This window comes from Parasulfuritortus cantonensis, from assembly GCF_004337445.1.
Classification (GTDB): domain Bacteria; phylum Pseudomonadota; class Gammaproteobacteria; order Burkholderiales; family Thiobacillaceae; genus Parasulfuritortus; species Parasulfuritortus cantonensis.
The window spans coordinates 1-56,847 of sequence record NZ_SJZB01000010.1 but is presented as its reverse complement, the minus strand read 5'-3'; the positions used below and the strand labels follow the sequence as shown (position 1 = coordinate 56,847).

Genomic DNA, 56,847 nt, shown 5'->3' with positions numbered 1-56,847 from the left:
GTTCCGGACATAGCGACAGGCCGCTCACCGCCGCCATGCCCAACCGGGCCTGCAGGCGTTCGGCCAGGTTCAGGCAGTCTTCCCGGATGTGCTCCCGTTCGCCGAAGAGGGAGAAGTTCAGCGGCTCGATCTGGGTCGTCTCGTCGGCCGCCAGGGACAGTTCGGATACCCCGGCGACCAGGTCGATGCGGTGCAGACGCTCGCGCAGCAGCATGAACAGGTGGGCGGGATCACGCTGGGGCGTCACCAGGGCCAGGGGGAGGGGCGTGGCGGGGCGGTGCTCGTGGCCCAGGGACAGGGTCAGGCGCCGGACCCCGGCATTGCGGGCGGTGAGCCAGCCGCACAGCTCGGTCACCAGGCGCTTCACCCCGAACAGCAGGGCGTCCACCTCCAGCACCGGGGCGAACAGCTCCAGCCGGTTGCCGAAGCGGTCCGGCAGGACGATGGCCTGGCGGGGGTCGGCCTGCCGGCCGAGGATGCGGTCCAGCAGGGCCGGAAGTTCCGGGCCGAAGCGCCGGGCCAGGCCGTCCCGGGGCAGGGCCAGGCAGTCGCCGATGGTGCGCATGCCCAGGTTGGCCAGGGACGTGAGGGTTTCGGCCGAGTGATCGAGACTGTCGAGGGGCAGGGCGGCGATGTGCCGGCGCAGTTCGGCCAGGTCCGGTACCGACAGCTCCAGGCCGCTCCTGGCCAGGGTGCGCGCCCCCTCGGGCGTCGGCGCCACGGCCGGCACCCCGTCCAGGCCCAGTTCCGCCAGGCCGTCGCGCACCCGGCCGAGCAGCCGGTCCAGGCCGCCGAACAGGCGCAGGCAGCCGCCGATCTCCAGCAGCAGGGCGTCGGGCGGCGCCGGGCTGACCTCGGGGGTGAACTGCAGTGCCCAGGTGGCGGCCCCGGCCAGGGTCTCCGCCTCCCGGTGCGGGTTGCGCGGCTGTACCACCAGGCCGGGCGCCAGGGCGGTGGCGGCGGCCACGCTCAGGCCGGGCACCACCCCGAGCGCGCGCGCCGGCCCGGTGGCCGCCAGGACCTCCGGACGCCTGCCGGTGCCGGCGACGGCCAGGATGGCGTCAGGCGGCGGGGCGTATATCTGCAGGGGCAGGTCGGGGAAGTGGAGGGCCAGCCAGAGCATGGTCCAGGACCAAGGCGGGAGCGGGACCGCCGCCGCGCCGTTTGACGATGTGCACCAAGGTGCCGTCGCGGGCCGGCATGACCTTGATGCGCAGGGCGGCGAAGGAGGCATTGGCGGCCTGGCGCGCCGGGGTGAACCAGATGCAGGTGCTGTCGCCCGCCTCGGCGGCCAGCTGCAGGCGGCGCTGGCTGCGTTCGTCGATCAGGCTGGGCCAGGCCAGGACCGCCCCGCAGGCGCCGGAGCGCAGGGTCTCCTCCATGGCCCACAGGGTGTCCGCCGTGTTGCCGGCCCGGACCACCAGGAGGCGCGCCAAGTCAACGCCGGCACCGGCCAGGGCCGGGGCGTAGGGGATATAGGGCGGGGCGACCAGGGCGATCCAGCGATCCTCCCTGGATATCCCGGCCAGGGCGGGCAGGAGCATGGACAGCTCGCCGATGCCTTCCTCCTGGCAGATCAGCTCGGTGAGCGCCCCGCGCGGCCAGCCGCCGCCGGGCAGCAGGGCGTCGAGGCCGACGTAGCCGGTGGGCTGGCCCGGACGCTCGGTGATGCCCAGGCGGTCGCCGCGCCAGACGCCGGGATGGCGGAGGAGGTTGTCGAGTTGGGCGTTCATGTGCCGTTCGGCCGGATGAGCCCGACGGCGATGCCCTCGATCACCAGCTCGTCCCGTTCCGGGTCGGGCACGATGGCGGCGAAGTCCGGGTTCTCCGGCCGCAGTTCCAGGCGCTTGCCCTGTTTCCACAGGCGTTTCACCGTGACCTGGTCGCCGATGCGCGCCACCACCACCTGGCCGGAACGCGCCTCCCGGGTGGCATGCACCGCCAGCCAGTCGCCGTCCAGGATGCCGGCGTCCTTCATGGACAGGCCGTATACCCGCAGCAGGTAGTCGGCGCGCGGGCTGAACAGGCCGGGGTCGAACTGGCAGCGCTGGGTGACGTTCTGTTCGGCCAGCAAGGGCGAGCCGGCCGCCACCTGGCCTACCACCGGCAGGCCGGCCTCCTCCTCGGCGTCGGCCTCCGCGCCGATGAGCCGGATGCCGCGCGAGGTGTCCGGGGCGAGGGCCAGGGCACCCTTGCGTACCAGGGCGTTGAGGTGCTCGGTCACCGCGTTGGGCGAGCGGAAGCCGAAGCGGGCGGCGATCTCCGCCCGGGTGGGCGGATAGCCCTCGGTCTCCTGGTAATCACGGATGAATTGCCAGATTTCCGCCTGGCGCGGGGTGAGTTCCTGCATGGTCGGTATCCGGTGCTTGAATACTGTAATTATATACAGTACTGTCATCCTATACAGGTAGCGATGAGAAACACCATGAGCCAGGCCCAAAGGACCTATTTCGACACCGGCGAGGAGCGCGAGCCCGAGACCCCCGCGGTGCGCCGGGAGCCCGCCGATATCGGCCGCCTGATCGCGGCCCTGCAGAAGAAGTACAAGGGGCGCATCACCGGCGAACTGGTGGTGCCGGCCCGGCCGGCCCGCTTCGCCGACTTTCCGGACGGGCTCGACGCCCGCCTGCGCCAGGCCCTGTCGGCGCGTGGCATTGGCCGCCTGTACGCGCATCAGCGCGAGGCCTGGGACCAGGTCGCGGCCGGCCGCCACACCGTGGTGGTCACCCCCACCGCCTCGGGCAAGACCCTGTGCTACAACCTGCCGGTGCTCCAGGCCGCGCTCAAAGAGCGGGCCAAGGCCTTGTACCTGTTTCCTACCAAGGCACTGTCCCAGGACCAGGTGGCCGAGATACTGGAATTGAACGACGCCGGCAGCCTGGGCGTGCGCGCCTACACCTTCGACGGCGACACCCCGGGCGACGCCCGCGCCGCGGTGCGCACCAAGGGCGACATCGTGGTGTCCAACCCGGACATGCTGCACCAGGGCATCCTGCCCCACCACACCAAGTGGGCGCAGTTCTTCGAGAGCCTGAAGTACGTGGTGATCGACGAGATGCACGTCTACCGGGGCGTGTTCGGTTCCCACATGGCCAACGTCATCCGGCGCCTCCGGCGCATCTGCGCCTTCTACGGCAGCGAGCCCACCTTCATCCTCTGTTCGGCCACCATCGCCAACCCGGCCGAGCTGGCCGAGGCCCTGATCGGCGCGCCGGTGGCGGCGGTGACCGAATCGGGCGCGCCCCAGGGCGCCAAGCACCTGCTGCTCTGGAACCCGCCTCTCGTCAACCCGGACCTGGGCCTGCGCGCCTCGGCCCGCTCCCAATCCACCCGCATCGCCCGCATGGCGGTGAAGGCGGGCCAGAAGACCATCGTGTTCGCCAACACCCGGCTGATGGTGGAGGTGCTCACCAAATACCTGAAGGACGTCTTCGACCCCGACCCGCGCCGGCCGGCCCGGGTCCTGGCCTACCGGGGCGGCTACCTGCCCAGCGAGCGGCGCGCCACGGAACGGCGCCTGCGCAATGGCGAGGTGGACTGCGTGGTCACCACCAGCGCCCTGGAACTGGGCGTCGACATCGGCGCCCTCGATGTCTGCGTCCTCAACGGCTATCCCGGTACCGTCGCCGGCACCTGGCAGCGCCTGGGCCGGGCCGGCCGGCGCATGCGGCCCGCCCTGGGCGTCCTGGTGGCCACCAGCGAGGCCCTCGACCAGTTCATCGTGCGCAACCCGGAGTTCTTCCTGGGCGCCTCGCCGGAACACGCCCGCATCGCTCCGGACCAGCTCCTGATCCTCATGGACCACGTGCGTTGCGCGGCCTTCGAACTGCCCTTCCGGGACGGCGAACGCTTCGGCGGCGAGGACCTGCCGGCGCTCCTCTCCTATCTGGAGGAGCAGCAGGTGCTGCACCGGGAGGGCGGTGAGTGGCACTGGATGGCAGACAGTTACCCGGCCGTGACCGTCAGCCTGCGCTCGGTGGCGGAAGGCAACTTCGTGGTCATCGACACCACCCAGGGGGCCAAGGACGTGGTGGCCGAGGTGGATTTCAGCAGCGCCCCCATGACCATCTACGAGGGCGCCATCTACATGATCCAGGCCGCCCCCTACCAGGTGGAACGCCTGGACTGGGAGGGCCGCAAAGCATTTGTGACCCAGACCCGGGCCGACTACTACACCGACGCCATCGACTACACCCGCCTCAAGGTGCTCGACCGTTTCGACGCCGCCGCCGGCCGCCAGGGCCTGTGCGCCCACGGCGAGGTCCATCTGGTGCGGCGCATCCCCGGCTACAAGAAGATCCGCTACTACACGCATGAGAACGTCGGCTACGGCAACATCAACCTGCCCGACCAGGAACTGCACACCACCTCGGTCTGGTGGCAGGCCGACCCGACCGCCCTGGCGGCCGCCTTCCCGAGCCGCTGGCAGGCCCTGGACGGTTTCCTGGGCGCCGCCTACGCCCTGCACCTGGTGGCCGCCATCCTGACCATGTCGGAGCGCCAGGACCTGGGCCGGGCGGTGGGTGATTCCAATTCCACCTGGTCCGCCACGGTCGGCCCGGACGGCCGCGGCACGCTACGCGGCGACGACGGCCAGGCGCTGGATCTCTCCGGCCTGCGGGAATTCCGCCCCACGGTATTTCTGTACGACAACTACCCGGGTGGCATGGGTCTGTCCGAGCCGCTGTTCGACCTGCGCACCAAGGTGGTGGAGGGCGCCCGCGCCCTGGTCGGACGCTGTGCCTGCAAGCACGGTTGCCCGGCCTGCGTCGGGCCGATCCTGGCATCCGACGAGGCGCGCGGGCAGTCGCCCAAGTCGGCTGCCCTGGCGGTGCTGGACCTGCTCTGACCATGGACCTGCGCCAGCGCATCGAACAACTGAAGGCGCGCCAGGGCGCGGCCCCAGCCGCGCCGGACACGGACGAGCGACTGAAACGCCTGCTTGACCAAGGCCCGCGTGCCACGAAGGCATCGGACGACGCCGAGGTGGCGGCACGGCTGGGCGGGACCGTGCCGGCGACCGGAGTGGTGCTGGTCGAGCACCTCATGCCGCTCGGCCACCGGCATGGCCGCGTTCCCCTGACGGCCTTGCTGGACGCACCCCTGGCCGTCCTGGCCGACGTGGCGCCGGCGCCTGACGAGCTGCTGTTCCTGGATACCGAGACCACCGGCCTGGCCGGCGGTACCGGCACGCTGGCCTTCCTGCTCGGGCTCGCCCGGCTGGAGGCGGACGGCCTCCGGTTGCGCCAGTATTTCCTGACCGGCTTCGGCGGCGAGGCCGCCATGCTGGAACATGCCCGCCCCTGGCTGGCCGAGGCCGGCCAGTTGGTGACCTACAACGGCAAGTCCTTCGACGTTCCGCTCCTGGTCACCCGCCATCGCCTGCGCCGGCTGGCTTGTCCCCTGGACGGCAAACCGCATATCGACCTGCTGCACCCGACCCGGGCCGCCTTCGCTTCGCGCTGGCAGGACTGCCGCCTGCAGCGCGCCGAGGTGGAACTGCTCGGCCTGGTGCGCGAGGACGACCTACCTGGCTGGCTGGTGCCCCAGGTATGGGGCGACTTCGTGCGTACCCGCAGGCTGGGCGAAGTCGCGCGCGTACTCGAACACAACCGCTTGGACGTGGTCAGCCTCGCCGCACTCCTGGCCGAGATGGCCCGCATCCATGCCCGGCCGGGCTATGCGAATGCCGACGCCCAGGCCCTGGCGCGTCGCCAACTCAAGGCGGGCCGGCCCGGCCAGGCGATCGCCCATCTGGATGCCGTCCGGGATCGCCTGGGTACCGACGGCTTGCTGGAACTGGCCCGCCTGCACCGGCGCGAAGCCCGCTGGCCGGCGGCCCTGGCCATCTGGCAACCGCTTGCCGAGGCGGGTGTCGTCGAGGCGATGCTGGCCCTCGCCAAGTACCGCGAACATGTCGAACGTGACTTCGCGGGTGCCCTGGCGCTGTGCAGCGTGCTGGTCGGTCGCCAGCCGGGCGAGCCCGAATATCGCCGGCGCGAGGCCCGTCTGCGCGCCAGGCTGGCGGCGTCCGAAGCCACGTCTACGGGCGGGCCGTCAGTGACCTGAGCCGCATTTTCGGCGTTTGTCGGCCCGCCGGCGTGGCCGGTGTTTTCGCCGGTATGCGACAATACGCACATTGACGGTCCACCGGGTGGGCCGTTTTGTTGCCTCGACGGGGGTGGATTTCGTAGCCTTTATCGGCATGCGCGCGGTATGCGCGTCGGGTGGTACGAGGCGGAAGCCCGGTCGCCGATTTCCGGGCAGCGATCATAAAGCGCGTGATACGGCCAGCCGCGGGCGCGGCGCCGGATTTTGTTTGGCTTCTTCATGTTTCTTGGAGTTTGAGATGGAACGGGCAACCCTGGATTTGTGGGTCGGGTTTTTTGTCGCGGCTGGCATTGCCGCCTTGATGTTCCTGGCCCTGAAGGTCAGCAACACCGGTGCCTTCGAGACGGCGCAGACCTATGCCGTGAACGCCAAGTTCGACAACATCGGCGGTCTCAAGGTGCGTGCTCCGGTCAAGAGTGCCGGCGTCGTGGTCGGCCGGGTCGGCGACATCCGTTTCGACACCCAGTCCTATCGCGCCGAGGTGGTGCTCAACATCAGCAGCAACTTCAAGTTCCCGGTCGATACCAGCGCCGCGATCATGACCTCGGGCCTGCTCGGCGAGCAGTACATTGCCCTCGAGGCCGGTGCCGAGGAGAAGATGCTGGCCCAGGGCGACAGCATCAAGATCACCCAGGGCGCCGTGGTCCTGGAGAACCTGATCGGCCAGTTCCTGTACAACAAGGCCGATGAGCCTACCACGCCGCAGAAGTAGGAATGTCTCTTGACGATCGGCCGTGCGGACGCAAAATGGCGGCAATTCATGGAAAACCGGAAGTGACGATGCAAAAAATTATCCGACTGCTGTTCCTGCCCCTCGCCCTGCTGGCCAGTTCCGCGGCCCTGGCCATCATCGGCCCGGATACCCTGGCCCGCAACACCACCAATGAGGTGATCCAGATCGTCAAGCAGGACGACGACATCAGGAACGGCCGCGCCTCCAAGATTTATTCGGTGGTGGAAACCAAAATCCTGCCGCACTTCGACTTCCAGCGCATGACCAAGCTCGCCGTGGCGCGCAACTGGAACACGGCGACCCCGGAACAACAGGACCGCCTGGTCGACGAATTCCGTGCCCTGCTGGTGCGCACCTATGCCGCTTCGCTGTCCAGCGTCGCCGAGTACAAGGTCGATTTCAAGCCGCTGCGCATGGCGGCGGGCGATACCGACGTGGTCGTCAATTCCGAGGTCAGCAAGCCGGGCGCACCGCCCATCACCATCGATTACCGCATGGAAAAGATGAGCGACGCCTGGAAGGTCTACGATGTCATGGTCGACGGCGTCAGCCTGGTCACCGTATATCGCAACTCCTTCAACTCCGAGGTGCGCAAGGGCGGGATCGATGGCCTCATCGAAACGCTCAGCCGGCGCAACCAGCGCAAGTAGGACGGCGATGCGCATCGAGGATACGGTCGCCTATCCGGAAGGTGCCCTGACCCTGGCCGAGGCCACCCGGGCGCTGCAGGAGGGCGAACAAGCCCTGGCGCGCGGCGTCACGGTGTTCGACCTGGCCGGCGTGACCAAGGTCGACTCCTCGGCGCTCAGCCTGCTCCTGTCCTGGCAGCGCCGGGCGCAGGCCCGTTCGCAGCCCCTGAGCTTCCGCAACCTGCCCGAGAGCGTGCACAGCCTGGCCGGACTGTACGGCCTGGCCGACCTGATCCACTGATGCCCCGGCAGTCCGTCTGCGTGCGCTGGAAAAGCGCTATCGCACCGTGCATGCGTTGCGCGGCGTCGATCTCGATATTGCCGAAGGCGAGTTCTTCGCCCTCCTGGGCCCGAACGGGGCCGGCAAGACCACCCTCATCAGCCTGTTGGCCGGCCTCGCCCGACCCAGCGCGGGCAGTGCCGCGGTGATGGGGCACGATGTCGTGCGCGATTACCGCCTGGCCCGGCGGAGCCTCGGCGTGGTGCCCCAGGAACTCGTCTACGACGCCTTCTTCACGGTGCGCGAGATGCTGCGCTTCCAGTCCGGCTATTACGGCCTGCACCGCAACGATGCCTGGATCGACGAACTGCTCGAGAACCTGAGCCTGGCCGACAAGGCGGACGCCTATACCCGCACCCTGTCGGGCGGCATGAAGCGCCGGCTGCTGGTGGCCCAGGCGCTGGTGCACAAGCCGCCCGTCATCGTCCTCGACGAGCCGACCGCCGGCGTGGACGTCGAGTTGCGGCAATCGCTCTGGGCCTTCATCCGGCGCCTCAACCGGGAAGGCCACACCATCCTGCTGACCACCCACTACCTGGAGGAGGCGGAGGAGCTGTGCGAGCGGGTCGCCATGCTCAAGGAGGGCCGCATCGTCGCCCTCGATCGCACCGTCAACCTGCTGCGTCGGGAGGACGAGCAGCGCCTCGAACTGGTGTTGTCCAGCACGCTCCTGCCGGAGAACCTCGACGCCCGCGTGGTCGGCCACGACGGCAACCGCTTCGTACTCGCCCTGCCGGATTACGCGGAGTTGGAGGGCATCCTGGCGGAATTGCGCCGCAACGGCATCCGGATCGAGCGCATGCAACTGCGCCAGGCCGATCTCGAGGAGGTGTTCATCAAGCTGGTGGGGCAGGGCGCATGAGCGGTTTCGGCACCCTGTTCAGGAAGGAGATCATCCGCTTCGGCAAGGTCGCCATGCAGACCGTGCTGGCGCCGGTGCTCACGGCACTGCTCTATCTGCTGATCTTCTCCCACGTCCTGGCGGCGCACGTCGAGGTCTATCCCGGGGTCGGCTACACGGCCTTCCTGATGCCCGGCCTGATCATGATGTCGATCCTGCAGAACGCCTTCGCCAACAGTTCGTCCAGCCTGATCCAGTCCAAGCAGAGCGGCAGCATCGTGTTCATCCTGCTGCCGCCCCTGGCGCATTTCGAGTTCTTCTCCGCCTACCTGCTGGCGGCCATCGTGCGCGGCATCGTGGTCGGGGCCGGCGTCCTCGTGGTCGGCCTGTTCTTCGCCGACCTGAACCTGGCCAGGCCGCTCTGGGTGGTCGCCTTCGCGCTGCTCGCCAGCGCCGCCTTCGGCGCCCTGGGCATCATGGCCGGCATCTGGGCCGACAAGTACGACCATCTGGCCGGCGTGCAGAACTTCATCATCATGCCGCTCACCTTCCTGTCCGGGGTGTTCTATTCCATCCATTCCCTGCCGGCCTTCTGGCAGGGAATGTCGCATTACAACCCGGTGTTCTACATGATCGACGGTTTCCGCTACGGCTTCCACGGCCAGTCGGACGTGAGTCCCTGGCTGTCGCTGGCGGCGGTGACGCCGGTCACCCTGCTGCTCGGCGGGTTGGCTTTGCGGCTGATCCAGACCGGCTATAAACTCCGCCACTGACTTGAATCTGCATACGACATGGACAAACTGGTAATCGAGGGCGGGCATCGCCTGTCCGGTGAGGTGGCCGTCTCCGGCGCCAAGAATGCGGCCCTGCCCATCCTCTGCGCGGCCCTCTTGACCGCCGAACCGCTGGAACTGACCAACGTCCCCGACCTCAACGACATCGCCACCATGCTCAAGCTGCTCGAGCAGATGGGCGTCAAGGTGGAACGCGACGGCCATCGCGTGGTGCTCGACGCCTCGGGCCTGAACAACCCGGTGGCGCCTTACGAGCTGGTCAAGACCATGCGCGCGTCGATCCTGGTCCTCGGCCCGCTCGCGGCCCGCTGCGGCGAGGCGCAGGTCTCCCTGCCCGGCGGCTGCGCCATCGGTGCCCGCCCGGTCGACCAGCACATCAAGGGCCTGCAGGCCATGGGTGCCGAGGTGGCCGTCGAACGTGGCTACGTCCTGGCCAAGACTCCGCGCCTGAAGGGTGCGCGCCTGTTCACCGACATGGTCACGGTGACCGGCACCGAGAACCTGATGATGGCCGCTTGCCTGGCCAACGGCGTCACGGTGATCGAGAACGCCGCCCGCGAGCCCGAGGTGGTCGATCTCGCCCAGTGCCTCACCGCCATGGGGGCGCGCGTCTCCGGGGCCGGCACCGACGTCATCCGCATCGAGGGCGTCGACCGGCTGCACGGTGCCAGCCACCGCATCATGCCCGACCGCATCGAGACCGGCACCTTCCTGTGCGCGGCGGCGGCGACCGGTGGCGAGGTCTGTCTGCGCGGCACCTCGACCGGCTACCTCGACGCGGTGGTCGACAAGCTCATGGATGCCGGCTGCGACATCGTCGGCGAGAAGACCCGGACCAGCGAGACGATCGTGATCCGGGCCCCGCAACGGATCAAGGCGGTGTCGATCCGAACCGCGCCGTACCCGGCCTTCCCGACCGACATGCAGGCCCAGTTCATGGCCATCAATTGCGTCGCCGAGGGTGCCGCGGTGATGCGCGAGACCATCTTCGAGAACCGCTTCATGCACGCGGTCGAGCTGATCCGCCTCGGTGCCGACATCAAGATCGACGGCAACACCGCCTTCGTCACCGGGGTCGCCCGCCTGCAGGGCGCCGCCGTGATGGCGACCGATCTGCGCGCCTCGGCCAGTCTGGTCATCGCCGGGCTGGTCGCGGAAGGCGAAACCCACGTCGAGCGCATCTACCACCTCGACCGCGGCTACGAACACCTGGAAAGCAAGCTCACGGCGCTGGGCGCCCGCATACAACGAGTAAAGGCATGACCCCGTGACGACCAATCATCAAGTCACCCTGGCCCTCTCGAAGGGCCGCATCTTCGAAGAGACCGTGCCGCTGCTGGCGGCGGCGGGCATCACCCCGAACGAGAACCCGGAGTCGTCGCGCAAGCTGATCATCGGCACCAACCGCCCCGACGTGCGCCTGATCATCGTCCGCGCCACCGACGTGCCGACCTATGTCCAACACGGCGCCGCCGACCTCGGCATCGCCGGCAAGGATGTCCTCGTGGAACACGGCGGCGAGGGCCTCTACCAGCCGGTCGACCTGAACATCGCCAAGTGCCGCATGATGGTGGCCACGCCGGTCGGTTTCGACTATGAGGCTGCCGTCCGGCGCGGCGCCCGCCTGCGCGTGGCGACCAAGTACACCAAGACCGCCCGCCTGCATTTCGCCGCCAAGGGCGTGCACGTCGACCTGATCAAGCTGTACGGCTCCATGGAGCTGGCACCCCTGGTCGGCCTGGCCGACGTGATCGTCGACCTGGTCTCCACCGGCGGCACCCTGAAGGCGAACAACCTGGTCGCGGTCGAGGAGATCATGCCGATCAGTTCCCGCCTGGTGGTCAACCAGGCGTCGATGAAGCTGAAGCACGAGCTCATCCAACCCATCGTCGAGACCTTCCGGCGGGCTGCCTCGGCCTGATTCACGCGGTTATAATATTTGTTTGCCAACGCATCGGGTTACATCATGACCACCATCACCCGCCTCGATTCCGCCCAGCCCGACTTCCAGGCCGCCCTGAAAAACCTGCTCGCCTTCTCAGCCGAGACGGACAGGGGGATCTCCGATGCCGTCGATGCCATCCTGAGCGGCGTACGCAGCCGCGGCGACGCCGCCGTGCTGGAATACACCGCCCGTTTCGACCGTCTCCAGGCCGACAGCATGGCCGCCCTGGAACTGCCCAGGGAGCGCCTCGAAGGCGCCCTCAAGAGCCTGCCCCTGCACCTCGAACGTGCCCTCCGGCAGGCCGCCGAACGGGTGCGCATGTATCACGAGAAGCAGCTCATGCAGTCCTGGACCTATACCGAGGCAGACGGTACGGTGCTCGGCCAGCAGGTCACCGCCCTCGACCGCGTCGGCCTCTACGTGCCCGGCGGCAAGGCCGCCTATCCCTCGTCGGTGCTGATGAACGCCATCCCGGCCAAGGTCGCCGGGGTCAAGGAACTGATCATGGTGGTGCCGACCCCGGACGGCGTCCAGAACGAACTCGTCCTGGCTGCCGCCGCCGTGTCCGGCGTCGACCGCGTGTTCACCATCGGCGGCGCCCAGGCGGTGGCCGCCCTGGCCTACGGCACCGATACCGTGCCCCAGGTCGACAAGATCGTCGGTCCGGGCAACGCCTACGTCGCCGAGGCGAAGCGCCGGGTTTTCGGTATCGTCGGCATCGACATGATCGCCGGCCCGTCCGAGATCCTGATCATCTGCGATGGCAAGACCAATCCGGACTGGATCGCCATGGACCTGTTCTCCCAGGCCGAGCACGACGAGCTGGCGCAATCCATCCTGATCTCCCCGGATGCCGCCTTCCTGGATGCCGTCCAGGCCAGCATCAACCGCCTGCTGCCGAGCATGCCGCGCCTGGAGGTGATCAAGACCTCGATCAGCAACCGCGGCGGCCTGATCAAGTGCGGCGACCTCGACGAAGCGGCCGAGATCGGCAACTTCATCGCCCCCGAACACCTGGAACTGTCGGTGGAAGATCCGGACGCCATGCTGCCCAGGATCAAGCACGCCGGCGCCATCTTCATGGGCCGCAACACCTGCGAGGCCCTGGGCGACTACTGCGCCGGCCCCAACCACGTGCTGCCGACTTCGCGCACCGCGCGTTTCTCCTCGCCCCTGGGCGTCTACGACTTCCAGAAGCGTTCCAGCCTGATCCACGTCTCCCAGGCGGGTGCCAAGACCTTGGGCGAGATCGCCGCCGCCCTGGCCTACGGCGAAGGCCTGCAGGCCCATGCCCGTTCCGCGGAGTATCGCGAAGGCTGAGGTTCGGTACGGACGGGAAAGGCCGGGCTCGCCCCGGCCTTTTTTATTTGCGGGGCGCTCGGATGCCGCCGCCGGCGGCGCTCCAACCGCTAGACTGATAAGGTCCGCGTCGTCGCCAAGGAGGTCGCCATGGGCATCCGCCATCCATCCCTCGTGCTCGGCCTGGCCACGCTGCTGGCCGGCCCGCCCGTCTGTGCCGGCGCGGAAACGGTGACCGGCGACAAGGGGGGCGACATGGTGGTCGACCTGATCGTCCTGCGCCCGATCGGTCTGGCCTCCACCGTCGTCGGCGGCGCCCTGTTCGTACTCGGATTGCCCTTCACCGTGCCCAGCGGGACGGTCGGCGAATCCGCCTGCCAGTTGGTGAAACGCCCGGCTGCCTACACCTTCGCCCGGCCCCTCGGCGATCTCGACGGCTGCCAGGGCACCGGCTGCACGCCCTGCCGGCAGGATGACCGGCCGGGCAGGGACTGAGACGCGCGCCCGGTCAGGGCGCCAGCAGTCGGCGCAGGGCGGCCACCAGCGCCTGGCACTGGCCGTCGCTGCCCACCGTGATGCGCAGGTATTGCTCGATGCGCGGCTGCCGGAAGTGGCGCACGATGATGCTGCGTTCGCGCAGGGCCTTGGCCAGCTCGCCGGCGTCCCGTTCCGGATGGCGGGCGAAGATGAAGTTGGCCGCGGAGGGCAGGACCTCGAAGCCCAGGTCGGCCAGTTCGCCGCTCAGCCAGGCGCGGCTGACGATGACCGCCCGGCGGGTGCGCTCGAAGTGGTCCCGGTCCGCCATGGCGGCGGCGCCGCCGGCGATCGCCAGGCGGTCGAGCGGGTAGGAGTTGAAGCTGTCCTTGACCCGTACCAGGGCCTGGATCAGGTCGACGTGGCCGATCGCGAAGCCGATCCGCAGGCCGGCCAGGGAGCGCGACTTGGACAGGGTCTGCACCACCAGCAGGTTCGGGTAGCGCGCCACCAGCGGCACGGCGCTATCGCCGCCGAAGTCGATGTAAGCCTCGTCGACCACGACCACGGAATCGGGGTTGGCCGCCAGGATGGTCTCGATCTGCGGCAGCAACAGCAAGCGCCCGGTTGGCGCGTTCGGGTTGGCGAAGATGATGCCGCCGTTCGGGCGCCGGTAATCCTCCGGCCGAATGCTGAAGTCGTCGGCCAGCGGCACGGTCTCGTAGGCGATGTCGTAGAGACCGCAGTAGACCGGGTAGAAGCTGTAGGTGATGTCCGGGAACAGGGTCGGCAGGTCGTGCCTGAGCAGGGCCAGGAAGACGTGGGCGAGGACCTCGTCGGAACCGTTGCCGACGAACACGTTGGCGGGCGCGATGCCGTGGCATTCGGCGATCGCGGCCTTCAGCCGGTCGGCGTTCGGATCCGGGTACAGGCGCAGGGTGTCCAACTCGGCCTGGATGGCGGCCAGGGCGAGCGGAGAGGGGCCGTAGGGGTTCTCGTTGGTGTTGAGCTTGACGAGGTCGGGCAGCTTGGGCTGCTCGCCCGGGACGTAGGGGGTCAGGGAGTGGACGACCTCGCTCCAGTAGCGGCTCATGGCTGAAATATTCGGTTCAGGGGTGGGAAAAAGTCAGGCGTCGAATGGTATCATGCCCCTTACGTTTGCCCGTTTGCCATACCTACTCGTACCCGCGTCCATGCGTAATTCCGAAGTATCGCGCAGCACCCTGGAGACCCGTATCACTGTCGCTGTCGAGCTCGACGGCACGGGCGCCGCCGAACTTGCCACCGGCGTGGGTTTTCTCGACCACATGCTGGACCAGGTCGCCCGCCACGGCCTCATCGATCTGGCGGTCAAGGCCGAGGGCGATCTGCACATCGATGCCCACCATACGGTCGAGGACATCGGCATCACCCTGGGCCAGGCCTTCGCCCGGGCGCTCGGCGACAAGAAGGGCATCCGCCGCTACGGGCACGCCTACGTGCCGCTCGACGAGGCGCTCTCGCGCGTGGTCATCGACCTCTCGGGCCGGCCCGGCCTGGAATACCGCGTCGAGTTCACGCGCGCCCGCATCGGCGACTTCGACGTCGATCTGTTCCGGGAATTCTTCCAGGGCTTCGTCAACCATGCCGGCGTCACCCTGCACGTCGACAACCTGCGCGGCATCAACGCCCACCATCAGGCCGAAACGGTGTTCAAGGCCTTCGGCCGCGCCCTGCGCATGGCCCTCGAGGCCGACCCGCGCCTGGGCGACCGCATGCCGTCGACCAAGGGGACGCTCTGATGGCCGATGTCGCGGTGGTCGACTACGGCATGGGCAATCTCCATTCCGTAGCCAAGGCGGTCGAGCACGTCGCCCCCGGGGCCGAGGTCGTCGTCACGGGCGACCCCGCCACCATTCTGGCCGCCGGCCGGGTGGTCTTCCCCGGCCAGGGCGCGGCGCGCGACTGCATGGCGGCGATCAACGGCCACGGCCTGCGCGATGCCGTCCTCCAGGCGGCGGCGGAAAAGCCCTTCCTCGGCATCTGCATGGGCCTGCAGGTCCTGTTCGCGCACAGCGAGGAGGGTGACACCCCGTGCCTGGGCCTGTTCGCCGGCAACGTCGTGCGCTTCCAGGATGCCCGGATGCACGATGCCCAGGGCAACAAGCTCAAGGTGCCGCACATGGGCTGGAACAACGTCCGCCAGCTGCGCCCGCATCCGCTCTGGGCGGGCATCGAGGACGCCACCCGGTTCTACTTCGTGCACAGCTACCACGTGGTGCCGGCCGATCCGGACCTGGCGGTCGGCAGTGCCGATTACCCCACCGAATTCGTCTGCGCCTGCGCGCGCGACAACGTCTTCGCGGTGCAGTTCCACCCGGAGAAAAGCGCCACGGCCGGCTTGCGCCTGCTGGCCAATTTCGTAACCTGGGACGGTAATCCCAATTCATAAGTCTTTGAGAGTACCGCATCATGATTGTCATCCCCGCCATCGACCTCAAGGACGGTCAGTGCGTGCGCCTGCGCCAAGGTGAAATGGATAGCGCCACCGTGTTCTCGGAGGACCCCGCCGCCATGGCGCGCAAGTGGGTGGACGCCGGTGCCCGGCGCCTCCACCTGGTCGACCTCAACGGCGCCTTCGCCGGCAAGCCGGTCAACGAGGCCGCCATCAAGGCGATCACCGACGCGGTCGGCGACGACATCCCCGTGCAACTGGGCGGCGGCATCCGCGACCTGGATACCATCGAGCGCTACCTGGACGACGGCATCCGCTACGTCATCATCGGCAGCGCGGCGGTCAAGAACCCCGGCTTCCTGCACGACGCCTGCAATGCCTTTCCCGGCCATGTCGTGGTCGGCCTCGATGCCAAGGACGGCATGGTGGCGGTGGAGGGCTGGTCCAAGGTGACCCACCACGAGGTGGTCGACCTCGCCCAGCGCTTCCAGGACTACGGCGTCGAGGCGGTGGTCTACACCGACATCGGCCGCGACGGCATGCTCTCCGGCGTCAACGTCGATGCCACGGTCCGCCTGGCCCGGGCCCTGACCATTCCGGTCATCGCCAGCGGCGGCATCACCAACCTGGACGACATCCGCAAGCTCTGCGCGGTCGAGGACGAAGGCATCATGGGCGCCATCACCGGGCGCGCCATCTACGAAGGCACGCTGGATTTCGTCGCCGCCCAGAACCTGGCCGACGAGCTCGGTCTCGCCTGATGGGCCTCGCCAAGCGCATCATCCCTTGTCTCGACGTCACCGCCGGCCGGGTGGTGAAGGGCGTCAACTTCGTCAACCTGCGCGATGCCGGCGACCCGGTCGAGATCGCCCGCCGTTACGACGAGCAGGGTGCCGACGAACTGACCTTCCTGGACATCACCGCCAGTTCGGACGACCGCGACCTCATCCTGCACATCATCGAGGACGTCGCCGCCCAGGTGTTCATCCCGTTGACCGTGGGCGGCGGCGTGCGCCAGCCCAACGACGTCCTGCGCCTGCTCAACGCCGGTGCCGACAAGGTCTCCATCAACACCTCGGCGGTGAGCAACCCGGAGCTGGTACGCGAGTGCTCGGGCCGCTTCGGTTCCCAGTGCATCGTGGTCGCCATCGACGCCAAGCAGACCGTCTGGGGCGCCAACCCGAAGTGGGAGGTGTTCACCCACGGCGGTCGCCGGCCCACCGGTCTGGACGCCCTGGAATGGGGCCTGCGCATGCAGGAATACGGCGCCGGCGAGATCCTGCTCACGAGCATGGACCGCGACGGCGCCAAGATCGGCTTCGACCTCAACCTCACCCGCGCCTTCTCCGACGCCCTGCGCATCCCGGTGATCGCCAGCGGCGGCGTGGGCAACCTGCAGCACCTGTGCGAGGGCGTCAGCAAGGGCGGCGCCGATGCCGTGCTGGCGGCCAGCATCTTCCACTTCGGCGAATACACCGTCGAAGAGGCCAAGCGTGCCATGGCCGAGCAGGGCATCGAGGTGCGCCTGTGAGTGAAGTCTGGCTGAACAAGATCGCCTGGAACGACGATGGCCTGGTGCCGGCGATCGCCCAGGACGCCGACACCGGCGAGATACTCATGGTGGCCTGGATGAATCGCGAGGCGCTCAGGAAGACCGCCGACCTGGGCGAGGCCGTGTACTGGTCGCGCTCGCGCAAGAAGCTGTGGCACAAGGGCGAGGAATCCGGCCATACCCAGAAGGTGCTCGAGATCCGCACCGACTGCGACGAGGACGTGATCCTGCTCAAGATCATCCAGACCGGCGGCATCGCCTGCCATACCGGCCGCAAGAGCTGCTTCTTCCAGAAGCTGGACGGCCAGGAATGGGCGACCGTGGAGCCGGTGCTGAAGGACCCGCACGAGATCTACCGCAAATGAGCAACGACGACGTACTGTCACGACTGGCCGATACACTGGCGGCGCGCAAACAGGCCGATCCGCAGTCTTCCTACGTGGCCAAGCTGTACGCCAAGGGCCTCGACGCCATCCTCAAGAAGGTGGCCGAGGAGGCCGCCGAGACCATCATGGCGGCCAAGGACGGGGTGCGCGAGAAGATCATTTACGAAACTGCCGATCTCTGGTTCCATTCCATGGTCCTGCTGGCCCGCGAGGGTATCCGGCCGGAGGAGATCCTGGCCGAACTGGCCCGGCGCGAGGGCATGTCTGGCCTGGTCGAGAAGGCAAACCGCAAGGAAAACGTATGAGCGACTGCATCTTCTGCAAGATCGCGGCGGGCGAGATACCGTGCCGCAAGGTCTACGAGGACGACGACGTCCTGGCCTTCCACGACATTCACCCGGTCGCCCCGGTGCATTTCATGATCATCCCCAAGGCGCATGTCGCTTCCCTGGCGGAGTGTGGCGAAGACCATCGCGACGTCCTCGGCAAGATCCTCCTGCTGGCGCCCAAGCTCGCCGTCGAGCAGGGGCTGACGGATGGCTTCCGCACCGTCATCAATACCGGCCGGGGTGGCGGCCAGGAGGTGTTCCACCTCCACGTGCACATCATCGGCGGCGCTGGTCCGCGCCCGCTTTGATATTAAATTCAGTAATTTAAATTAAGGAGTTGAGACATGGGTTCATTTAGCATCTGGCACTGGCTGATCGTCCTGGTGGTCGTACTGCTGATCTTCGGCACCAAGAAGCTGAAGAACATCGGTTCCGATCTCGGCGGCGCCGTGAAGGGATTCAAGGACGCCATGAAGGAAGAACAGAACAAGCCGACCGAATTGCCCCGCCAGGGCGAGACCGGCGGCACCACGATCGACGTCGAGGTCAAGGACAAGCAGCAGGGCTGAGCGGCGCGCCGGGGCGATGTCCGTCTAACCCTCCCTTACCGAAACCGCCATGTTCGATATCGGTTTTTCCGAGTTGCTCCTGATCGGGGTCGTGGCCCTGATCGTCATCGGCCCGGAGCGCCTGCCCAAGGTGGCGCGCACCGCGGGTGCCTGGCTCGGGCGCCTGAACCGCTACGTTTCCGACGTCAAGCACGACATCGACCGCGAGATGCGCATGGACGAATTGCGCAAGCTCCAGGATGAGATGAAGGCCTCGGCCCAGAAGTACGAAGTCATGGCCGACCAGGTCGAGTCGGAGGTCAAGCGCGAGGTCGGCGACGTCGACAAGGTCATCCAGGCCATGTCGCGTACCGACGGCGGCCTGACCGCCAGCGAGGCGGAAAAAGTCCGCGCCGAGGCGGCCGCCGCGGCCGTTCCGGAAGGCGGCGCGGAAACGGCGCCGTCCGGCGTCGAAGCGGCCCTGAACGCGCCCCTGGAGCCCGCCGCCGCCGACCCGGTAACGGTCGCGACCCCGGCGCCGGGCGCCGAGCCGAGCAACCGGGCCGCCTGAACGCCATATGGATTCCCAACAGAGTTTCATCACCCACCTGCTCGAGTTGCGCGATCGCCTGCTGCGCGCGGTATTGGCCTGGGCGGCCGCCTTCATCTGCCTGTTCCCGTTTGCCAACAAGCTGTACGCCGTCCTGGCCCAGCCGATGCTGGCCAAGCTGCCGCAGGGCGGCCAGATGATCGCAACGGAGGTCGTGACGCCGTTCTTCGTGCCCGTGAAGGTGGCGATGATGACCGCCTTCCTGGGGGCCTTACCGGTCATCCTCTACCAGATCTGGGCGTTCATCGCGCCGGGCCTGTACGCGCACGAGAAGCGCTTCATCCTGCCCCTGGTGGTGTCGAGCGTCATCCTGTTCGGGTGCGGCATGGCCTTCGCCTATTTCCTCGTCTTCCCGGTGGTGTTCGGCTTCATCATCGGCATCGCGCCGGCCGGCGTCGCCGTGATGACCGACATCGGCAAGTACCTGGATTTCGTCATCACCATGTTCCTGGCCTTCGGCATCACCTTCGAGGTCCCCATCGTCGTGGTCGCCTTGGCCATGATGGGCGTGGTCGAGGTGGCCAAGTTCAAGGAGGGCCGGCCCTACGTGATCGTCGGTGCCTTCGTCATCGGGGCGATCTTCACGCCGCCCGACGTCATCTCCCAGAGCATGCTGGCCGTGCCCCTATGGCTGCTTTACGAGCTGGGCGTCCTGGTGGCCGGCTGGCTGGTTCGCAACAAGGACAAGGCTAAGCAGGCCGCCGAGGAGGAGTACCGGCCGCTCAGCGACGATGAGATGGAGGCCGAGTTCGATCGTATCGAAGAGGAACAGAAGAACTCCGGCTGAGGCACCGTATTCGTGCGCGATTTCTCAAAACGCCCCGTTTCGGGGCGTTTTGTTTTGGTGCGTCCGGCGGAAGCCAGGCGGTTCCTGCACTCGTTTAAGGCATATTTATTGCTATATGACTGAGTTCGCTTAGTTGGAGTGCACTATGGATGCTTTCAAGACCGGCTCAGACATGATCTTCGTGCTGCTCGGCGCCGTTATGGTGCTGGCCATGCACGCCGGATTCGCCTTCCTCGAGGTCGGTACCGTACGCAAGAAAAACCAGGTCAACGCCCTGGTCAAGATACTCACCGATTTCAGCGTCTCGACCATCGCCTACTTCTTCATCGGCTACGGCATCGCCTACGGCGTGCATTTCTTCACCGGCGCCGACGTCCTGGCCCAGAAGAGCGGTTACGATCTGGTCAAGTTCTTCTTCCTGCTCACCTTCGCGGCGGCGATTCCGGCCATCATCTCGGGCGGCATCGCCGAGCGGGCGCGCTTCAACCCGCAACTGGCGGCCACCTTCCTGCTCGTGGGCTTCGTCTACCCCTTCTTCGAGGGCCTGGCCTGGAACGGCAACTTCGGCTTCCAGGACTGGCTGAACGGCTTCGGCGGCGCCAAGTTCCACGACTTCGCCGGCTCCGTGGTCGTCCATGCCATGGGTGGCTGGATCGCCCTGCCGGCGGTGCTTCTGCTCGGCGCCCGGCGCGGCCGCTACCGCCAGGACGGCGCCATCTCGGCGCATCCGCCGTCCAGCATCCCGTTCCTGTCCCTGGGCGCCTGGATCCTGACCGTCGGCTGGTTCGGCTTCAACGTCATGTCGGCGCAGAGCGTCGAGGCCGCTTCCGGGCTGGTCGCGGTCAATTCCCTGATGGCCATGGTCGGCGGCACCCTGGCCGCCCTGGTGGCCGGCAAGAACGACCCCGGCTTCATCCACAACGGCCCGCTCGCCGGCCTGGTCGCCGTGTGCGCCGGTTCCGACCTGATGCATCCGGTCGGTGCCCTGGTTACCGGTGCCGTCGCCGGGGTCCTGTTCGTCTGGATGTTCACGACCACCCAGAACCGCTGGAAGATCGACGACGTGCTCGGCGTCTGGCCGCTGCACGGCCTGTGCGGCGCCTGGGGCGGCATCGCCGCCGGCATCTTCGGCGCGCAGGCCATGGGCGGGGTCGGCGGCGTCAGCCTGCTGGTCCAGGTCATCGGTACCCTGACCGGCATCCTGGTCGCCCTGGTGGGCGGTGCCGCGGTCTACGGGATACTCAAGGCCAGCGTCGGCATCCGGCTCAGCCCGGAGCAGGAATTCGAAGGCGCCGACCTGTCCATCCACAAGATCTCCGCCTCGCCGGAACGGGAAACCAACTGGTAGCGGCGGCGCGCGCCGGCGGTTATCGGGCGATCCGCTCGCGGGTGACGAATATCTTCAATTCGCCGCCCGCCTGCTTTTCCGCCGCCACCAACTGGTCGATCAGGGTCCGCGTCATGACGGTGTTGCGGGCCAGGAGCAGATAGCCGTCCGGATGATGGACGTCACGGGTGAGCAGCATGCCCTCCTGGATGTGCGGGGCGCTCACCGGAATCTCGTCGACCTCGAATTTGCTGTCCTGGAGGGCGATGGGTTCCAGCTTGTCGACCACCAGAGGATCGTAGCGGCTGCCGCGTCCTTCCAGGATGCGCGCCCAGCTCTGCCGGGCCGAGAGGGGCTGGCCGGTCAAGCGGCCGGTCTTGAGGGCATCGTAGTCGCTCACCACGGAGATGATCCGGGCGCCGATCGGGATGGCGAGGCCGCTCAGGCCGTCGGGGAAGCCGGTACCGTTGAAGTACTCGTGATGGTGCCGGACGATGCCGGCGACCACGTTGAGGGCGTCCACCTTGGTCAACACGGTGGCGCCGGCGCCCGGGTGCTGGCGGTATAGGGCGAGCTGTTCGCTGTTCATCGCGCTCACCGGGGTGTCCAGGAGATCGTCGGGAAAACCGATCTTGCCGACGTCGTGCAACAGCGCCGCCACGAAGATGTCCTGGGCCTCGAGGTGGCTCTGCCCCAACTGGGTGGCGATCTGGCGGGCGATGTCGGCGACCCGGCGGGAATGCTCGCCGATCTGGGCGCCGCGCAGCTCGGCCAGGCTGCCGATGGCCAGCAGGGTGCCGAAATAGGTCTTGCGCAGGGCCGCGTGCGCCGTTTCGGTCTTGCTCAAGGCGCCCTTGAGGGCCTGGGTGCGTTCCTCCACCCGGGCGCTGAGCAGGTTGTTCTGGTCGGCGAGGGCGTCGCGGGCCGCCTTGAGCTCCAGGTGCAGGCGCACCCGGGATAGGACCACGCCGGGTTTGAGCGGCTTGCTCAGGTAGTCGACGGCCCCCAGTTCGAGGCCGCGTTCCTCGCTGACCTCGTCGCTGAGGGCGGTCACGAACACGACCGGCACGGCCTGCGCCTCGGCCACCTTGTGCAGCTCGGTGAGCACGGTATAGCCGTCCATGTCGGGCATCATGATGTCGAGCAGGATCAGGTCCGGGTGCGGAGCCGAGCGCACGGCGCGCAGGGCATGTTCGCCGGTGCGGGCGGCGCGCACCCGATAATGGGGTTGCAGTATCTGGGTGAGCAGGGCCAGGTTCGCCGGTTCGTCGTCGACGATCAGTACCGTCTTCCGGGTGGCCTCGCCGTCGGCGTGGCCGTCCGGTGCCGTCATGGCGCCCGCCGCATCGCTGGTTCGGCTTGCCATGTCAATCACCTCCTTGATGTCTCAGCGTTTGCAGGGCGCGCTCGAATTCGAAGCCGGCGACCTGTCCGGCCAGCGCATCGTAGCGCGCCCCCAGGCACCGGCGCAGCAGGGCCTCGTGCGTGGCCAGGAGGTCGCCGGCGCGGGTATCGTCCTCGGTCAGCAGGCGCGCCAGGGCAGCCAGCACCGTACTGGCGTCGGCCGCCGTATCGGCCGCTTCGTCGCGGCTGGCCGGACTGCCGGCCTGCACAGGTTCCACCGGCGCCAGCGCCAGGTCAAGCCAGAAACTGCTGCCCCGGCCGGGCGCGCTCGACAGGCCGATCTCGGCGCCCATCATGCGGGCCGCCTGGCGGGTCAGGGCGAGACCGAGGCCGACGCCGCCGTAATGCCGGGTCGCGCTGTCGTCGAGTTGATGGAACGCCTCGAACAGGCCGCCCTGTTTGTCCTCCGGGATGCCGAGGCCGGTGTCGATCACGCTCAGGCGGACCGAGAGCCGGCCGTGGGGGGCCGGACCGAGTGTCTCCGCCCGTACCCGGACGCTGCCCCGGCTGGTGAACTTGGCCGCGTTGGCCGCCAGTTGGCGCACCACCAGGGCGATGCGGCCGGCGTCGCCGAGATACCAGGCGGGCAGTTCCGGGGCGATTTCCAGGCTGACCTTGAGGCCCTTGGCGCGGGCCGCCGCGAACGGCGCCTGGCAGGCCTCGGTCAGGGTGGCGCGCAGGGCGAACGGCTTGGCCGCGGCGGCCTCGTCGCGGGAATATTCGATGAGGCCGTCGATCAACTCGGCCAGTTGCCTGGAGGCCGTCTGGACACGGGCCACCAGGGCCTCCTGGCGGGCCGGCAGGCCGGACCCGCGCAGGGCGTCGGCAAAGCCGACGATGGCGTTCATGGGGGTGCGCAACTCGTGGCTGACCATGGCCAGGAAGCGGCTCTTGGCCTGGCTGGCGGCCTCGGCGGCGTCGCGCGCCCGGCGCAGTTCCTCGGCCATGGCCGCGATGTCGGAGGTACGCGCGCGGACCTGTTCCTCGAGGTGCTTGTTGTGCAGGCCGATTTCCCGGATCTGGCCCGACAACTGGCTGTAGAGCGCGACCACGGTTCCGGCCAGCACGGCGTCGGTCGGCACGCAGCGGGCGCCTTCGGCCTGGTCGTAGGCGTCGGCCGGGCCGAGCCCGGCGCGTACCGCCCGGATCTGGCGGGCCATGGTCTGGTCCTCGCCGAGGACGTGGAAGATCAACCAGCCGGCCAGGAAGCCCAGCAGGCGCTGGCCGGCGAGGGGATCGCGGCAGGAGAAGCGGGCGCGCCAGGCGAGCACGTCGTCGACCAGGCGGGCGTGGGTGTGCCGGTGATGCTCGTAGACGCGGGGGTCGACGCCGACCTCGCGCATCAGCGCCTCCTCGGTGCGGAAATGTTCGCCGGTGTAGTCGACCAGGCCGGTGAACAGGGCCTCCCGTTCCGCCTCCTGGACCGGGCTGCAGTCGAGCAGCAGGGGCGCGGCGGCATTGATCATCTCCATGAGGCCGCGGTGCTGGCGGTCGACGATGTCGATCCCGGTCGCGTATTCGTCGCTCCAGGTCATGAACGGCATGCTCAGTTCCCCCCGTCCGATGGCGCGAGGCCGGCACGCAGGGCGCGCACCCCGGCCAGGGCGGCCTGGAAGTCGAAACCGTCGATCTGCCGGATCAGGGTGTCGGCGGCGGTCCCGAACGCCTGCTCCAGGCAGGCCCGGTTGTCGGCCGCCAGTGCGCCGGCCTCGGTGTCGTCCTCGCCGAGCAGTTCCTCGAGGCGGGCCAGCAGGGTACCCAGCTGACCGGGATCCGGGGCGGAGTCGGGGCCCGCCGGTGCGGCCCCGGGCAGATCGCGCAGGATGCCGGTCAGCGCGTCCAGTTCGCGCGCCAGGTCGCGGTTCAGCCGGCCGACGTCGGCATCGGCCGCGTTGGCCGTCGGCTCGCGGAGCGCGGCATCGAGCCGCGTGGCGACGTTGCGCAGGTTGCCCAGGCCGAGGCTGGCGGCCGCCCCTTGATGCCATGGGCGATCTGGCGCGCCGGCTCGCGGCCGTCCTCCGCCAGCAGGCCGGCGATGCGCGCCGCATCGTCGCCATGGCGTTCGTGGAAGTCGTACAAAAGCCGGACATAGCGTGCCCAGCCGAGAATCCTCAGGGCCTGGTCCAGTTCGGCACCGGCGAGGGCGGTCAGGCGTGCGCGCAGCACCGGTTCGATCTCCTCGGCGGCGGCCGGTGCGGGCGCCGGTGCCGTGGCCCCGTCCGTCGGCATGGGCACGGGCAGCCAGTTGAGCAGACTGGTGAACAGGGCGGGCGGATCGACCGGCTTGGCGACGAAGTCGTCCATGCCCGCGGCCAGGCAACGCTCGCGGTCCTCGGTGAACGCGTTGGCCGTGACCGCGAGGATGGGGAGCAGGCGCGCGCCCGCCGTCCGGCGGATCCGGCGGGTCGCCTCCAGGCCATCCATGACCGGCATCTGCATGTCCATCAGGATCAGGTCGAAGCGGCCGCTGCGCGCCATCTCGACCGCCTCGGCGCCGTCGCGCGCGATCTCGACCGTCATGCCGAGCTGCCCGAGCAGCCCGGCGACCACCTCCTGGTTGGCCGGCTCGTCTTCGGCCAGCAGGATGCGTGCATTCCGGTAGTCGCGCATCAGGATGGCCTCGGCGTCCTGGCGGGGCCGGACGACTTCGCTCGGCACGGCGTCCGCGTCGGTGCGCGCCAGGCGGACGCTGAACCAGAATGTGCTGCCGACGCCTTCGCGGCTTTCGGCACCGGCGTCGCCGCCCATCATGCGGGCCAGGTGGCGGGTGATGGCGAGGCCCAGGCCGGTGCCGCCGAAGCGCCGGGTGGTGGAGCCGTCGGCCTGTTCGAAGGCGCCGAACAGGCGGCCCATGGCCCCGGGCGGGATGCCGATACCGGTATCCTGGACTTCGAAACGCACGGTCACGGTCGCCGCGTCCTCACTCGCCACGCCGGCACGCAGGACGACGGAACCCCGGGCGGTGAACTTGACCGCGTTGCTGGCCAGGTTGAGCAGGGCCTGGCTGACCCGGGTCGGATCGCCGCGTAGCGTGGCCGGCAGGGGGCCGTTCTCCACCAGCAGTTGGAGCCCCTTGTTGCGAGCCTGCTCGGCGAGCATGGAGGCGACGTTGTAGGGCAGGGCGGCGATGGCGAAGTCGGTCTGTTCGAGCACCAGGCGGTCGGCCTCGATCTTGGACAGGTCGAGTATGTCGTTGATCAGGTTGAGCAGGTGTTTGCCGGCCGTGCCGATCTTGTCCAACTGCTCGCGTTGCTGCGGGTTCGGATGGCCGCGCTTGAGCAGGTGGGTCATGCCCAGGATGGCATTCATCGGGGTGCGGATTTCGTGGCTCATGTTGGCCAGGAAGATGCTCTTGGCGCGCGTGGCCGCTTCCGCCCTGTCGCGTGCTTCGACCAACTGCCGGGTGCGTTCTTCGACCAGTTGCTCGAGGTGATGGCGGTGCTGGTCGAGTTCCTCGGCCAGGTGCTTCTTCTCCGTGATGTCCTCCTTCACGGCCACGTAGTGGGTGATCTTGCCGTCGGGCTGGCGCAGCGGAGTGATGATGGCGAATTCGACATATTCGCTGCCATCCTTGCGCTGGTTGACGAACTGGCCCTTCCAGGTACGCCCCTCGAGCATGGCCTGCCAGAGTTCGTCGTAGCTTTCCTTGGGCGTCTTGCCGGACTTGAGGATGCTCGGATTCCGGCCGATGACTTCCTCGCGGCTGTAGCCGGTGTTGCGCAGGAAGGCCTCGTTGACGTACTCGATGTCGGCGTCCAGGTTGGTGATGGCGATGCTCTCGGTGCTCTGTTCGACGGCCTGGGCCAGCTTGCGCAACTGTTCTTCCGAGGCCCGGCGCGCGGTGATGTTGCGCATGATGCCGAGCGCGTACCAGCCGTCCTCGCGCCTGACCGCGGACAGCGACAGCTCGACGGCGACCGCGTCGCCGTTCCTGTGGATGGCCTCCAGCTCCAGGGTCTTGCCGATCACCGGTCCGCTGCCATCGACCTGGAAGTGGGCGAAGCCGCTGTGCGAAGCCTCCCGCAGGTGCTCGGGCGTCAGCATCTCGTGCAGCTTGCGGCCGCTCGCCTCGGCGCGGCTGTAGCCGAACATCGCCTCGGCACCGGGGTTCCAGTGCACGACGCAGCCGTCCGGGTCGAGCAGGATGATGGCGTCGCGCGCCGATTCGCTGAGCGAGCGGAACATCGCCTCGCTTTCCCGCAGCGCCTGCTCGGAACGCCGCAATTCGCTCACGTCCATGAACGACACCACGGCACCGGGGTCGCGGCTCTCGTTGGTCATCGGGGCGACGATCATGTCGACCGGGAACAGGCTGCCGTCCTTGCGCCGCAGGACCTGCATGCGCCGGCGCGGCTGGCCGTCGTGGGCGGTCAGGCAGGCCGGGCAGTCGCTCTCCGATACGGCATGGCCGTCCGCGTCCAGGTGCACCAAGGCATGGACGTCTTGCGCGAGCATCTCCTGTTCGGTGCGGCCGAGCATGGCCAGGGCCGCCTCGTTGACGAAGGTGCAGTGGCCGGCCGCGTCGATCCCGTAGACCCCTTCGCCGAGGGCGGCCAACACGGTCCGGTGGCGTTCCTCGCTTTCCCGCAGGGCTTCGTGCTCGCGGATCACCTCGGTGATGTCCTGGGCGGTACCCATCAGGCTGGTCGGCTTGCCCTCGCGATCGTGCAGGAGGATGCCGCGGCCGCTGACGACCCGGGTTTCGCCGTTCGGATGGCAGACCTGGAACACCAGTTCGCCGGCGACCTCGCCGGCCAGGCAGACGTCGAGCCATTCGCGCACGGCGTCCCGGTCGTCCGGGTGCACGTGCGGCAGGAACGCCTCCAGGGTATGGGCGAAGCCGGCCGGCTCGATGCCGCACAGGCGGTATAGCTCGTCGCTCCAATCCAGACGGCCGCTCGCCAGGTCGAACTCCCAACTGCCGATGTGGGCGATGCGCTGGGACTCCGAGAGCAGCCACTCGTGCTTGCGCAGGGTCTCCTCGGCCCGCTTGCGGGCGCTGATGTCCGTGATGGCGGCGACGAAGCCGATCACCTGGCCGGCGGCGTCCCGTTCCGGGGCGTAGCTGGCATGCACCGTACGCGGCTTGTCCGCCGTACCCGGGGTGGTCAGGGTGATGTCGTACTCGACCGCCTCGCCGGCCAGCGCCTGCGCCATGCGGGGTTCCGCCATCCTGTAGGCTTCCCCGAGCACCTCACTGGTATGGCGGCCGACGAGCTCGGCGGGCTCCATGCCGTAGAGCGCGGCGTAGCGTCGGTTGACGAACACGTAACGGCCCGCGCGGTCGCATTGGGCGATCAGTACCGGGGCGTGGTCGGTGACCACGCGCAATTGCTCCTCGCCGGCCCGCAACGCCGCCTCGGCCTGCTTGCGATCGCTGATGTCCTGAATGGCGCCGCGTACCTTGACGGTCCGGTCGTGCTCGCGCAAAGGATGGCCGATGGTGCGAATCCAGCGCCGCGTGCCGCGCGCCGTGGTGATCTCGAGCTCCAGGTCGTAGGGCTGTCCGAGCTCGATCGCCGCGCGCAGGGCCGCCTCGAGGCGGACCCGGTCCGGACCGCGGTAGAAACCGAGCCCGTAGGCGAGGCTGGTGGCCTGGCCGGGGTCGACCTCGTGGATGCGGGCGGCTTCTTCGGTCCATTCGCCGGCGCCGGTGAGGGGGTCGAATTCCCAGGCCCCGACGTGGGCCAGTTCGCTCATGTCGCTGAGCAGTTGGCCCTGGGCGCGCAGCTTCTCCTGGCTCTGGCGTGCCGCCGTGACGTCGCGCGCGATGCCGAGGACGCCGATGATCCGGCCACTGGCATCGTGCATGGGCGTCTTGATGGTGGCGAGCAATTCGCGATGGCCGTCGCTCGCGAAGGTCACTTCCTCCTCGTTGCTGGTCGGCCGCCCGGCGGCGATCGCGGCGCGGTCGTTGGCACGGAAGAAATCGGCCAGCTCGCGGTGCATGAAGTCGTAGTCGGTCTTGCCCAGGATATCGGCCTCGGCGGCGCCGAAGAACTGCTCGAAGCGCACGTTGCAGGCCAGGTAGACACCCTCCGTGTCCTTCAGCCAGACCAGGTCCGGCAGGGTCTGGAACAAGGTCTTCAGGAAGCCGCGTTCGCGCTTCAGGGCGGCCTCCGCCACGTCGCGCGCCTGGCGGTCGCGCAGGGTGCGGATGCCATAGGCGAGATCATTGGCCAGCTGGGTCAGGAAGGCCACTTCGTCGGCGTCGAAGGCCTCGGGCTCGGCCGAATAGATGTTCAGGGCGCCCAGGCAGTTGGCGCCGTCGCACATGAGCGGCAGGGCGACCGACGCGGCGTAGCCGCGCTGCTCGGCGAGGGCGGACCAGGCGGGGAAGTCGGTGGCGTTCCGGAGGTCGTCGGCGACCACCACGCGCCGTTCGCGGATGGCGGTGCCGGTCGGTCCCTGGCCGTATTCGTCGTCGCCCCAGGAGATGACCGCCTCTTCCAGGTAGCCGTTCGCGAAGCCGGCCCCGGCCCTGGGCTTGACCCGGCGGTCCGGACCGTCCTCGGCAAAACCGACCCAGGCCATGCGGTAGCCGCCGAGTTCCACCACCAGGTGGCACACCTCGCCGAGCAGGGTCGTTTCGTCGCTCGCCCGCACCAGCGCCTGGTTGCATTCGCCCAGCGCCCGCAGGGCCCGGTTGACCCGGCGCAACTGGGCTTCCGAGCGCTTGAGATAGGTGATGTCGCGGGCGATGCCGAAGGTCCCGGTGACCCGGCCCTGTTCGTCGCGCAGCGGCCCTTTCGTGGTCAGGAAATAGCGCTCGCCGTGGGCCGTGCTGAGCGCCTCCTCTTGGCTGACCACGTTGCCCTCGGCGGCCACCCGGCGGTCGAGGGCCATGAGCAGGGCGGCCTGTTCGGCGGGGAACAGGTCTTTGTCGTCACGGCCAAGCACCGTTTCCGACGGCCGCCCGACCACCTCGCCGGCAGCCTGGTTGAAGAGGATGTAGTGGCCGTTCGTGTCCTTGGCGAAGATGGCGTCCTCGGACCCGTCGGAGATCGTCGCCAGGAGTTGCAGGGCCTGCAGGCGCTCGCGCTGCGCCCGCCGGATGGCGCGGGCGACCAGGAGCTGGCGGCGTTGGCGGGCCAGCCAGGCGCCGGTGCCGAGGACCAGCAGGGCGAACAGTCCGACCAGACTGATCCACACCGTGTCCTTGTAGGCGCCGGCGTACAGTTCCCCGGTATCGATCTTGGCCTCCAGGTACCAGCCGGTGCCGGGGATGGCATGGACGGCGCCGAGCACGGGGGTGCCACGGTAATCGAGCCCCGCCGACGGGCGGGTCAGGGCGATCTCCCGGCGCAGCGTGCGGGCCGCGAGGCTGCGGTTGCCCGCCAGGGGGTAGCGCGACTCGGTCACCCGGGCCGCCTGCGGGCCGGACACGCCGAGTATGACCAGGTCGTCGCCGTCGCGCCGGAACCAGAGCACCTCGCCACGCTCGTTCTGTACCGGCCAGTGGGCCAGCTTGGCGAACGCCGCCGACGACAGGTCGATCCGGAAGGCCGCCCAGGTACCCGCCGCGCCGACCGTCGCCGGCAGGGGCACGAGGAAGTCCATGCGCATGCGTCCGGTCTCGTCCCGATAGGGCCCGACCGGGCCGGCGTTGCCCGCCCGGGCAGTCGCGTCGCGCAACGGTCCGGGCACGCCGCGCGACTCCTCTTCCGAGTCCCAGAGCGCCCGCTCGGCGCCGGCGTCGAACAGTTGCACGGCGGCGAAGCCCGAGTAATGCAGAAGCGCCGTCGCGACCTGGCGCAGATGGGCGGCCTGCGCTTTAGGGGCGCGACGCCAGGCCGCGTAGGCCTCGGTGAGATTGGCGGCCTGGATGACGAAGCCGGCCGATTCCAGGCGTTCCCGCAGCCAGTCGTCGAATTGGTTCGCCTTGAGCTCGGCGATGGCCTGCAGGCGCGCGAGTTCACGTGCCTCCTCCTGGCGCAGGGTATAGACGATGGCCGCCGCCGTGAGCGCCATGATGACCAGGCTGCCGGCGATGACGGCCTGCCAGATGCGTGCCGCGGAGGGCTCCGGCTGATCGTCCTCGACGTGTTCGGCCAAGGCCTCGGGCGCGGCGGCGAAGCGGGCCGAGTGGCGCAACAGCAACCAGACCGCGAGGGCGCTCACGGCGATGAACAGCAGGCCCTTGACCGCGCTGAACAGGACGATCGAGGCGGGATCGTCGGTCAACCATTCGACCGCCTTGTCGGACAGCAGGATCCAGGCGGCACCGCAGACGGCGAACAGCAGCGCGCTGCGGGTGGCGAAGCTGCGCACCTGCTCGGCCGGTGGACGGCGATCCGTTTCCGCCATGGCGGTCACCCGGTATCCCGGAAACGGCCGGCAATGGCGGCGAAGGCATCGAAGTCGGTCAGGAAGGCCTCGGCGACATCGGGATCGAAATGCCCGCCACGTCCGCGCGCGATGATCTCCCGCGCCGCGTCCAGGCTCATGGCGTCCTTGTACACGCGCGGCGAGACCAAGGCGTCGAAGACGTCCGCGATGGCCATCAGGCGCGCCGAGACCGGGATGGCTTCGCCGGCCAGGCCGTCCGGATAGCCGCCGCCGTCCCAGCGCTCGTGATGCCAGCGGGCGATCTCCATGGCCACGTTGAGGAAGTCGGCGGGCCGTCCGCTACTGCGCAGGGCCTTGGCGATGGCATCGGCGCCCAGTTGCGCGTGCCTGCGCATGATGGCCATCTCGGCCGCGTCGAGACGGCCCGGCTTGAGCAGGATGGTGTCGGGAATGCCGACCTTGCCGATGTCGTGCAGCGGGGCCGACTTGCTGAGCACCTGGATGTAGTGGTCGTCCAGCGTCGCCTGGAAGCGCGGATGCCGGCGCAGGCGCTGGGCGAGCAGATTGACGTATTCCTGGGTGCGCCGGATGTGGTTGCCGGTTTCCGGATCGCGCGTCTCGGCGAGCTGGGCGAGGGCGTGGATGCCGACGTCCTGGATGGTCAGTATCTCCTCGGTGCGGCGGGCGACCTCGGCCTCCAGCCAGCTGTTCTGGTCCGCCAGGCGGTCGCGGGCCTGTTTCAGTTCCAGTTGCGAGCGGACCCGGGCCATGACGATCGCCGCCTTGACCGGTTTCGCGATGTAATCGACGGCGCCCGACTCGAGGCCGTGTTCCTCGTTGACGTCGTCGTCCAACGCCGTCACGAAGATCACCGGGATGGCGCGCGTGTCCGGGTTTTCGCGCAGCCGCGTCAGTACCGCGTAGCCGTCCATGTCCGGCATCATGACGTCGAGCAGGATCAGGTCCGGGTGCGGCGGGGTCACGGCGGCCTGCAGGGCGCGCGCGCCGGAATTGGCGGCACGTACCCGGTAATGCGGCTGGAGAACCTGCGTCAGGAGGGCAAGATTGGCGGGCTCGTCGTCGACGATCAGGAGCGTGTGGGCGGACATGTAAGCGCTCCAAGCGTACGTCGACTGATCAACGAAGCCCTCCTTTGCGCCGATGCCGGCGTCTGTATCGATATGTGGGCGGAAGACCGCCGGGGGACACGACAGACAGCTAGTTCAAAATAGGCTCATTTCGGGCCGCTGTCTAATCGTCCGGCCCGCGTTCCGAGCGGATCGATCAGGCGTGCCAGCAGCCAGGCGGCGAACCACGTGGCGTAGAAGGAAAAGATCACGTCGCTGAGGAAATGGCCGCCCTGGGCCATGCGCATGAGGCCCAGGCCGCCGCCCAGCAGGATGCCGGCTGCCAGCCAGCGGCGCGGGCGCCGGGACACGAAGGCCAGGCCGAGCAGGCTGAAGCCGATCGAGGCATCGCCGCAGACGAAGGAACAGTTGCTGCGGCACTGGTCGCTTACCACCCAGGCCGGCGTGAACTGGGCGGCGCCGCCGAACTCCACGGTCTGTACCGGCCGGGCGCGGCCCCAGTGGTCCTTCAGGACGGCGTTGACGAGCAGGCCCGGGCCGAGCAGCAGTACCAGGAGCATGTAGGCCGCCGGCCGCCGCCAGGCCGCCAGGCGGGGCAACCGCTTGGCGCCGAGCAGGATCGCCAGGGCGGCGAGCGCACCCAGCCAGGCCAGGACGCCGACGTAGTCGTGCACGAAGTCGAACACGGCGCTGCCGCGCAGCAGGAAGCCGTCCGGCCGGTACAGCGCGGCGCTGCTCAGGCGGTCGAGTTGCGGGAAGGCCAGGAACACGGCGGCCAGGACCAGGGCGCTGACCGCCATGACGAGGGGCGGGCGCAGGTCGCGCGGGTTCATCGGCCGCGATAGTCCTGGACCAGCCAGACCCGGTAGCTGACGGTCCGGTTCGGATAGGGCTGCACGACGATCGGCGCCTGCGGCTCGACGCGGGCGAACCAGCCGGGCAGGCGCTCGCCCAGGTCGCTCGCGCTGACCAGCAGGAAGCGGCCGTCCGGGGCGGCGCGCAGGTCGGCGGTGAGCGCGTAGTGGTTGTCCAGTACGCCGCTGGGGTTCAGGAACCGGGCGTCGTCGCTGTACGGGCGCGCGTAGTAGCGCAGGAGGGCGAACAGCTTGCGGTCGTCGTTCAGCAGGCGCACGCCGGGCAGCGCGCGCAGGCGTTGCGCCGTCGCCTCGCCGAGTGCCCGGTAGCCGGTCACCCGGGCGTACGGATCGGTACCGCGGGTCAGCTTCAGGTCGAGTGCGGCGGCGATGTCGTGGGCATGGTACAGGCCGAGTGCGACGACCAGGTGGAGCACGACGCTGGCGCGCAGCCAGCGCCGGCCGTTGCCCATGAGCCAGGTGACGGCGACCAGGGCGGTCGCCGAGGCGTAGGCGAAGGCGGCCCAGTTGGCGAAGGCGCGGGCGAGCAGGGCGAGTCCCAGGAAGGCGGCCAGGGGCGCCAGGGCGAAGGCGGCCAGGAGGCGCAGGCGGTCGTCGCCCAGCCAGGTCCGCGGCCGCGCCGCGAGGATCAGCAGGGCCCCGAAGGTGAGCGGCCCGAAGACCGCGAACTGGCCGACGAAGAACGCCAGCAGCGCGTCAGGATGGAACAGCGCCCGGTCGAGGTGCGAGATGTCGGCGGTGTGGGAAAAGCTGACGAAGTGATGGCCGGCGTTCCAGAGGATGTTGGGCAGGGTCACCAGCAGGGCGACCAGGGCGGCCGCATACGGGCGCGGGTCCAGGAACAGGCGCCGGCGTGCCGGGGTGATGGCCAGGTAGGCGGCCAGGCCGAGGCCGAAGAACACCATGCTGTACTTCGACATCATGCCCAGGCCGATGGCGCCGCCGAGCAGCAGCCAGTCGCGCCAGCGCCCGGATTCCAGGGCGTAGGTGAGCAGGTAGAGGGACAGGCTCCAGAACAGGATCAGGAAGGCGTCGGTGGTGATCAGCCAGGCGCCGACGCTGACGAAGGGCAGGGTGGCGTAGAGCAGGCCGGTCCAGAAGGCCAGGGTGTCGCGGTTCGCTTCGGCGTGGAACAGCCGGCGCACGAACAGGAAGAGCAGCCAGGCGGTGACCGGGTAGGCCAGCACCGAGGCGGCCCGCACGCCCAGTTCGCCGTCGCCGAACAGGTGGGTGCCGAGCCAGATCGCCCAGGCCACCATGGGCGGCTTCGAGTAGTAGCCCCAATCCGGGGTCAGCGACCAGGTCCAGTACTGGGCCTCGTCGGCGAACAGTTCCATGTTCAGGTGCGCGGCCGCGAGCACGCGCCAGGCCGACAGGACGACCAGGATGACGATCAGGCGCAGCGCCGGGCGGGTCATGCCGCGCCCCGGGCCGGCAGGCGCCAGCCGGGCAGGAGGTGGAACACCAGCGCCAGCAGGGCCAGGGCCTGTTCGAACGGCCGCGCGAGCGGATAGCCGGTGTCGTAGCGGACCAGCAGCACCAGGGCGCAGGCGACGAGGAGCAGACGGAGCGCCGAGGCGAGCGTCGGGCGCAGCATGCCCGGGAAGCGCTCGACCAGGTACAGGCCGATCAGGCCGGACAGCCAGCCGCACAGGATGCCGCCGGCGACGTCGAGCGGCCAGTGCGCGCCGACGGCGACCCGCGACAGGCCGACCAGGGCGGCCAGCGCCAGCAGCCAGGCCGCGGCGCTTCGGTTGCGCAGGCCCAGGGCGAGGGTGCAGGCGAGCACGAAGATGGTGGTGGTGTGCCCGGACGGGAAGGAGCCGGCCTTCAGGTAGGGGCCGACGACGTGCACCTGGTCGGCCAGCACGGCGTACGGCCGAGCCATGGCCAGGGCATTCTTGAGTCCATGCGAAAGGAGGGTGGCCGGCAGGCTGGCGAGCAGCGCGGCGAGGACCAGGTCGGGGCGCCGGCGCATCAGGGGCAACAGCAGGACCATGGCCACCAGGGTGTCGCCGAGCACCGTCAGGTCGGACCAGACCAGGTCCGGCAGCCGGGCGGCGAGGCCGTTCAGGGTCAGGAACAGGGCGCGGTTGAGGGCCGGATCGACGAGCGGCCAGAGCAGGCCGAGGCCGACCAGCAGGACCAGCCAGGACAACGGCGACCGTTCGCTCATGGCATCCTGGCGAGCACGTAGCCGCGTTCGCGGTAGACCGGCTCGGCGCCCGGCAGCTTGGCCAGGCGGCTTTCCCGGGTCAGCACCAGGTCGCCCGAGTGCGGCGCCCGCTTCCGCACGGCGCGGCCGGCGTAGGTCTGGAAGCTGGGGGTGTCGATGCCGTACAGGACCAGTTCGCCGGGATAGTCATGGGCCAGGCGGGCGGCGTTGCGGATCGGGGCCTGCTGGACCTGGCCGACGATGGGGATCAGGAAGGCCGCCATCGCGACGCCGGCCAGCAGGCCGTTCAGGCGCAAGGCACGCGTGGTATCGATCCGGCGCAGGACCAGGAAGGCCAGGCTCAACAGCAGGGCCGCCCCGCACCACAGCCAGTAGGCCGCGCCGAAGGCATCGGGCAGGCCGGTGAGGAGCAGGCGGTCATCCGGCTTGAGCTTGCCGGCGACGGCGGCCAGGATGGCCGGCATGGCGAGCAGGAGGCCGAACATGAGCGGCGCCGGGATAAGGATCAGCCAGCGCCGGCCCGGGCGCTCGGCCATGGCGGCGAGGACCAGGACCAGGCCGCCGTAGCCGTAGTAGACATAGTGCGGCAGCTTGGTGCCGGAGAACGAGAACAGCACGAAGGCGACCAGGAACCAGAGCAGGCCGTAGCGCAGCAGGGTGTCCTGCCAGACCGCGCGCAGGCGGCCGAGCGCGGCCAGGAGCAGGCCGGTATGCGGCAGCAGGGAAACCAGCACCACCGGCACGTAATAGAAGTAGTTGCCGCCGTGGCCTTCCATGGGCGTGTCGAAGCGCGACAGGTTGTGCTTGAGGAAGAAGCCGGCCAGGAAGCCGGGCCCTTCGATGAAGGTCTGGGCGATGAACCAGGGCGCGGCGACGGCCAGGAACAGCAGGATCGGGCCGAGCGGCAGCGCCCAGGCCAGGAAACGGCGCCACTCGCCCAGGCTGGCGCACCACAGAAACATGGCGCCGCCCGGGATCACCAGGGCCACCGGTCCTTTGGTCAGGAAGCCGAGGGCCATGGCCAGCCAGGCCGCGTACAGCCAGCGCCGGTCGTCCTCGCGCATCCACAGCCAGGTGGCGTAGCCGGCGCAGGCCAGCCACAGGTTGAGCAGGGCATCCGCGGTGGCGGCCCGGGTGATGACCGCGAGCCCGGCCGCGGTGGCGATGACCAGGGCGGCGGTGAGGCCGGCCGAGCGGCCGATGACCCGGGTCGCGAAGGCGTAGGTCGCCAGTATCCAGGCCGAGGAGGCGAGCGCCGACGGCAGGCGCCAGGCGAATTCGCCGTGGCCGAACAGGGTCACGGAGGCGGCCTGCAGCCAGTAGATCAGGATCGGCTTGTCGTAGCGCGGCTCGCCGAGCAGATAGCTGGACAGGAAGTCGCCGCGCAGGAACATCTCGGTGGTCGAGGCCGTGAAGGCGCCCTCGTCGAGGTCGAACAGCGGCGGCGTGCCCAGGCCCAGGAAGGGGAACAGCACCAGCACCGCCAGAAGCAGGCGGGCGTCCCAGCGCACCGGCCAGAGACCCATGCGGTCGGTCATTCCCGTTTGCCGGGCGGCTCGCGCAAAAGGTATTGGGCCTTGCCGCCCGGCTCGTGCCAGATGCGGGTGAGCATTTCGCCCAGGATGCCCATGCCGATGAAGTTGGTGCCCATCAGGGTGAGCATCACGCCCATCTGCAAGAGCGGGCGGCCGCCGATGTCGGCGTGGCCGAACAGCTTGATCGCGGCCAGGTAGAACAGGATCAGGATGCCCGGGAAGAACATCGCCGCGCCGATGCCGCCGAAGGCGTGCATCGGGCGATGCAGGAAGCGCAGCATGAACTTCACCCACATCAGGTCGAGGAGGACCCGGATGGTACGGTCGATGCCGTACTTGGAGACGCCCTTGGTGCGCGGGAAGTGGTTGACCTCGGTCTCCATCACCTTGGCGCCGTACTCGTGGGCCAGGGCCGGGATGAAGCGGTGCAGCTCGCCGTAGATCTTGACGAAGCGCACCGCCTCGCGCCGGTACAGCTTGAGCGAGCAGCCGTAGTCGTGCAGGCGCACGCCGGTGACCGACGAGATCAGGCGGTTGGCGATCTTGGACGGGAATTTGCGCATCAGCGCCTTGTCCTGGCGGTTCTTGCGCCAGCCCGAGATGATGTCGATCTCCGGCCGCTCGTCGAGCATCTTGAGCAGGCGCGGGATGTCGGCCGGGTCGTTTTGCATGTCGCCGTCGATGGTGACCAGGATATCGCCCCGGGCGGCGTCGAAACCGGCCTGCATGGCGGTGGACTGGCCGTAGTTGCGGCGCAGGAAGTACGGCTTCAGCCAGGGCCGGCTGACCGCCAGCTCGGTGAGTAGCTTGTCCGAGCCGTCACGGGAACCGTCGTCGACGCAGACGAACTCCCAGGTATCCGGCTGCGCCGACATCACCGATTCCACCTTGGCGACCAGGTCGGGCAGGTTTTCGTATTCGTTGTAAATGGGGGCGATGAGGGAAACGCGGACCGAATCGGACGTAGTCATGTCGGGGAGGGAATAAAGGGACAGGGATTTGTCGAGGCGCTAGTGTACTGCTATTCAACCTTCCATCTCGTGTTCCAGTTCCTCGTCGTAGACCCGGCCGTGGCGCAGGCTGCGGTAGAGGTACACGCCGAGCGCGCCGGAGACGACGAACAGGACCACGCCGAGCCCGATGCGCAGGACCGGATCGACGCTGACGCCGCTGCCGACCAGGGCGAACACCGCCGTCTGGGGCACGAAACCGGCCGCCGAGCCGAGCAGGAAGGGCAGGGCGGCGACGCTCGATACGCCGGCGGCCAGGTTGGTCGCGATGTTGCTGCCGACCGGCAGCAGGCGGATCAGCAGGGTCATGGTGAACGGATTGTCGCGCACGAAGGCATCGACCTTGGCGATGCGGCCGCCCAGGCGGTGGGCGACCAGGGACCGGCCGAACAGGCGCGCGTAGACGAAGGCCGCGGCGCAGCCGAGCACGGTCGCCAGGGTGCCGAGCAGGGTGCCCTGGAGGAAGCCGAAGGCATAGCCGCCCATGAACGAGATGACCTGGCGCGGGAAGCCCACCGCGGTCGCCAGGGTGCCGATGCCAATGAACAGCAGTTCGCCGGTCAACCCCTGGCCGCGCACCTCGCGGTCGATCCAGCCCTGGTCGAGCATGTCGCCCAGGCCGGACCAGCGCACCAGGAAGCCGATCGCGGCCAGGGACAGGAGCACGGCGAGGCCGCGCAGGATGAGCTTGAGGTTCATGTTCGGGACGGTTACATGGGAACGGCGTCGGGGCACGCATTCTAACCTTGCCCGCCCCGCCCGAAGCGGGTATTCTTGCGCCCCTTCCACGGAGAGGTGGATGAGTGGTTTAAGTCGCACGCCTGGAAAGCGTGTTCAGGGTAATACCCTGACGGGGGTTCGAATCCCCCCCTCTCCGCCAGTCCTTTGTGTCCGGCGATAAGTAACTGATAGATTTCATTATTTGTCGCCGAATCCCCTTGCTTTTGGCTTAAAAGTGCATAAGCATTGCATAAACACCGCTAGGTCTTTATGCACGTTGACTACTGCCCAACTCAAGGCGTTGGCGTCTGGATAGGCCGCCGATGCTGAAGTCGCTTTTCTCGGCCGACAGCGGGTTGGCCGAGGTCATCCCGGAGTTCCGCCCCCGCCCGCAACAACTCGACATGGCCGAACGCGTCGCCGCCGCGTTGGCGGAGCGCGAGCGCCTGGTCGTCGAGGCCGGCACCGGGACGGGCAAGACCCTGGCCTATCTGGTTCCAGTCCTGCTCGACGGCGGCAAGTGCATCATCTCGACCGGCAGCAAGACCCTGCAGGACCAGTTGTTCCACCGCGACATCCCGGCCGTGCGCAAGGCCCTCGGCCGGCCCGTGCAGGTCGCCCTCCTGAAGGGGCGGGCCAACTATGTCTGCCCCTACCACCTGGAGCGCTCCCTGGCCGACGCCCGCCTGACCACCCAGGAGCAGGCCCGCCATCTGCGCCGCATCGCCCAGTTCGCTGCGGTCGACGCCACCGGCGACCGCATGGCCCTGCCCGAGGTGCCGGAGAACTCGCCGGCCTGGGCCTACGCCGTGTCGACGCGGGACAACTGCCTGGGCAGCGACTGCCCGCATTTCCAGGGCTGCTTCGTCCTCAAGGCGCGCAAGAAGGCACTCGAGGCCGACCTGGTGGTGATCAACCACCACCTGTTCTTCGCCGACGTCTGGCTCAAGGACGAGGGCGCCGGCGAGCTGCTGCCGGCCTGCAACGCCATCGTCTTCGACGAGGCGCACCAGTTGCCCGAGATCGCCAGCCTGTTCTTCGGGCGCACGGTGAGCACGGGCATGGTGGTCGACCTGACGCGTGACGTGCGCCAGGAGGCAGCCGAGTCGGCGGCCGATTTCACCGAGCTGCCCAAGTGCGCGGCGGAGGTCGACGGCGCCGCGCGGGCCGTGCGCCTGGCAGTCGGCAACCTGACCGGCCGGCTGCCCGCGGCCCAGGTGCTGGCGCGCGCCGAGTTCGGCCAGGCCCTGGCCGAGCTGGCCGCCCAGCTCGATGCCCTGGTGGCCCTGCTCGACAGCCAGGCGGAACGCTCGCAAGGCCTCAAGAACTGCCTGGAACGCGGCCGCGAGTTGCGCGCCATCCTGGCCGACTGGCGCCAGGGCGAGGCGGCGGGGCAGATCCGCTGGCTGGAGGTGGCGACCCATTCCGTGCTCATGCACATCACGCCGCTCGACGTCGGCGAATTGTTCGCGCGCCAGATCGAGGGCGACAGCCGGGCCTGGATATTCACCTCGGCGACCTTGTCGGTGCGCGGCGACTTCGGCCATTTCCTGGCTCAGGTCGGCCTGCCCGACGCGGCGACCGGCTATTGGGAAAGCCCGTTCGACTATGCCAGCCAGGCCCTCCTGTATGTCCCCGAAGGCATGCCGGACCCCAATTCCCCGGGCTATACCCGGGCGGTGGTCGAGGCCGCCTGGCCGCTGCTCAAGGCCAGCCGCGGGCGGGCCTTCATGCTGTTCACCTCGCTGCGGGCGATGAACGAGGCGCATGCCCTCATCGAGGCCCGGATGCTCGCCGAGGCCGTGAACTATCCCTTGCTGCTGCAGGGCAGCCAGAGTCGCAGCGAACTGCTCAAGCGGTTTCGCGATCTGGGCAACGCCGTGCTCCTGGGCAGCCAGAGTTTCTGGGAGGGGGTCGACGTCGCCGGCGAGGCGCTCTCGCTGGTGGTGATCGACCGCCTGCCTTTCCAGCCGCCCGACGACCCGGTCCTGGCGGCCCGCATCGAGGCCATGAAGCGGGCCGGCGGCAATCCATTCTTCGACTATCAGCTGCCGCACGCCGTGATCAGCCTGAAGCAGGGCGCCGGGCGCCTGATCCGGCGCGAGAGCGACCGCGGCGTCCTGATGATCTGCGACCCGCGCCTGGTCGAAAAGCCGTACGGCAAGCGCATCTGGCGTTCCTTGCCGGGCATGGCGCGCAGCCGCAAAGGCGACGAGGCGGTGGCGTTCTTCGGCGCCGAAACAGACTGAAACAATTGCTCGCAATCGGGTGCAAAGCCGATAACAGCTGGGCCCTAGGATGCAATCACGCGTTGACCGAAACGCGATTGCACACTTAAGGAGATGACCATGCGCAACACCACCAAAGCACTGCTGTTCGCCGTCATGACGGCACTCACCGCCACCTCCGCGCTGGCGCGCGACCGCGACGACAATCCCCCCGGTCCGGCCGGCGGCCCGGGGACCAGCGTACAGAATCCCGCCCACCCGGCCGGCGGTCCCAGCGTCAGCGCCGACGTCCGCAGCCATCGCCAATGGCTGCAGAAGCAGATGACCAAGAAGGAATGGCAGCATTTCCGGACCTTGCGCCAGGAAGAGCGCCAACGCTTCTGCGTGAAGAAGCACATCACCAAGGACCGCTGCTGGTTCGACCGCGACGACAACCCGCCCGGCCCGCGCGGCGGCCCCGGCACGAATCGGGACAATCCCCCCGGCCCGGCCGGTGGTCCCGGTGCCGGCCCGAACCACCGCTGACCGATGCGCCGCCTGGCCTGGCTGATGGGAATCTGCCTGGCGGGCGGCGCCCAGGCCGGCGTCGAGTCCGGCATCCTGATCCAGACCTCGCCCCTGGCCGGCTTCCAGTATCACGCCGGCCGGGCGCTTTTCCCCCTGCTGTCCGTGGGCGACCGGCTGCTCCTGTATCGCGAACCGGATAACCCGCACGACCCGCGCGCCGTCCGGGTCGAGTGGCGGGGCGCCCCGCTGGGTTACGCGCCGCGTGCCGACAATGTCGATCTCGCCCGCCTGATGGACAACGGCGTCCGCGTCGAGGGGCGCATCGTCCAGTTGCAGAAGGCGCGCAATCCCTGGCAGCGCATCCTGTTCGAGGTGCTGGTCGTGGAAGCCGGCCGCTGACGGGTTAGAATCGGGCCATTGTCGCAATGGTGGCCGCCTTTGAAGATCCTCGCCCTGGATACCTCGACCGAGTTGTGCTCGGTCGCCCTCGCCATCGACGGTGGCATGCTCAGCCACGCCGTGATGGCGGGCAACCGCCATTCCGAACTGCTCCTGCCCATGGTCGACGAACTGCTCGCCGATGCCGGTTGGCGCCTCGACGAAATGGACGGCCTGGCCTACGGCCGCGGCCCCGGCTCCTTCACCGGCCTGCGTATTGCGTGCGGCGCCGTGCAGGGGCTGGCCTTCGGGCGGGGCTGCCGGCGGTCGGCGTGATCACGCTGGCGGCGATGGCGGAGGAGGTGCATCAGGACATGGCCCAGGGCGACCAGCCCAGCTACGTGCTGGCCTGCCTCGACGCCCGCATGCACGAGGTCTACGCCGCCGCCTACCGCTGTACGGCCGATGGCGTCGAGGAGATCATGGCGCCGGCCGTCCTGCGCCCCGATGCACTCGTCCTGCCCGACGTCGAGGCGGCCTGGATCGGTTGCGGCAACGGTTTCGCGACCTATCCCGACCTGCTGCGCGGCACCCTCGCCGAGGCGCGTCCGGATATCCATCCGCATGCCCGCTCCGTCGCCCGGCTGGCTTTGCCCCGCTTCCTGGCCGGTGCGGCTGGTCCGGCCGAGTCGGCGGAACCGTTCTACGTCCGCGACAAGGTCGCCCTGAAAACCTGCGAAAGGCAATGAGCGCCCAGGTCCAGTTCTCGCCGCCGAACTTCCGGCCGATGACGCGGGAGGACGTCGACGCCATCATCCTGATCGAGCGGGCCGCCTACCCGTATCCCTGGACACGCGGCAACTTCAGGGACTGCCTCGATTCCGGCTACAGCTGCTGGGTGGCGGAACAGGACGGTCGGGTGGTCGGCTACAGCATCATGATGGCGGGGGCGGGCGAGGGCCACGTCCTCAACTGTTGCGTCGCGCCCGACTGGCAAGGCCGCGGCCTGGGGCGCCTGCTGATGCGGCGCATGATCGCCGGCGCGCCGGAATACCAGGTCGAGTGCCTGTTCCTGGAAGTGCGGCCCTCGAACGCGCGGGCGATCGCCCTCTACGAAAGTCTGGGCTTCGAGACGGTCGGCCTGCGCCGGCACTATTACCCGGCCGACCAGGGCCGCGAGGACGCCCTGGTGATGAGGCGTTACCTGTGAGCCAGACCACCGAGGCCCGCCTGAAGACGCTCGGCCTGTGGCCGGTCTGGCGCCTGCGTGCCGGCGGTAACGAAGACCCAGCCGAAGTCGGGGTCCAAGTCGCGGAGGCGGCCCCGGCGGCCGAGCCCGCGCAGCCGGCCAGGCGGCCGGCGGAACCTGGCCGAGGCGACGAGCCGGGTGCCGTCGGTGCACTCGATTGGGACGCCTTGCGGGCGGCCGTGGCCGCCTGCACGCGCTGTCCCTTGCACGAGACCCGGACCAAGCCGGTGTTCGGGGTCGGCGATCCGGCGGCGGAGCTGCTCATCATCGGCGAGGCACCGGGCGCCGACGAGGACCGCCAGGGCGAGCCGTTCGTCGGCCAGGCGGGCAGGCTGCTCGACGCCATGCTGGCGGCCATCGGCCAGAAACGCGGCCGCAACGTCTACATCGCCAACGTCCTGAAGTCGAGGCCGCCCGGCAACCGCGATCCGCGCCAGGAGGAGGTGGCCGCCTGCATCCCATACCTGGAACGCCAGATCGACCTCATCCGGCCCAAGATCATCCTCGCCCTCGGCCGTTTCGCGGCCCAGAGCCTGCTGCTCACCGAGGCGTCCATTTCCAGGCTGCGCGGCCGCGTCCATCATTACCGCGGCGTCGCCCTGGTGGTGACCTACCACCCGGCCTACCTGCTGCGTAACCCGGCCGACAAGGCAAAGGTCTGGGAAGACCTTTGCCTGGCTCGAAACGTCCTCTCATCCAGCCTGAAAGAACAGAAGACAGGAGATTAGATATGTGCCGTAACATTATGAAATATATGCTTTCAGTCCTGCTTGCAAGCCAGTTGGCCGGCTGTGGCTACAACACCATGCAGGCCCAGGACGAGGAGATCAAGGCGCAATGGTCGGAGGTGCTCAACCAGTACCAGCGGCGTGCCGACCTGGTGCCCAACCTGGTCAATACGGTGAAAGGCTATGCCGCCCACGAGAAGGACATCCTGATCCAGGTTACCGAGGCGCGCGCCCATGTCGGCCAGATCGCCGCCACCCCGGAACTGATCAACGACGAGGCCGCCATGGCGAAGTTCCAGGCCGCCCAGGGTGAGTTGTCGGGGGCCCTGAGCCGCCTGCTCGTCGTCGCCGAGAACTATCCGCAACTGAAGGCGGACGCGGCGTTCCGCGACCTGCAGGCGCAGTTGGAAGGCACCGAGAACCGCATCACGGTGGCGCGCAACCGCTACATCCAGGCGGTGAAGGTCTACAACACCACGGTGCGCCAGTTCCCCAGCAACCTGACCGCTATGATGTTCGGCTATCACACCAAGGCGAACTTCACGGTCGACAACGAGAAGGCGATCTCGGCGCCGCCGACCGTCGACTTCGGTGCGCCGGCGCCGGCCAGGTAGGATCCGGGGCGGGAATGCGCCCTAGCGTCCGCCCTTGACGAGGGATTGCCGCAGGATCGCGGAAATCTCCTCGATCGAGCGGGTGCTGGAGTCGAGCACCGGAATACCCGCCTCGGCCATCATCTGGGTGGCCAGGTCGAGTTCCCGCTTGCAGGTGTCCATGGCGGCGTACTCGCTGTTCGGGCGCCGTTCGGAACGGATGGCCGACAGGCGCTCCGGGGTGAGCGTCAAGCCGCGCAGCTTGCGCTTGTATGGCCGGATGGTGGCCGGCAGGCTGTGCTTCTCGAAGTTCTCCGGCGTGAGCGGGTAGTTCGCGACCTTGAGGCCGTACTGCATGGCCATGTACAGGGAGGTCGGCGTCTTGCCGCTGCGCGAGACGCCGACCAGGATCAGGTCGGCCTGCTCGTACTTCTGCGTTGCCAAGCCGTCGTCGGCCGCCAGCGAGAAGTTCACCGCGTCGATGCGCTCATGGTAGGCGGTCTCGTTGGAGGCGCTGTGCGACTGGCCTTTCAGGTGGATGGCCGGCCGCCCGAGTTCCTTGGTCATGAGGCCGATGAAGTGGGCGAAGACGTCCATGATCATCGCCCCGGTGCTGTCGAGGATGGCGCGCGCGTCGTCGTCTGTCATGGTGGAAAACACCAGCGGACGCATTCCGGAGGCCTGCCAGGCCTCCCGAATGCGTTTTGCTGCATCTTCCACTTTGTCCAGAGTGTCTACGAAAGGTAAACTTTCGGTTGCGAACGCTTCGCCGGGAAATTGGCATAGGAGACTCTTGCCGAGAATCTCGGCCGTGATCCCCGTGTGATCGGAAACGATGAATACTGATCGCGTTGGGTTCATGAGGGAGGAGCTCGCGGGTTGTGTTCGAAAATTTAGTTGGTCACGGTCGTCGCGCTTCGTGGGGAGGCGTTGGGCGCCGGGCCTGGCCTCGTATCGAGGATAATGATGGACTATATCGCGCGCTTTCAAACCCTGTCCATGCACGACGTGGAGAAGGTAGGTGGCAAGAACGCCTCTCTCGGGGAAATGCTTTCCAACCTTTCCAGCAAGGGCGTCCGGGTTCCGGACGGCTTCGCTACCACGGCCGACGCGTTCCGGGAATTCCTGGCCCAGGGCGGTTTGGCCGACCGCATCGCCGATAAGCTGGCGACCCTGAACGTCGACGACACCGTGGCCTTGGTCAATGCCGGCCGCGAAATCCGCGGCTGGATGATGGAGGCCCCGCTGCCTCCCGGTCTCGAAGCCGGCATCCGTCACAATCACCGCCTGATGTGCGCCGAAGCCGGCGAGGACCTGCAGTTCGCCGTGCGTTCCTCCGCCACGGCCGAGGACCTGCCCGACGCTTCTTTCGCCGGCCAGCAGGAAACCTACCTGAACATCCAGGGCGCCGACAACCTGATCGACGCGGTGAAGCGCTGCTTCGCCTCGCTCTACAACGATCGCGCCATCGCCTACCGCGTGCACAGCGGCTTCGCCCATGAGGTCGTGGCCTTGTCCGCCGGCATCCAGCGCATGGTGCGTTCCGACCTGGGCGTCGCCGGTGTCATGTTCACCCTGGATACCGAGTCCGGCTTCCCCGACGTGGTCTTCATCACCGGCTCCTACGGCCTCGGCGAGACCGTCGTGCAAGGCTCGGTGAACCCGGACGAGTACTACGTCCACAAGCCCAACCTGACCGCCGGCAAGCGCGCCATCATCCGGCGCAAGCTGGGCGACAAGGCCACCCGCATGGTGTTCGCCTCGGAGGCCGTGGCCGAACGTTCCACGCGCGTCGAGGAAGTGCCGGTCGGCCTGCGCCACAACTTCTGCCTGGACGACGACGAGCTGCTCGAACTGGCCCGCTACGCCATGATCATCGAGGAGCACTACGGCCGCCCGATGGATATCGAGTGGGGCCGCGACGGCCACGACGGCAAGCTGTACATCCTGCAGGCCCGGCCGGAGACCGTGAAGTCGCGCGCCGGCCAGGTCCAGGTACGCTACAAGATGCTCGAGAAGGGCGAGATCATCGCCACCGGCCGCGCCATCGGCAGCAAGGTGGGCGCCGGCAAGGCCCGGGTCATCAAGACCCTGGACCAGATGCACGAGGTGCAGCCGGGCGACGTCCTGATCGCCGAGATGACCGACCCGGATTGGGAACCGGTCATGAAGAAGGCCGCCGCCATCGTCACCGACCGGGGCGGCCGTACCTGCCACGCCGCCATCATCGCCCGCGAACTGGGCGTCCCGGCCGTGGTCGGTGCCGGCAATGCCACCACCACGGTGCCCGAAGGCGCCGAGGTGACGGTGTCCTGCGCCGAGGGCGAGGACGGCCACGTCTACGCCGGCCTGCTCAAGTTCGAGAAGACCGAGACCCTGGTCAAGGCCATGCCGGACATCCCGGTCAAGATCATGATGAACGTCGGCAACCCCGAGCAGGCTTTCCACTTCGCCATGCTGCCCAACGCCGGCGTCGGCCTGGCCCGCCTGGAATTCATCATCAGCAACGCCATCGGCATCCACCCGAACGCCGCCCTGGAGTTCCAGAAGATGCCGGCCGAAGTGAAGAAGGCCATCGAGAACAAGATCGTCGGCTACGGCGATCCGGTCAACTTCTACGTCGAGAAGCTGGCCGAAGGCGTCGCCACCATCGCCGCCGCGTTCTGGCCGAAGCGGGTGATCGTGCGCATGTCCGACTTCAAGTCGAACGAGTACGCCAACCTGATCGGCGGCCCGCAGTACGAGCCGGAGGAAGAGAACCCGATGCTCGGCTTCCGGGGCGCCGGCCGCTACGCCCACCCGATGTTCCGCCATGCCTTCCAACTCGAGTGCCGTGCCATCCGGCGGGTGCGCGAGGACATGGGCCTGACCAACGTCGAGATCATGCTGCCGTTCGTGCGCACCCTCAAGGACGCCGACGACGCCCTGGCGGTGATGGCGGACAACGACCTCAAGCGCGGCGAGAAGGGCCTCAAGGTCGTCATGATGTGCGAACTGCCGTCCAACGTCCTGCTGGCCGAGGAGTTCCTGCAACGCTTCGACGGCTTCTCGATCGGCTCCAACGACCTGACCCAGCTCACCCTGGGTCTGGACCGCGACTCCAGCCTGGTGGCCGAGAAGTTCGACGAGCGCAATCCGGCCGTCAAGAAGTTCCTCGCCATGGCCATCCAGGCCTGCCGCAAGGATGGCAAGTACGTCGGCATCTGCGGCCAGGGCCCGTCCGACCACCCGGATCTCGCCGAGTGGCTGATGGAGCAGGGCATCGACAGCCTGTCGCTGAACCCGGACACGGTCGTCTCGACCTGGACCCGGTTGGCCGCCCTCAAGCGCTGATCGGCGCCTGTTCGGCATGGAAAAGGCCGGGTTCGCCCGGCCTTTTCATTTTTGGCGCTCGACTGCCCGGCGCCGCGCCGGTGCGTCAGAGGGTGACGGTCTTGATCCACCAGTCGTGCTGGTTGCAGGTGCTGGTAACGGTCAACGGACCCTTCACGCCGGCGGGCAGCGTGTAGGTCGAGATCGGCGCGTCCTTCGAGGTGAACGTCTTGCGGCCGAGCAGTTGGCCGTCCGGCAGGACGACCGAGTGGCTGACGATGTAGTGGGCCTCGGTCATGGGGTGCGGCGTGGTGACCTTGATCGTGTCGCCGCTGACCTCGACGACCGGTACGTGCGTGCCTTGCTTGCCCTTCCAATGGCCCGGCTGGGCATCGCTGAAGATGACGTTTTCCATGCCGGCCGGTTCGGCGGCCTGGGCCTTGCTGACGAGGGCGAGGCCGGCGGCGCTGGCCAGCGCGGCGTTGATGAAGGTGCGGCGTTCCATGGCGTTCTCCTGGTGCGGACTGAAGGGTGGTGGGGTGCAGCACGACTAATGATAGTTTAATACCCGAGTAATATCGTCTGGTTTGTGGGGCGCGCTGACCGCATGACCTTCGGCCGCACTGCGTGCCGGAGCACCGCGGCTTGGTACCCCGGGGCCGGCGGGCCTTTTGCCTCACTCGGGTAATCGCGTTACCCTAAAAAACATGGTTTCGCGAAATTCTGGTCTCGGGGGAGGCAGTCCGTCCCTCCCGGAATCTTCCCAAACCGCCGCGCCGGGCCTGTATGTCCTGTTGCTCAGCATCCACGGCCTGATCCGCAGCCACGACCTGGAACTGGGGCGTGATGCCGATACCGGCGGGCAGACCCTGTACGTGGTCGAACTGGCCCGTGCCCTTGCCGCGTGCCCGGGCGTCGCCCGGGTCGACCTGGTTACGCGGCGCGTGCTCGATGGCCAGGTCAGTCCCGATTACTCCGCGCCGGTCGAGCCGCTCGCCGGCAACGCCCGCATCGTCCGCATCGACGCCGGGCCGGAAGGCTACCTGGCCAAGGAATCGCTCTGGGATCACCTCGATTCCTTCGCCGACAACACCCTGAGCTTCCTGCGCGCCGAGGGCCGCCTGCCCGACCTCGTGCACAGCCATTACGCCGACGCCGGCTACGTCGGCAAGCGGCTGGCCGCCCAGCTCGGCGTACCCCTGGTCCATACTGGCCATTCGCTCGGCCGGGTCAAGCGCCGGCGCCTGTTCGCCGCCGGCCTCAAGCATGACGTCATCGAGGCTCGCTACCAGATGGGCCGGCGGGTCGAGGCGGAGGAGGATACCCTGGCCGCGGCGGAACTGGTGATCGCCTCCACGGCGGACGAGGTCGAGGAGCAATACGGCCTCTACGACCACTATCAGCCCGGCCAGATGCGCGTCATCCCGCCTGGGGTCGACCTGGCCCGTTTCAAGCCGCCGGACGGCGGCGAGCGCGCCGAGCCGATCGCCGGCGAGGTGGCCCGCTTCCTGCGCGAGCCGGACAAACCCCTGGTCCTGGCCATCTCCAGGCCGGACGAGCGCAAGAACATCGCCACCCTGGTGCAGGCCTACGGCAGCTCGGCGGAATTGCAGGAGAAGGCCAACCTGGTCGTGGTGGCGGGCAACCGGGACGACGTCCGCGACCTCGACGGCGGCGCCCAGGCGGTGCTCGGCAACCTGCTGCTCGACATCGACCGCTATGACCTGTATGGCCGGATTGCCTACCCCAAGCACCACCGGCGCGACGAGGTGCCGGTGCTCTACCGCCTGGCAGCCAGTTCGGGCGGGGTGTTCATCAATCCGGCCCTGACCGAGCCGTTCGGCCTCACCCTCATCGAGGCGGCCGCCAGCGGCCTGCCCATCGTCGCCACCGCAGACGGCGGTCCGCGCGATATCGTCGCCAACTGCCGCAACGGCTATCTGGTCGACCCGCTCGACGGCGACGCCATCGTGGCGGCCCTGCTCGAGGTCATCGACGACCCGGACAGCCGGCGGCGCCTGGCCCAGCAGGGCCTGGAAGGCGTCCAGCGGCACTATTCCTGGACCGCCCACGCCGAGGCCTACCTGGCCGCCGTGCGGCCGTTGCTCGAAGGCGGCACGGCGCCGGCGCACCCGGTCCTGCGCCGGCGCCCGCGGCTATACCACGACCGCGCCATCTTCACGGATCTCGACCAGAACCTGCTCGGCGATCCCGCCTCGCTGGCCGACTTCGTGCGCGTCGTGCGCGCCAACCGCAAGTGCGCCAGCTTCGGCATCGTCACCGGGCGCAGCCTGGAATCCGCCCTCAAGGTCATGCGCCGGCACGGCATCCCGATGCCCGACGTGCTCATATCCAGCCTGGGTACGGCCATCCACTACGCCCCGGAATACCAGGAGGACAAGGCCTGGAGCCGCCACATCGACCATCTCTGGACGCCGCGCGCGGTGCGCGCCGTGCTCGACGAGTTGCCCGGCCTGAAGCGCCAAGGCAAGGAGGAACAGACCGGCTTCAAGGTCAGCTATTTCATCGATCCCCAGGTGGCGCCGCCGCTAGAGACGATCAACAGCCTGCTGCACCAGGCCGAACAGACCGTCAACGTGTCGCTGGCGTTCGGCCAGTTCCTCGACGTCACCCCGGTGCGCGCCTCCAAGGGCATGGCCCTGCGCTGGTTCACGCACCAGTGGGGCATCCCCCTGGAGCACGTGCTCGCGGCCGGCGGCTCCGGTGCGGACGAGGACATGATGCGCGGCAACACCCTGGCCGTGGTGGTGGCCAACCGTCATCACGAGGAGCTGTCCAAGCTGGCCGACGTCGAGCGCATCTATTTCGCCCAGGCGGGCTATGCGCGCGGCATCCTGGAGGCGATCGAGCACTACGACTTCTACGGCAGCTGCAACGTGCCCGGGGCGGATGGCCGATGAGCGGCCGGGTCCTGATCGCCACCGACCTGGATCGGACCCTGATCCCGAACGGGGCCGCGCCGGAGTCGCCCGGCGCCCGTGCCCTGTTCGCCCGGGTGGCGGCGCGCCCCGACGTCGTCCTCGCCTACGTCACCGGTCGCCACCGCGCCCTGGTCGAGGCGGCCATCGCCGAGTACGGCCTGCCCGTGCCCGATTATCTGATCGGCGACGTCGGCAGCACCGTGTACCGCGTCGAGGGGGCGATTGGCGGCCGATCGCGGACTGGGAGATGTTTATCGCGGGCGACTGGCAAGGCCGGGAGGCGGGCGACCTGGCGCCGGCCCTGGCCGGATTGGCCGGCCTGCGCCTGCAGGAGGCGGCCAAGCAGAACCGCCACAAGCTGAGCTACTACACGCCGCTCCTGGCCGATCCGGCCGGGCTCCTGGCCGAGGCCCGCGCGCGCCTGGCCGGCCTGGGCGCGGCGGTCAACCTGGTCTGGAGCGTCGACGAGGCGGCCGCGGTCGGCCTGCTCGACGTCCTGCCGGCCTCGGCGGGCAAGCTCCACGCCCTGGCCTTCCTGGCCGAGCGCCTGGAACTCGGCCCCGCGCGGACCCTGTTCGCCGGCGACAGCGGCAACGACCTCGAGGTCCTGGCCGGGCCGTTTCCCGCCGTCCTGGTCGCCAACGCCACCGCCTCCGTGCGCCACCAGGCGCGGGCGCTGGCGGCGGCGAACGGCACCGGCGGGCGCCTGTACCTGGCCGAAGGCGGCTGGCGCGGCCTAAACGGCAACTACAGCGCCGGCATCCTGGAAGGCCTGGCCCATTTCCTGCCGGAGTACCTGCCTTGACCGGGCGGCCGCTGATCTTCGGCGAAGTGCTGTTCGACCGCTTCCCGGACGGCAGCGAGGTCCTCGGCGGCGCCCCGTTCAATACCGCCTGGCACCTGCAGGGCTTCGGCGTGGCCCCGCTGTTGGTCAGCCGGGTCGGCGCCGATCCGGCCGGGCACCGGGTGCTCGCCGCCATGCACGACTGGGGCATGGACTGCGCCGCCGTGGAAACCGACCCCGAGCGGGCCACCGGCCGCGTCGACGTCGAGCTGGCGGCCGGCGAGCCGCGTTACCGCATCGACCCGGACCAGGCCTACGGCCACATCCGGGCAAGCGGGGCGACGGGCGGCCGCCCGGGGTTGCTGTACCACGGCAGCCTGGCGCTCTGGCGCCCGGATTCCCGCCGGGCCCTGGACGACCTGACCCGGCGCCTGGGGGCGCCCATCTTCCTGGACGTCAACCTGCGCCCACCCTGGTGGCGGGCGGACGACCTGGAGGCCTGGCTGGAACGGGCGACCTGGGCCAAGCTGAACGAGGACGAACTGGCCTGCATCGAAGGCGCTGCCGGCTCGGTCGCCGAGCGCGCCGCCCGGTTGTGCCGGCGCTTCGACCTGCGCCGGGTGGTGGTCACCCTGGGCGCGGCGGGCGCCCAGGCGGTCGACGTGGAGGCGGGCGAGGCCACGGTGCGCCCGGCCGCGAGCGGCCCGGTGGTCGATACCGTCGGCGCCGGCGACGCCTTCTCGGCCGTGCTGATGCTGGGCCTCCTGGCCGGCTGGGACCTTGGTGCCAGCCTGCAGCGGGCCCAGTCCTTCGCCTCCGCCATCGTCGGCGTACGCGGTGCCACCGTGGCCGATGCGGCCTTCTATCGACCCTTCCTGGATGCCTGGAGCGCGCCATGAAACCTCGCCTGATCGACCGCCTGCGCAGCTATTTCCAGGACCACCGCAGCGACGCCCATCGCCTGCTGCACAGCCTCGTCGCGCTGGACCGCCAGTTCCTGTTGCGCAGCGCGATCACCGACGCCTACGCGAGCCAGGCCGACGACGACGCCGGCATGCCGGACTCGCCGCTCGCCGAGGCGGTCGCCCTCTGTCAGGAGGCGGCCGTCAACCACGCCTGGCTGTATCTGGCGCTGCGCCACAACGTGGCGCGCTGGCAGTACCTGCGCGTGCACCTGGAAACCATGGACATCGAACCGGTCGACGCCGCCGCCTACCTGCATTTCAAGGAACGCCTGGCCACAGGGGCGGACGAGGATGCCTGGACCCTGGAATTCGACGTCGCGCCGTTTTCCCGCGAGATGCCCAAGCTGCAGGAGGCGGATTCGATCGGCAACGGCGTGCGCTTCCTGAACCGGCGCCTGTCGAGCCGATTGTTCGAAACCCTGGAGGGTGGCGCCTTGCGCATGCTCGATTTCCTGCGCCTGCATCGCTGCCAGGAACGCCAACTGATGCTGAGCAGCGACGTCGGCGACCTCGACAGCCTGCGCACCGCCCTGCGCCAGGCCGACCACCTGCTCGGCCGGCTGCCCGGCGCGGCGCTCTGGGAACAGTTCGCACCGCGCCTGCGCGCGCTCGGCTTCGAGCCGGGCTGGGGTAACGACGCCGGCCGGGTGCGCGAGACCATGGCCATGCTGCGCGACCTCCTGGAGGCGCCGTCGCCGGCCATCATGGAGAGCTTCCTGGCCCGCATACCGATGATCTTTTCGGTCGCCGTGCTGTCGCCGCACGGCTGGTTCGGCCAGTCCAACGTGCTCGGCCGCCCGGATACCGGCGGCCAGGTGGTCTACATCCTCGACCAGGTGCGCGCCCTCGAGGCGGACATGCGCCGGCGCCTGGCCGAGCAGGGCCTGGACGCCATCGAGCCGCAGGTGGTGGTGATCACCCGCCTGATCCCGGAGGCCGAGGGTACGACCTGCGACCAGCGCGTCGAGGCGATCGCCGGCAGCAGCCACGCCCGCATCCTGCGCGTGCCGTTCCGCAACGCGGCGGGCGAGGTGCTGCCGAACTGGCTGTCGCGCTTCGAGGTCTGGCCCTACCTGGAACGCTTCGCGGTCGACGCCGAGCGCGACCTCCTGGCCGAACTGCACGGTCGGCCGGACCTGATCATCGGCAACTACTCCGACGGCAACCTCGTCGCCACCCTCATGGCGCAGCACCTGGGCGTCACCCAGTGCAACATCGCCCATGCCCTGGAAAAGACCAAGTACCTGTATTCCGATCTGTACTGGCGCGACATGGACGCGCACTACCACTTCGGCTGCCAGTTCACGGCCGACCTGATCGCCATGAACGCCGCCGATTTCATCATCACCTCGACCTACCAGGAGATCGCCGGCACGGCCGACAGCCTGGGCCAGTACGAGTCCTACATGACCTTCACGCTGCCCGGCCTGTACCGGGTCGTGAACGGCACCGACATCTACGACCCCAAGTTCAACATCGTCTCGCCGGGCGCCGATCCGGACATCTATTTCCCCTACGAGCGCAGCGAACGCCGCCTCGGCCACCTGCACCCGGGCATCGAGGCCATGGTGTTCGGCGCCGAGACCGGCGCCGACGCGCGCGGCGTCCTGGTCGAGCCGGACAAGCCGTTGCTGTTCACCATGGCGCGCATGGACCGGATCAAGAACATCACCGGACTGGTCGAGTGGTACGGCAGCCACGCCGAGCTGCGTGCCCGCGTCAACCTGCTCGTGGTGGCCGGCCACGTCGACCCGGCCGCCTCGGGCGACGACGAGGAACGCGAGCAGATACTGCACCTGCACCACCTGATGGACCACTTCGGCCTCGACGGCGAGGTGCGCTGGCTGGGCCGCCACCTCGACAAGGCGACCGCCGGAGAGCTGTACCGGTTCGTCGCCGACCGCCGGGGCGCCTTCGTGCAGCCGGCCCTCTTCGAGGCCTTCGGCCTGACCGTGATCGAGGCCATGGCGTCCGGGCTGCCGACCTTCGCGACCTGTTTCGGCGGCCCCCTGGAGATCATCGAGGACGGCGTCTCCGGCTTCCACGTCGACCCCAACCACGGCGACGAGGCGGCCGCCAAGCTGGCGGCCTTCTTCGCCCGCTGCCGGGAGGAGGAGGGCTACTGGCAGGCCATCTCGGCCGGCGGCCTGGCCCGGGTCGAGGCCCGCTACACCTGGCAGCGCTATGCCGAGCGCATGCTCACCCTGGCACGCGTGTACGGCTTCTGGAAATACGTCAGCGACCTCGAACGCACGGAAACCCGGCGTTATCTGGAGATGTTCTACGGTCTCCAGTTCCGGCCCTTGGCACTGGCGCTGGGGCACTGAATCCAGGCCCTGCGCGGGGGCCCGGAAAAGGCGCCTGCCGGGCGCCTTCGGACGGCTTGCGGATGGCCTTGGAAGCTCGGTCTGATGCGGGTTTCGTGCTAAAATTACTTACTTTTTTGCCCCGATAACGACAACGCTCCGCCATGGACCAATTTGCCAAAGAGACCCTACCCGTAAGTCTGGAAGAGGAGATGCGCCGCTCCTACCTGGATTACGCCATGAGCGTGATCGTGGGCCGCGCGCTGCCGGATGTCAGGGACGGTCTCAAGCCGGTGCACCGGCGCGTTCTGTACGCCATGCACGAGCTGTCGAACGACTGGAACAAGGCTTACAAGAAGTCGGCCCGTATCGTCGGCGACGTCATCGGTAAGTACCACCCGCACGGCGACACGGCCGTCTACGACACCATCGTGCGCATGGCCCAGGACTTCTCCCTGCGCTATCCGCTGGTGGACGGCCAGGGCAACTTCGGCTCCGTGGACGGCGACAACGCGGCGGCCATGCGTTACACCGAAATCCGCATGGCCAAGATCGCCCACGAACTCCTGGCCGACATCGACAAGGAGACGGTGGACTTCGGCCCCAACTACGACGGCTCCGAGCAGGAGCCGCTGATCCTGCCGGCCAAGATCCCCAACCTGCTGATCAACGGCTCGGCCGGCATCGCGGTGGGCATGGCCACCAACATCCCGCCCCACAACCTGAACGAGATCGTGGAGGCCTGCCTGGCCGTGCTGGAACGGCCCGAGATCACCCTGGACGAGCTGATCGACATCGTGCCGGCGCCCGACTTCCCCACCGCCGGCATCATCTACGGCGTCGAGGGCGTGCGCGAGGGCTACCGGACCGGGCGCGGCCGCGTGGTGATGCGCGCCAAGGTGCACTTCGAGGAGATCGACAAGTCGAACGGCCGCCAGGCCATCATCGTCGACGAACTGCCCTACCAGGTGAACAAGGCCAACCTGTGCGCCAAGATCGGCGAACTGGTGCGCGAGAAGGCCATCGAGGGCATCTCCGAGATCCGCGACGAGTCGGACAAGTCCGGCATGCGCATGGTCGTCGAGCTGAAGCGCGGCGAGATGCCCGAGGTGGTGCTCAACAACCTGTACAAGCAGACCCAGATGCAGGACACCTTCGGCATGAACATGGTGGCCCTGCTGGACGGTCAGCCCCGCCTGCTCAACCTGAAGCATATGCTGGAGGCATTCCTGCGCCACCGCCGCGAGGTGGTGACCCGGCGCACGAAATTCGAGCTCAAGAAGGCGCGCGACCGCGGCCACGTCCTGGAAGGCCTGGCCGTGGCCCTGGCCAACGTGGACGAGATCATCGCCCTGATCAAGGCGGCGGCCACCCCGGCCGACGCCAAGGCCGGCCTGATGGAACGGGCCTGGCGGTCCGACCTGGTGGAGGCCATGCTCGCCCGTTCCGAGAGCGGCGAAGCCTACCGTCCGTTCGGCCTGGCGCCGGAATACGGCCTGCACCCGGACGGCTACCACCTGTCCGACGTCCAGGCCCAGGCCATCCTGGACCTGCGCCTGCAGCGCCTGACCGGCCTGGAGCAGGACAAGATCCTGGGCGAGTACAAGGAGGTCATGGACCGCATCACCGACCTCCTGGACATCCTCGACAAGCCGGAGCGGGTGACCCAGATCATCGCCGAGGAACTGACCGCTATCCGCAACCAGTTCGGCGACAAGCGCCGCAGCGAGATCGTCGAGGATGCCGCCGGCTTCAGCCTGGAGGACCTGATCACCCCGGAAGACGTCATGGTGACCCTGTCCAACACCGGCTACATCAAGTCCCAGGCCATCGACGAATACCGTACCCAGAAGCGCGGCGGCCGCGGCAAGCAGGCCGCGGCGACCAAGGAAGAGGATTTCATCGAGAACCTGTTCGTCGCCAACACGCACGACTACATCCTCTGCTTCACCGACCGCGGCCGCATGTTCTGGCTCAAGGTCTACGAGGTGCCCCAGGGCGGCCGCAGCAGCCGCGGCAAGCCGATCGTCAACCTGCTCAAACTGGAGGGCGAGGAGCGGGTCACCGCCATCCTGCCGGTCAAGGAATTCGACGAGGGCCATTACGTCTTCATGGCGACCGCCAACGGCACGGTGAAGAAGACCCCGCTGGTGGACTTCTCCCGGCCGCGCTCGAACGGCATCATCGCCGTGCGCCTGGACGAGGGCGACTACCTGATCGGGGTCGCCATCACCGACGGCCACCACGACGTCATGCTGTTCACCGACGAGGGCAAGGCCAACCGCTTCGACGAGGCCGACGTCCGCCCCATGGGCCGCGACTCGCGCGGCGTGCGCGGCGTCAAGCTGCCCGACGGCGCCACGGTGATCGCCCTGCTGGTGGCCGAGAACGAGGACCAGTCTGTGCTGACCGCGACCGAGAACGGCTACGGCAAGCGTACCCCGGTCTCCGAATACACCCGCCACAACCGGGGCGGCCAGGGCCTGATCGCCATCCAGACCAGCGAGCGCAACGGCAAGGTGGTCGCCGCCACCCTGGTCGACACCAGCGACGAGATCATGCTCATCACCACCGGCGGCGTCCTGATCCGTACCCGGGTCAGCGAGATTCGCGAGATGG

At 68.5% G+C, this 56,847-nt stretch carries 51 protein-coding genes, 1 tRNA gene and 1 pseudogene (1 of these 53 only partly in view); 37 read left to right on the top strand and 16 right to left on the bottom strand.

Annotation, left to right across the window (positions count from 1 at the left end; translation table 11 throughout):
* The 3 genes in view from EZJ19_RS16530 to lexA are tightly spaced (each overlapping or abutting the next) and all read right to left on the bottom strand, a layout consistent with a single transcriptional unit that may run on beyond the window.
* Positions 1-1,123 carry the 5' portion of a Y-family DNA polymerase gene (locus tag EZJ19_RS16530; RefSeq protein WP_131444659.1) on the bottom strand. Its footprint begins 305 nt before the window's first position, so only the first 1,123 of its 1,428 coding nucleotides appear in the window; its start codon is at positions 1,121-1,123; its stop codon lies off the left edge, out of view.
* Positions 1,062-1,733 (bottom strand): translesion DNA synthesis-associated protein ImuA, encoded by a 672-nt coding sequence (imuA, locus tag EZJ19_RS02130; RefSeq protein ID WP_131444658.1) that lies wholly within the window; start codon positions 1,731-1,733, stop codon positions 1,062-1,064. Before imuA ends, EZJ19_RS16530 begins: the two co-directional genes overlap by 62 nt.
* Positions 1,730-2,350 carry a transcriptional repressor LexA gene (lexA, locus tag EZJ19_RS02125; RefSeq protein ID WP_131444657.1) on the bottom strand — a complete coding sequence of 207 codons (621 nt, stop codon included), beginning with the start codon at positions 2,348-2,350 and terminating at the stop codon, positions 1,730-1,732. The genes imuA and lexA overlap by 4 nt, the downstream gene beginning before the upstream one ends.
* 75 nt (positions 2,351-2,425) lie before the next feature.
* On the opposite strand from lexA, the gene EZJ19_RS02120 reads away from it, so the two are divergent.
* The 11 genes from EZJ19_RS02120 (at position 2,426) to EZJ19_RS02070 (ending at position 13,187) form a co-directional block, all read left to right on the top strand.
* The gene (locus EZJ19_RS02120) at positions 2,426-4,849 is read left to right on the top strand and encodes a DEAD/DEAH box helicase (RefSeq protein ID WP_131444656.1); all 2,424 of its coding nucleotides are present in this window, start codon (positions 2,426-2,428) and stop codon (positions 4,847-4,849) included.
* 2 nt (positions 4,850-4,851) lie between these two features.
* Positions 4,852-6,069 carry a ribonuclease H-like domain-containing protein gene (locus tag EZJ19_RS02115; RefSeq protein ID WP_131444655.1) on the top strand — a complete coding sequence of 406 codons (1,218 nt, stop codon included), beginning with the start codon at positions 4,852-4,854 and terminating at the stop codon, positions 6,067-6,069.
* Between the two features lie 280 nt (positions 6,070-6,349).
* Positions 6,350-6,823 carry an outer membrane lipid asymmetry maintenance protein MlaD gene (gene mlaD, locus EZJ19_RS02110; RefSeq protein ID WP_131444654.1) on the top strand — a complete coding sequence of 158 codons (474 nt, stop codon included), beginning with the start codon at positions 6,350-6,352 and terminating at the stop codon, positions 6,821-6,823.
* A 68-nt stretch (positions 6,824-6,891) separates the two neighbouring features.
* On the top strand, positions 6,892-7,494 hold the full coding sequence (locus EZJ19_RS02105; RefSeq protein ID WP_131444653.1) for an MlaC/ttg2D family ABC transporter substrate-binding protein: 603 nt from the start codon (positions 6,892-6,894) through the stop codon (positions 7,492-7,494).
* 7 nt (positions 7,495-7,501) lie between these two features.
* On the top strand, positions 7,502-7,774 hold the full coding sequence (locus EZJ19_RS02100; RefSeq protein ID WP_131444652.1) for an STAS domain-containing protein: 273 nt from the start codon (positions 7,502-7,504) through the stop codon (positions 7,772-7,774).
* Between the two features lie 46 nt (positions 7,775-7,820).
* On the top strand, positions 7,821-8,675 hold the full coding sequence (locus EZJ19_RS02095) for an ABC transporter ATP-binding protein (RefSeq protein ID WP_276320091.1): 855 nt from the start codon (positions 7,821-7,823) through the stop codon (positions 8,673-8,675).
* Positions 8,672-9,427: an ABC transporter permease gene (locus tag EZJ19_RS02090; protein ID WP_131444650.1), complete on the top strand. Its 756-nt coding sequence runs from the start codon at positions 8,672-8,674 to the stop codon at positions 9,425-9,427. The genes EZJ19_RS02095 and EZJ19_RS02090 overlap by 4 nt, the downstream gene beginning before the upstream one ends.
* A gap of 18 nt (positions 9,428-9,445) precedes the next feature.
* Positions 9,446-10,711, top strand: coding sequence for a UDP-N-acetylglucosamine 1-carboxyvinyltransferase (gene murA, locus EZJ19_RS02085; protein WP_131444649.1), 1,266 nt, complete (start codon positions 9,446-9,448; stop codon positions 10,709-10,711).
* A 4-nt stretch (positions 10,712-10,715) separates the two neighbouring features.
* Complete coding sequence (gene hisG, locus EZJ19_RS02080) at positions 10,716-11,369, top strand: ATP phosphoribosyltransferase (protein ID WP_131444648.1); 654 nt, start codon at positions 10,716-10,718, stop codon at positions 11,367-11,369.
* 45 nt (positions 11,370-11,414) lie between these two features.
* Complete coding sequence (gene hisD / locus EZJ19_RS02075; protein WP_131444647.1) at positions 11,415-12,713, top strand: histidinol dehydrogenase; 1,299 nt, start codon at positions 11,415-11,417, stop codon at positions 12,711-12,713.
* 129 nt (positions 12,714-12,842) lie between these two features.
* On the top strand, positions 12,843-13,187 hold the full coding sequence (locus EZJ19_RS02070; RefSeq protein WP_131444646.1) for a hypothetical protein: 345 nt from the start codon (positions 12,843-12,845) through the stop codon (positions 13,185-13,187).
* A gap of 13 nt (positions 13,188-13,200) precedes the next feature.
* Here EZJ19_RS02070 and hisC read toward each other — a convergent pair whose 3' ends face one another.
* Complete coding sequence (hisC, locus tag EZJ19_RS02065) at positions 13,201-14,259, bottom strand: histidinol-phosphate transaminase (RefSeq protein WP_131444645.1); 1,059 nt, start codon at positions 14,257-14,259, stop codon at positions 13,201-13,203.
* 100 nt (positions 14,260-14,359) lie between these two features.
* Here hisC and hisB point away from each other — a divergent pair, with 100 nt between their 5' ends.
* The 11 genes from hisB to EZJ19_RS02010 all read left to right on the top strand — a co-directional run bounded on the left by hisB (position 14,360) and on the right by EZJ19_RS02010 (position 21,160).
* Positions 14,360-14,947 carry an imidazoleglycerol-phosphate dehydratase HisB gene (gene hisB, locus EZJ19_RS02060; protein ID WP_131444644.1) on the top strand — a complete coding sequence of 196 codons (588 nt, stop codon included), beginning with the start codon at positions 14,360-14,362 and terminating at the stop codon, positions 14,945-14,947.
* The gene (hisH, locus tag EZJ19_RS02055; RefSeq protein ID WP_131444643.1) at positions 14,947-15,597 is read left to right on the top strand and encodes an imidazole glycerol phosphate synthase subunit HisH; all 651 of its coding nucleotides are present in this window, start codon (positions 14,947-14,949) and stop codon (positions 15,595-15,597) included. The genes hisB and hisH overlap by 1 nt, the downstream gene beginning before the upstream one ends.
* 20 nt (positions 15,598-15,617) lie before the next feature.
* Entirely contained in the window at positions 15,618-16,361 is a 744-nt protein-coding gene (gene hisA, locus EZJ19_RS02050) for a 1-(5-phosphoribosyl)-5-[(5-phosphoribosylamino)methylideneamino]imidazole-4-carboxamide isomerase (RefSeq protein WP_131444642.1), read from the top strand.
* Positions 16,361-17,131 carry an imidazole glycerol phosphate synthase subunit HisF gene (hisF, locus tag EZJ19_RS02045; RefSeq protein ID WP_131444641.1) on the top strand — a complete coding sequence of 257 codons (771 nt, stop codon included), beginning with the start codon at positions 16,361-16,363 and terminating at the stop codon, positions 17,129-17,131. The genes hisA and hisF overlap by 1 nt, the downstream gene beginning before the upstream one ends.
* Positions 17,128-17,517: a phosphoribosyl-AMP cyclohydrolase gene (gene hisI / locus EZJ19_RS02040; protein WP_131444640.1), complete on the top strand. Its 390-nt coding sequence runs from the start codon at positions 17,128-17,130 to the stop codon at positions 17,515-17,517. Before hisF ends, hisI begins: the two co-directional genes overlap by 4 nt.
* Complete coding sequence (locus EZJ19_RS02035) at positions 17,514-17,843, top strand: phosphoribosyl-ATP diphosphatase (RefSeq protein ID WP_131444639.1); 330 nt, start codon at positions 17,514-17,516, stop codon at positions 17,841-17,843. The genes hisI and EZJ19_RS02035 overlap by 4 nt, the downstream gene beginning before the upstream one ends.
* The gene (locus EZJ19_RS02030; protein ID WP_131444638.1) at positions 17,840-18,175 is read left to right on the top strand and encodes a histidine triad nucleotide-binding protein; all 336 of its coding nucleotides are present in this window, start codon (positions 17,840-17,842) and stop codon (positions 18,173-18,175) included. Before EZJ19_RS02035 ends, EZJ19_RS02030 begins: the two co-directional genes overlap by 4 nt.
* A gap of 36 nt (positions 18,176-18,211) precedes the next feature.
* On the top strand, positions 18,212-18,436 hold the full coding sequence (gene tatA / locus EZJ19_RS02025) for a Sec-independent protein translocase subunit TatA (RefSeq protein WP_131444637.1): 225 nt from the start codon (positions 18,212-18,214) through the stop codon (positions 18,434-18,436).
* A 49-nt stretch (positions 18,437-18,485) separates the two neighbouring features.
* Entirely contained in the window at positions 18,486-18,986 is a 501-nt protein-coding gene (gene tatB / locus EZJ19_RS02020; protein ID WP_131444636.1) for a Sec-independent protein translocase protein TatB, read from the top strand.
* Between the two features lie 7 nt (positions 18,987-18,993).
* On the top strand, positions 18,994-19,812 hold the full coding sequence (gene tatC / locus EZJ19_RS02015) for a twin-arginine translocase subunit TatC (protein ID WP_131444635.1): 819 nt from the start codon (positions 18,994-18,996) through the stop codon (positions 19,810-19,812).
* Between the two features lie 145 nt (positions 19,813-19,957).
* A complete protein-coding gene (locus EZJ19_RS02010; RefSeq protein ID WP_131444634.1) occupies positions 19,958-21,160 on the top strand; it encodes an ammonium transporter in 1,203 nt (400 codons plus the stop codon).
* Positions 21,161-21,179: 19 nt separating this feature from the next.
* Here EZJ19_RS02010 and EZJ19_RS02005 read toward each other — a convergent pair whose 3' ends face one another.
* The 10 genes from EZJ19_RS02005 to EZJ19_RS01960 form a co-directional block, all read right to left on the bottom strand.
* Positions 21,180-22,505, bottom strand: a complete 1,326-nt coding sequence (locus EZJ19_RS02005; protein ID WP_131444633.1) for an HD domain-containing phosphohydrolase — start codon at positions 22,503-22,505, stop codon at positions 21,180-21,182.
* Between the two features lies 1 nt (position 22,506).
* On the bottom strand, positions 22,507-24,087 hold the full coding sequence (locus EZJ19_RS02000) for a bacteriohemerythrin (RefSeq protein WP_165873424.1): 1,581 nt from the start codon (positions 24,085-24,087) through the stop codon (positions 22,507-22,509).
* A gap of 319 nt (positions 24,088-24,406) precedes the next feature.
* On the bottom strand, positions 24,407-30,850 hold the full coding sequence (locus EZJ19_RS01995) for a PAS domain S-box protein (protein ID WP_131444631.1): 6,444 nt from the start codon (positions 30,848-30,850) through the stop codon (positions 24,407-24,409).
* A 5-nt stretch (positions 30,851-30,855) separates the two neighbouring features.
* On the bottom strand, positions 30,856-31,941 hold the full coding sequence (locus EZJ19_RS01990) for a response regulator (protein WP_131444630.1): 1,086 nt from the start codon (positions 31,939-31,941) through the stop codon (positions 30,856-30,858).
* A gap of 125 nt (positions 31,942-32,066) precedes the next feature.
* Positions 32,067-32,753, bottom strand: coding sequence for a phosphatase PAP2 family protein (locus EZJ19_RS01985; RefSeq protein ID WP_206199288.1), 687 nt, complete (start codon positions 32,751-32,753; stop codon positions 32,067-32,069).
* Entirely contained in the window at positions 32,750-34,213 is a 1,464-nt protein-coding gene (locus EZJ19_RS01980) for a glycosyltransferase family 39 protein (RefSeq protein ID WP_131444629.1), read from the bottom strand. Before EZJ19_RS01980 ends, EZJ19_RS01985 begins: the two co-directional genes overlap by 4 nt.
* A complete protein-coding gene (locus tag EZJ19_RS01975; protein ID WP_131444628.1) occupies positions 34,210-34,971 on the bottom strand; it encodes a phosphatase PAP2 family protein in 762 nt (253 codons plus the stop codon). Before EZJ19_RS01975 ends, EZJ19_RS01980 begins: the two co-directional genes overlap by 4 nt.
* Positions 34,968-36,509 (bottom strand): ArnT family glycosyltransferase, encoded by a 1,542-nt coding sequence (locus EZJ19_RS01970; protein ID WP_131444627.1) that lies wholly within the window; start codon positions 36,507-36,509, stop codon positions 34,968-34,970. The genes EZJ19_RS01975 and EZJ19_RS01970 overlap by 4 nt, the downstream gene beginning before the upstream one ends.
* Complete coding sequence (locus EZJ19_RS01965; protein ID WP_131444626.1) at positions 36,506-37,477, bottom strand: glycosyltransferase family 2 protein; 972 nt, start codon at positions 37,475-37,477, stop codon at positions 36,506-36,508. Before EZJ19_RS01965 ends, EZJ19_RS01970 begins: the two co-directional genes overlap by 4 nt.
* Positions 37,478-37,531: 54 nt before the next feature.
* Positions 37,532-38,215, bottom strand: coding sequence for a TVP38/TMEM64 family protein (locus EZJ19_RS01960; RefSeq protein WP_131444625.1), 684 nt, complete (start codon positions 38,213-38,215; stop codon positions 37,532-37,534).
* A gap of 90 nt (positions 38,216-38,305) precedes the next feature.
* Between EZJ19_RS01960 and EZJ19_RS01955 the strand changes: the two genes are divergently transcribed.
* The 8 genes and pseudogenes from EZJ19_RS01955 to EZJ19_RS01920 all read left to right on the top strand — a co-directional run bounded on the left by EZJ19_RS01955 (position 38,306) and on the right by EZJ19_RS01920 (position 43,940).
* Positions 38,306-38,396, top strand: a tRNA-Ser gene (locus tag EZJ19_RS01955).
* 163 nt (positions 38,397-38,559) lie between these two features.
* Positions 38,560-40,485 carry a DNA repair helicase YoaA gene (locus EZJ19_RS01950; RefSeq protein ID WP_131444624.1) on the top strand — a complete coding sequence of 642 codons (1,926 nt, stop codon included), beginning with the start codon at positions 38,560-38,562 and terminating at the stop codon, positions 40,483-40,485.
* Between the two features lie 99 nt (positions 40,486-40,584).
* Positions 40,585-40,989, top strand: a complete 405-nt coding sequence (locus EZJ19_RS01945; RefSeq protein WP_131444623.1) for a hypothetical protein — start codon at positions 40,585-40,587, stop codon at positions 40,987-40,989.
* Between the two features lie 3 nt (positions 40,990-40,992).
* Positions 40,993-41,370: an HIRAN domain-containing protein gene (locus EZJ19_RS01940; protein WP_131444622.1), complete on the top strand. Its 378-nt coding sequence runs from the start codon at positions 40,993-40,995 to the stop codon at positions 41,368-41,370.
* Between the two features lie 105 nt (positions 41,371-41,475).
* Positions 41,476-42,098 (top strand): annotated as a pseudogene (tsaB, locus tag EZJ19_RS16665) (tRNA (adenosine(37)-N6)-threonylcarbamoyltransferase complex dimerization subunit type 1 TsaB).
* Positions 42,095-42,559 (top strand): ribosomal protein S18-alanine N-acetyltransferase, encoded by a 465-nt coding sequence (rimI, locus tag EZJ19_RS01930; RefSeq protein WP_131444621.1) that lies wholly within the window; start codon positions 42,095-42,097, stop codon positions 42,557-42,559. The pseudogene tsaB and the gene rimI overlap by 4 nt, the downstream one beginning before the upstream one ends.
* The gene (locus EZJ19_RS01925; RefSeq protein WP_131444620.1) at positions 42,556-43,326 is read left to right on the top strand and encodes a uracil-DNA glycosylase; all 771 of its coding nucleotides are present in this window, start codon (positions 42,556-42,558) and stop codon (positions 43,324-43,326) included. The genes rimI and EZJ19_RS01925 overlap by 4 nt, the downstream gene beginning before the upstream one ends.
* A 17-nt stretch (positions 43,327-43,343) precedes the next feature.
* Positions 43,344-43,940, top strand: coding sequence for a LemA family protein (locus EZJ19_RS01920; protein ID WP_131444707.1), 597 nt, complete (start codon positions 43,344-43,346; stop codon positions 43,938-43,940).
* 21 nt (positions 43,941-43,961) lie between these two features.
* Here the strand turns inward: EZJ19_RS01920 and EZJ19_RS01915 are convergent, their stop codons facing one another.
* The gene (locus EZJ19_RS01915; RefSeq protein WP_131444619.1) at positions 43,962-44,780 is read right to left on the bottom strand and encodes a pyruvate, water dikinase regulatory protein; all 819 of its coding nucleotides are present in this window, start codon (positions 44,778-44,780) and stop codon (positions 43,962-43,964) included.
* Between the two features lie 102 nt (positions 44,781-44,882).
* On the opposite strand from EZJ19_RS01915, the gene ppsA reads away from it, so the two are divergent.
* A complete protein-coding gene (ppsA, locus tag EZJ19_RS01910) occupies positions 44,883-47,252 on the top strand; it encodes a phosphoenolpyruvate synthase (protein ID WP_131444618.1) in 2,370 nt (789 codons plus the stop codon).
* Positions 47,253-47,337: 85 nt separating this feature from the next.
* Here ppsA and EZJ19_RS01905 read toward each other — a convergent pair whose 3' ends face one another.
* Positions 47,338-47,736, bottom strand: a complete 399-nt coding sequence (locus tag EZJ19_RS01905; protein WP_131444617.1) for a desulfoferrodoxin family protein — start codon at positions 47,734-47,736, stop codon at positions 47,338-47,340.
* Between the two features lie 289 nt (positions 47,737-48,025).
* Between EZJ19_RS01905 and EZJ19_RS01900 the strand changes: the two genes are divergently transcribed.
* From EZJ19_RS01900 to gyrA, 6 genes are all read left to right on the top strand, one after another.
* The gene (locus EZJ19_RS01900) at positions 48,026-50,152 is read left to right on the top strand and encodes an HAD-IIB family hydrolase (RefSeq protein ID WP_240754614.1); all 2,127 of its coding nucleotides are present in this window, start codon (positions 48,026-48,028) and stop codon (positions 50,150-50,152) included.
* Complete coding sequence (locus EZJ19_RS16525) at positions 50,149-50,535, top strand: HAD family hydrolase (protein ID WP_206199287.1); 387 nt, start codon at positions 50,149-50,151, stop codon at positions 50,533-50,535. The genes EZJ19_RS01900 and EZJ19_RS16525 overlap by 4 nt, the downstream gene beginning before the upstream one ends.
* Complete coding sequence (locus tag EZJ19_RS01895) at positions 50,421-50,978, top strand: HAD family hydrolase (RefSeq protein ID WP_206199286.1); 558 nt, start codon at positions 50,421-50,423, stop codon at positions 50,976-50,978. The genes EZJ19_RS16525 and EZJ19_RS01895 overlap by 115 nt, the downstream gene beginning before the upstream one ends.
* Positions 50,975-51,856: a PfkB family carbohydrate kinase gene (locus EZJ19_RS01890; RefSeq protein WP_131444615.1), complete on the top strand. Its 882-nt coding sequence runs from the start codon at positions 50,975-50,977 to the stop codon at positions 51,854-51,856. Before EZJ19_RS01895 ends, EZJ19_RS01890 begins: the two co-directional genes overlap by 4 nt.
* Positions 51,853-54,249 (top strand): sucrose synthase, encoded by a 2,397-nt coding sequence (locus EZJ19_RS01885; RefSeq protein ID WP_131444614.1) that lies wholly within the window; start codon positions 51,853-51,855, stop codon positions 54,247-54,249. Before EZJ19_RS01890 ends, EZJ19_RS01885 begins: the two co-directional genes overlap by 4 nt.
* Before the next feature lie 143 nt (positions 54,250-54,392).
* Positions 54,393-56,847 (top strand): DNA gyrase subunit A (gene gyrA / locus EZJ19_RS01880; RefSeq protein ID WP_131444613.1); only part of this gene is annotated, 2,455 nt, incomplete at its 3' end.

Coding starts and splice junctions, on each gene's coding strand:
- EZJ19_RS01920 (WP_131444707.1), top strand. CDS start 43,344: ATGAAATATATGCTTTCAGTCCTGCTTGCAAGCCAGTTGGCCGGCTGT.
- EZJ19_RS01895 (WP_206199286.1), top strand. CDS start 50,421: ATGTTTATCGCGGGCGACTGGCAAGGCCGGGAGGCGGGCGACCTGGCG.
- tatA (WP_131444637.1), top strand. CDS start 18,212: ATGGGTTCATTTAGCATCTGGCACTGGCTGATCGTCCTGGTGGTCGTA.
- EZJ19_RS16525 (WP_206199287.1), top strand. CDS start 50,149: ATGAGCGGCCGGGTCCTGATCGCCACCGACCTGGATCGGACCCTGATC.
- hisA (WP_131444642.1), top strand. CDS start 15,618: ATGATTGTCATCCCCGCCATCGACCTCAAGGACGGTCAGTGCGTGCGC.
- lexA (WP_131444657.1), bottom strand. CDS start 2,350: ATGCAGGAACTCACCCCGCGCCAGGCGGAAATCTGGCAATTCATCCGT.
- EZJ19_RS01905 (WP_131444617.1), bottom strand. CDS start 47,736: ATGGAACGCCGCACCTTCATCAACGCCGCGCTGGCCAGCGCCGCCGGC.
- EZJ19_RS01960 (WP_131444625.1), bottom strand. CDS start 38,215: ATGAACCTCAAGCTCATCCTGCGCGGCCTCGCCGTGCTCCTGTCCCTG.
- EZJ19_RS01945 (WP_131444623.1), top strand. CDS start 40,585: ATGCGCAACACCACCAAAGCACTGCTGTTCGCCGTCATGACGGCACTC.
- mlaD (WP_131444654.1), top strand. CDS start 6,350: ATGGAACGGGCAACCCTGGATTTGTGGGTCGGGTTTTTTGTCGCGGCT.
- EZJ19_RS02070 (WP_131444646.1), top strand. CDS start 12,843: ATGGGCATCCGCCATCCATCCCTCGTGCTCGGCCTGGCCACGCTGCTG.
- EZJ19_RS02100 (WP_131444652.1), top strand. CDS start 7,502: ATGCGCATCGAGGATACGGTCGCCTATCCGGAAGGTGCCCTGACCCTG.
- hisD (WP_131444647.1), top strand. CDS start 11,415: ATGACCACCATCACCCGCCTCGATTCCGCCCAGCCCGACTTCCAGGCC.
- EZJ19_RS02120 (WP_131444656.1), top strand. CDS start 2,426: ATGAGCCAGGCCCAAAGGACCTATTTCGACACCGGCGAGGAGCGCGAG.
- hisH (WP_131444643.1), top strand. CDS start 14,947: ATGGCCGATGTCGCGGTGGTCGACTACGGCATGGGCAATCTCCATTCC.
- murA (WP_131444649.1), top strand. CDS start 9,446: ATGGACAAACTGGTAATCGAGGGCGGGCATCGCCTGTCCGGTGAGGTG.
- hisB (WP_131444644.1), top strand. CDS start 14,360: ATGCGTAATTCCGAAGTATCGCGCAGCACCCTGGAGACCCGTATCACT.
- hisF (WP_131444641.1), top strand. CDS start 16,361: ATGGGCCTCGCCAAGCGCATCATCCCTTGTCTCGACGTCACCGCCGGC.
- EZJ19_RS02005 (WP_131444633.1), bottom strand. CDS start 22,505: ATGGCAAGCCGAACCAGCGATGCGGCGGGCGCCATGACGGCACCGGAC.
- imuA (WP_131444658.1), bottom strand. CDS start 1,733: ATGAACGCCCAACTCGACAACCTCCTCCGCCATCCCGGCGTCTGGCGC.
- EZJ19_RS02030 (WP_131444638.1), top strand. CDS start 17,840: ATGAGCGACTGCATCTTCTGCAAGATCGCGGCGGGCGAGATACCGTGC.
- EZJ19_RS02000 (WP_165873424.1), bottom strand. CDS start 24,087: ATGCCGTTCATGACCTGGAGCGACGAATACGCGACCGGGATCGACATC.
- EZJ19_RS02115 (WP_131444655.1), top strand. CDS start 4,852: ATGGACCTGCGCCAGCGCATCGAACAACTGAAGGCGCGCCAGGGCGCG.
- EZJ19_RS01975 (WP_131444628.1), bottom strand. CDS start 34,971: ATGAGCGAACGGTCGCCGTTGTCCTGGCTGGTCCTGCTGGTCGGCCTC.
- tatB (WP_131444636.1), top strand. CDS start 18,486: ATGTTCGATATCGGTTTTTCCGAGTTGCTCCTGATCGGGGTCGTGGCC.
- EZJ19_RS02105 (WP_131444653.1), top strand. CDS start 6,892: ATGCAAAAAATTATCCGACTGCTGTTCCTGCCCCTCGCCCTGCTGGCC.
- EZJ19_RS01885 (WP_131444614.1), top strand. CDS start 51,853: ATGAAACCTCGCCTGATCGACCGCCTGCGCAGCTATTTCCAGGACCAC.
- rimI (WP_131444621.1), top strand. CDS start 42,095: ATGAGCGCCCAGGTCCAGTTCTCGCCGCCGAACTTCCGGCCGATGACG.
- EZJ19_RS01915 (WP_131444619.1), bottom strand. CDS start 44,780: ATGAACCCAACGCGATCAGTATTCATCGTTTCCGATCACACGGGGATC.
- EZJ19_RS01970 (WP_131444627.1), bottom strand. CDS start 36,509: ATGACCGACCGCATGGGTCTCTGGCCGGTGCGCTGGGACGCCCGCCTG.
- hisC (WP_131444645.1), bottom strand. CDS start 14,259: ATGAGCCGCTACTGGAGCGAGGTCGTCCACTCCCTGACCCCCTACGTC.
- EZJ19_RS02035 (WP_131444639.1), top strand. CDS start 17,514: ATGAGCAACGACGACGTACTGTCACGACTGGCCGATACACTGGCGGCG.
- EZJ19_RS01940 (WP_131444622.1), top strand. CDS start 40,993: ATGCGCCGCCTGGCCTGGCTGATGGGAATCTGCCTGGCGGGCGGCGCC.
- EZJ19_RS02010 (WP_131444634.1), top strand. CDS start 19,958: ATGGATGCTTTCAAGACCGGCTCAGACATGATCTTCGTGCTGCTCGGC.
- EZJ19_RS01985 (WP_206199288.1), bottom strand. CDS start 32,753: ATGAACCCGCGCGACCTGCGCCCGCCCCTCGTCATGGCGGTCAGCGCC.
- tatC (WP_131444635.1), top strand. CDS start 18,994: ATGGATTCCCAACAGAGTTTCATCACCCACCTGCTCGAGTTGCGCGAT.
- EZJ19_RS01980 (WP_131444629.1), bottom strand. CDS start 34,213: ATGACCCGCCCGGCGCTGCGCCTGATCGTCATCCTGGTCGTCCTGTCG.
- EZJ19_RS01990 (WP_131444630.1), bottom strand. CDS start 31,941: ATGTCCGCCCACACGCTCCTGATCGTCGACGACGAGCCCGCCAATCTT.
- EZJ19_RS01995 (WP_131444631.1), bottom strand. CDS start 30,850: ATGGCGGAAACGGATCGCCGTCCACCGGCCGAGCAGGTGCGCAGCTTC.
- EZJ19_RS02090 (WP_131444650.1), top strand. CDS start 8,672: ATGAGCGGTTTCGGCACCCTGTTCAGGAAGGAGATCATCCGCTTCGGC.
- ppsA (WP_131444618.1), top strand. CDS start 44,883: ATGATGGACTATATCGCGCGCTTTCAAACCCTGTCCATGCACGACGTG.
- EZJ19_RS01950 (WP_131444624.1), top strand. CDS start 38,560: ATGCTGAAGTCGCTTTTCTCGGCCGACAGCGGGTTGGCCGAGGTCATC.
- EZJ19_RS01965 (WP_131444626.1), bottom strand. CDS start 37,477: ATGACTACGTCCGATTCGGTCCGCGTTTCCCTCATCGCCCCCATTTAC.